45 protein-coding genes and 3 pseudogenes (1 of these 48 only partly in view) are annotated in these 48,242 nt (G+C 36.7%); 39 read left to right on the top strand and 9 right to left on the bottom strand.

Translation table 11 applies throughout. From position 1 onward, the window contains the following. Positions 1-1,660 (top strand): annotated as a pseudogene (locus tag D1Z92_RS17195) (DUF5704 domain-containing protein); the annotation flags it as partial. 205 nt (positions 1,661-1,865) lie between these two features. Here D1Z92_RS17195 and D1Z92_RS02695 read toward each other — a convergent pair. The 3 genes from D1Z92_RS02695 to D1Z92_RS02685 form a co-directional block, all read right to left on the bottom strand. Next, positions 1,866-3,230: an aldehyde dehydrogenase gene (locus tag D1Z92_RS02695; RefSeq protein WP_128894109.1), complete on the bottom strand. Its 1,365-nt coding sequence runs from the start codon at positions 3,228-3,230 to the stop codon at positions 1,866-1,868. Between the two features lie 95 nt (positions 3,231-3,325). Beyond that, positions 3,326-3,661 carry an ArsR/SmtB family transcription factor gene (locus D1Z92_RS02690; protein WP_128894108.1) on the bottom strand — a complete coding sequence of 112 codons (336 nt, stop codon included), beginning with the start codon at positions 3,659-3,661 and terminating at the stop codon, positions 3,326-3,328. Positions 3,662-3,975: 314 nt separating this feature from the next. Further along, a complete protein-coding gene (locus D1Z92_RS02685) occupies positions 3,976-4,908 on the bottom strand; it encodes a manganese-dependent inorganic pyrophosphatase (protein WP_128894107.1) in 933 nt (310 codons plus the stop codon). 237 nt (positions 4,909-5,145) lie between these two features. Here D1Z92_RS02685 and D1Z92_RS02680 point away from each other — a divergent pair, with 237 nt between their 5' ends. After that, positions 5,146-5,370: a hypothetical protein gene (locus D1Z92_RS02680; protein WP_128894106.1), complete on the top strand. Its 225-nt coding sequence runs from the start codon at positions 5,146-5,148 to the stop codon at positions 5,368-5,370. A 6-nt stretch (positions 5,371-5,376) separates the two neighbouring features. Here D1Z92_RS02680 and D1Z92_RS02675 read toward each other — a convergent pair whose 3' ends face one another. Beyond that, on the bottom strand, positions 5,377-6,525 hold the full coding sequence (locus tag D1Z92_RS02675; RefSeq protein ID WP_164931421.1) for a YheC/YheD family protein: 1,149 nt from the start codon (positions 6,523-6,525) through the stop codon (positions 5,377-5,379). A gap of 625 nt (positions 6,526-7,150) precedes the next feature. Between D1Z92_RS02675 and D1Z92_RS02670 the strand changes: the two genes are divergently transcribed. Beyond that, complete coding sequence (locus D1Z92_RS02670) at positions 7,151-7,603, top strand: 2-thiouracil desulfurase family protein (RefSeq protein ID WP_128894104.1); 453 nt, start codon at positions 7,151-7,153, stop codon at positions 7,601-7,603. A 16-nt stretch (positions 7,604-7,619) separates the two neighbouring features. Here the strand turns inward: D1Z92_RS02670 and D1Z92_RS02665 are convergent, their stop codons facing one another. Both D1Z92_RS02665 and D1Z92_RS02660 read right to left on the bottom strand, forming a co-directional pair. Further along, positions 7,620-8,462 carry a sulfurtransferase gene (locus D1Z92_RS02665; RefSeq protein WP_128894103.1) on the bottom strand — a complete coding sequence of 281 codons (843 nt, stop codon included), beginning with the start codon at positions 8,460-8,462 and terminating at the stop codon, positions 7,620-7,622. Positions 8,463-8,570: 108 nt separating this feature from the next. Next, positions 8,571-9,110: a GNAT family N-acetyltransferase gene (locus D1Z92_RS02660; protein WP_128894123.1), complete on the bottom strand. Its 540-nt coding sequence runs from the start codon at positions 9,108-9,110 to the stop codon at positions 8,571-8,573. A gap of 290 nt (positions 9,111-9,400) precedes the next feature. Here D1Z92_RS02660 and D1Z92_RS02655 point away from each other — a divergent pair, with 290 nt between their 5' ends. Continuing rightward, positions 9,401-10,384: a phosphotransferase enzyme family protein gene (locus tag D1Z92_RS02655; protein ID WP_128894102.1), complete on the top strand. Its 984-nt coding sequence runs from the start codon at positions 9,401-9,403 to the stop codon at positions 10,382-10,384. A 108-nt stretch (positions 10,385-10,492) separates the two neighbouring features. Here the strand turns inward: D1Z92_RS02655 and nagZ are convergent, their stop codons facing one another. Next, positions 10,493-11,866, bottom strand: a complete 1,374-nt coding sequence (gene nagZ / locus D1Z92_RS02650; RefSeq protein ID WP_164931420.1) for a beta-N-acetylhexosaminidase — start codon at positions 11,864-11,866, stop codon at positions 10,493-10,495. A 296-nt stretch (positions 11,867-12,162) separates the two neighbouring features. Between nagZ and D1Z92_RS02645 the strand changes: the two genes are divergently transcribed. From D1Z92_RS02645 to D1Z92_RS02575, 15 genes and pseudogenes are all read left to right on the top strand, one after another. Next, positions 12,163-13,575 (top strand): PTS mannitol transporter subunit IIBC, encoded by a 1,413-nt coding sequence (locus D1Z92_RS02645; protein WP_128894100.1) that lies wholly within the window; start codon positions 12,163-12,165, stop codon positions 13,573-13,575. A 213-nt stretch (positions 13,576-13,788) separates the two neighbouring features. Then, the gene (locus D1Z92_RS02640; RefSeq protein WP_276318856.1) at positions 13,789-15,921 is read left to right on the top strand and encodes a BglG family transcription antiterminator; all 2,133 of its coding nucleotides are present in this window, start codon (positions 13,789-13,791) and stop codon (positions 15,919-15,921) included. A gap of 2 nt (positions 15,922-15,923) precedes the next feature. Continuing rightward, the gene (locus D1Z92_RS02635) at positions 15,924-16,361 is read left to right on the top strand and encodes a PTS mannitol transporter subunit IIA (RefSeq protein ID WP_128894098.1); all 438 of its coding nucleotides are present in this window, start codon (positions 15,924-15,926) and stop codon (positions 16,359-16,361) included. 1 nt (position 16,362) lies between these two features. After that, positions 16,363-17,517 carry a mannitol-1-phosphate 5-dehydrogenase gene (locus D1Z92_RS02630; RefSeq protein WP_128894097.1) on the top strand — a complete coding sequence of 385 codons (1,155 nt, stop codon included), beginning with the start codon at positions 16,363-16,365 and terminating at the stop codon, positions 17,515-17,517. A 513-nt stretch (positions 17,518-18,030) separates the two neighbouring features. After that, positions 18,031-20,304, top strand: a complete 2,274-nt coding sequence (locus tag D1Z92_RS02625) for a DEAD/DEAH box helicase (RefSeq protein WP_128894096.1) — start codon at positions 18,031-18,033, stop codon at positions 20,302-20,304. A 97-nt stretch (positions 20,305-20,401) separates the two neighbouring features. Further along, positions 20,402-21,868, top strand: a complete 1,467-nt coding sequence (locus D1Z92_RS02620) for a ribonuclease H-like domain-containing protein (RefSeq protein WP_164931419.1) — start codon at positions 20,402-20,404, stop codon at positions 21,866-21,868. A 189-nt stretch (positions 21,869-22,057) separates the two neighbouring features. Beyond that, positions 22,058-22,906 carry a deoxyribonuclease IV gene (locus D1Z92_RS02615; RefSeq protein WP_128894094.1) on the top strand — a complete coding sequence of 283 codons (849 nt, stop codon included), beginning with the start codon at positions 22,058-22,060 and terminating at the stop codon, positions 22,904-22,906. A 31-nt stretch (positions 22,907-22,937) separates the two neighbouring features. Then, positions 22,938-23,279, top strand: coding sequence for a cyclic-phosphate processing receiver domain-containing protein (locus D1Z92_RS02610; RefSeq protein ID WP_128894093.1), 342 nt, complete (start codon positions 22,938-22,940; stop codon positions 23,277-23,279). Further along, entirely contained in the window at positions 23,276-24,097 is an 822-nt protein-coding gene (locus D1Z92_RS02605; protein ID WP_306438802.1) for an ABC transporter ATP-binding protein, read from the top strand. Before D1Z92_RS02610 ends, D1Z92_RS02605 begins: the two co-directional genes overlap by 4 nt. Positions 24,098-24,142: 45 nt before the next feature. Next, a complete protein-coding gene (locus D1Z92_RS02600; protein ID WP_128894092.1) occupies positions 24,143-25,120 on the top strand; it encodes a YpdA family putative bacillithiol disulfide reductase in 978 nt (325 codons plus the stop codon). Between the two features lie 116 nt (positions 25,121-25,236). Further along, positions 25,237-25,440: pseudogene (locus tag D1Z92_RS17780) on the top strand (transposase); the annotation flags it as partial. 539 nt (positions 25,441-25,979) lie between these two features. Continuing rightward, the gene (locus D1Z92_RS02590; RefSeq protein WP_128894091.1) at positions 25,980-26,861 is read left to right on the top strand and encodes a ParA family protein; all 882 of its coding nucleotides are present in this window, start codon (positions 25,980-25,982) and stop codon (positions 26,859-26,861) included. After that, the gene (locus tag D1Z92_RS02585; RefSeq protein ID WP_128894090.1) at positions 26,858-27,232 is read left to right on the top strand and encodes a hypothetical protein; all 375 of its coding nucleotides are present in this window, start codon (positions 26,858-26,860) and stop codon (positions 27,230-27,232) included. The genes D1Z92_RS02590 and D1Z92_RS02585 overlap by 4 nt, the downstream gene beginning before the upstream one ends. After that, a complete protein-coding gene (locus D1Z92_RS02580) occupies positions 27,219-27,893 on the top strand; it encodes a hypothetical protein (RefSeq protein WP_128894089.1) in 675 nt (224 codons plus the stop codon). Before D1Z92_RS02585 ends, D1Z92_RS02580 begins: the two co-directional genes overlap by 14 nt. A 124-nt stretch (positions 27,894-28,017) precedes the next feature. Next, a pseudogene (locus tag D1Z92_RS02575) lies at positions 28,018-28,250 on the top strand (transposase); the annotation flags it as partial. A gap of 107 nt (positions 28,251-28,357) precedes the next feature. On the opposite strand, the gene D1Z92_RS02570 reads toward D1Z92_RS02575, so the two are convergent. Then, complete coding sequence (locus D1Z92_RS02570) at positions 28,358-28,813, bottom strand: GNAT family N-acetyltransferase (RefSeq protein ID WP_128894087.1); 456 nt, start codon at positions 28,811-28,813, stop codon at positions 28,358-28,360. A gap of 304 nt (positions 28,814-29,117) precedes the next feature. Here D1Z92_RS02570 and D1Z92_RS02565 point away from each other — a divergent pair, with 304 nt between their 5' ends. The 17 genes from D1Z92_RS02565 to D1Z92_RS02485 all read left to right on the top strand — a co-directional run bounded on the left by D1Z92_RS02565 (position 29,118) and on the right by D1Z92_RS02485 (position 44,866). Beyond that, on the top strand, positions 29,118-29,525 hold the full coding sequence (locus D1Z92_RS02565; RefSeq protein ID WP_128894086.1) for a hypothetical protein: 408 nt from the start codon (positions 29,118-29,120) through the stop codon (positions 29,523-29,525). A 21-nt stretch (positions 29,526-29,546) separates the two neighbouring features. Next, on the top strand, positions 29,547-30,305 hold the full coding sequence (locus D1Z92_RS02560) for an N-acetyltransferase (protein WP_128894085.1): 759 nt from the start codon (positions 29,547-29,549) through the stop codon (positions 30,303-30,305). A 200-nt stretch (positions 30,306-30,505) separates the two neighbouring features. Continuing rightward, a complete protein-coding gene (locus D1Z92_RS02555; RefSeq protein ID WP_128894084.1) occupies positions 30,506-31,051 on the top strand; it encodes a hypothetical protein in 546 nt (181 codons plus the stop codon). Positions 31,052-31,374: 323 nt separating this feature from the next. After that, positions 31,375-32,535: an AAA family ATPase gene (locus D1Z92_RS02550; protein WP_128894083.1), complete on the top strand. Its 1,161-nt coding sequence runs from the start codon at positions 31,375-31,377 to the stop codon at positions 32,533-32,535. Further along, on the top strand, positions 32,504-33,745 hold the full coding sequence (locus tag D1Z92_RS02545) for a TadA family conjugal transfer-associated ATPase (protein ID WP_240666538.1): 1,242 nt from the start codon (positions 32,504-32,506) through the stop codon (positions 33,743-33,745). The genes D1Z92_RS02550 and D1Z92_RS02545 overlap by 32 nt, the downstream gene beginning before the upstream one ends. Next, on the top strand, positions 33,742-34,488 hold the full coding sequence (locus D1Z92_RS02540) for a type II secretion system F family protein (protein ID WP_128894082.1): 747 nt from the start codon (positions 33,742-33,744) through the stop codon (positions 34,486-34,488). Before D1Z92_RS02545 ends, D1Z92_RS02540 begins: the two co-directional genes overlap by 4 nt. A 14-nt stretch (positions 34,489-34,502) precedes the next feature. Continuing rightward, positions 34,503-35,369 (top strand): type II secretion system F family protein, encoded by an 867-nt coding sequence (locus D1Z92_RS02535; RefSeq protein WP_240666544.1) that lies wholly within the window; start codon positions 34,503-34,505, stop codon positions 35,367-35,369. Between the two features lie 35 nt (positions 35,370-35,404). After that, positions 35,405-35,626 carry a Flp1 family type IVb pilin gene (locus tag D1Z92_RS02530; RefSeq protein WP_128894080.1) on the top strand — a complete coding sequence of 74 codons (222 nt, stop codon included), beginning with the start codon at positions 35,405-35,407 and terminating at the stop codon, positions 35,624-35,626. After that, on the top strand, positions 35,627-36,694 hold the full coding sequence (locus tag D1Z92_RS02525; RefSeq protein ID WP_128894079.1) for a hypothetical protein: 1,068 nt from the start codon (positions 35,627-35,629) through the stop codon (positions 36,692-36,694). It begins immediately after the preceding gene. Beyond that, entirely contained in the window at positions 36,678-38,891 is a 2,214-nt protein-coding gene (locus tag D1Z92_RS02520; protein WP_128894078.1) for a hypothetical protein, read from the top strand. The genes D1Z92_RS02525 and D1Z92_RS02520 overlap by 17 nt, the downstream gene beginning before the upstream one ends. Before the next feature lie 17 nt (positions 38,892-38,908). Beyond that, positions 38,909-39,511 carry a hypothetical protein gene (locus D1Z92_RS02515; protein WP_128894077.1) on the top strand — a complete coding sequence of 201 codons (603 nt, stop codon included), beginning with the start codon at positions 38,909-38,911 and terminating at the stop codon, positions 39,509-39,511. Between the two features lie 6 nt (positions 39,512-39,517). Continuing rightward, on the top strand, positions 39,518-40,018 hold the full coding sequence (locus D1Z92_RS02510) for an A24 family peptidase (RefSeq protein ID WP_128894076.1): 501 nt from the start codon (positions 39,518-39,520) through the stop codon (positions 40,016-40,018). Between the two features lie 38 nt (positions 40,019-40,056). Continuing rightward, the gene (locus tag D1Z92_RS02505; RefSeq protein ID WP_128894075.1) at positions 40,057-41,787 is read left to right on the top strand and encodes a DUF6382 and FHA domain-containing protein; all 1,731 of its coding nucleotides are present in this window, start codon (positions 40,057-40,059) and stop codon (positions 41,785-41,787) included. A gap of 81 nt (positions 41,788-41,868) precedes the next feature. Beyond that, positions 41,869-42,426 (top strand): thioredoxin family protein, encoded by a 558-nt coding sequence (locus D1Z92_RS02500; RefSeq protein ID WP_128894074.1) that lies wholly within the window; start codon positions 41,869-41,871, stop codon positions 42,424-42,426. Positions 42,427-42,525: 99 nt separating this feature from the next. Further along, positions 42,526-42,696, top strand: a complete 171-nt coding sequence (locus D1Z92_RS02495; RefSeq protein ID WP_128894073.1) for a XapX domain-containing protein — start codon at positions 42,526-42,528, stop codon at positions 42,694-42,696. A gap of 305 nt (positions 42,697-43,001) precedes the next feature. Continuing rightward, complete coding sequence (locus D1Z92_RS02490) at positions 43,002-44,159, top strand: hypothetical protein (protein WP_128894072.1); 1,158 nt, start codon at positions 43,002-43,004, stop codon at positions 44,157-44,159. A gap of 71 nt (positions 44,160-44,230) precedes the next feature. After that, the gene (locus tag D1Z92_RS02485; RefSeq protein ID WP_128894071.1) at positions 44,231-44,866 is read left to right on the top strand and encodes a hypothetical protein; all 636 of its coding nucleotides are present in this window, start codon (positions 44,231-44,233) and stop codon (positions 44,864-44,866) included. Here D1Z92_RS02485 and D1Z92_RS17190 read toward each other — a convergent pair. Further along, positions 44,863-45,003, bottom strand: coding sequence for a hypothetical protein (locus tag D1Z92_RS17190; protein WP_164931418.1), 141 nt, complete (start codon positions 45,001-45,003; stop codon positions 44,863-44,865). The genes D1Z92_RS02485 and D1Z92_RS17190 overlap by 4 nt on opposite strands. Before the next feature lie 378 nt (positions 45,004-45,381). Between D1Z92_RS17190 and cas6 the strand changes: the two genes are divergently transcribed. The 3 genes in view from cas6 to cas7i are tightly spaced (at most 2 nt apart) and all read left to right on the top strand, a layout consistent with a single transcriptional unit that may run on beyond the window. Beyond that, positions 45,382-46,104, top strand: a complete 723-nt coding sequence (cas6, locus tag D1Z92_RS02480) for a CRISPR-associated endoribonuclease Cas6 (RefSeq protein ID WP_128894070.1) — start codon at positions 45,382-45,384, stop codon at positions 46,102-46,104. 2 nt (positions 46,105-46,106) lie between these two features. Continuing rightward, positions 46,107-47,894: a type I-B CRISPR-associated protein Cas8b1/Cst1 gene (gene cas8a1, locus D1Z92_RS02475; RefSeq protein ID WP_128894069.1), complete on the top strand. Its 1,788-nt coding sequence runs from the start codon at positions 46,107-46,109 to the stop codon at positions 47,892-47,894. Next, positions 47,887-48,242, top strand: the start of a protein-coding gene (gene cas7i, locus D1Z92_RS02470) for a type I-B CRISPR-associated protein Cas7/Cst2/DevR (RefSeq protein WP_128894068.1). Its footprint extends 538 nt past the window's final position; 356 of the gene's 894 nt are visible here — the first part of the coding sequence; the start codon lies at positions 47,887-47,889; its stop codon lies off the right edge, out of view. Before cas8a1 ends, cas7i begins: the two co-directional genes overlap by 8 nt.

The raw sequence follows: 48,242 nt of genomic DNA, 5'->3' as shown, positions 1-48,242 counted from the left end.
TACGAACGATCCGCAATCTTTTCCTTCTCCACCGAACATTGCTAATGGTCAACTATATAAAGATGGATTAATCATATCCAATGGTAGGGCCAATAAAGCCAACACGCCAACAACAGGGGAGATTACGTATGAGCTAGTACAAGAAATTGGATCATACGACAATATAATTACTGGGAACATTGCTAACTTAGACGATGTGACAGTGCATACACCCGTAGTCAACTATGCCGAAATTCCTGATGACAATCGTCCATTTGATCAGAGTCTCACTCCGGACACTAGTGTCAGTGTGTTAGTATTAGATCGTCATTTTACAGTACACATGGATGAGTATGGCTTTCATAGCAACATCAAAGGGTATGGGGATCGAAACTATGAAGACTATACCAAAAATAAAAGAGTGCTATTTCCATTTGGTGTATACAACGAAAGTCAAACGACGTACTATCCAGAAAATACATGGATTGATATTCCAGTAGGACAAGATGAGATAAAATTCTACCTCCCGACTTGGGTAGATGAAGGATACTATACTGCCACGACAGAAGCATGGGCGATCAATGATCAAGGTATATACGCATGTGAATACAATAAAAATGCAAACATAAGTAACTACTGTGCTGTAGAACAGATGGACGTGGAGGTTGTTGGACGTGTGTTCGATTTTCGAATATGGGACATCGGTGATTTTCGTTTTGAAGATGTATTTCGAAGTAGTCCAGGTTCGCTCCCTCATACAGGCCATGTGTACTATGCAGGTGGCCGAGATGAAAATGGGAACGTGACGAACTATACTAACAAACCAAAGTGGCTGCTGCCGATTAGGCCTACTTCCCATCCGTATTATCCAGAAAATGTACCGCACAACGGTTATTCCTTTTTGTTTGACTTCAAAACGATCGGGAACTACTGGGATGTAGATGAAGGCGTTCAAATTATACCTAGCTTCTGGTTCTTTCCGTATGGTGGTGGACATGGGACGGAAGTGGATTTATATTATGATACTTCGGATAAAAAACTGATTAAAGTGGGTTCAGATTTAGACAAGCAGACGTATCAACGCATGTACCAGTTGAATGATCCATTTCGCAATCTGAACAAGAGTGAACTAGAACACGCTGCATTATATGAATACAACTTCATAAGTCAGAAAACACACTCTTTTGACGCCTTTTATCAAGACTATGTCAAACGGGATATTACGATAGGACATGGCTTTGACTATATGTTTTTAGGTTACCCGTCTCGAACGTTAATTGGCCCGCAATCTAACGTACCAAGCAGTGTCCAAAGTCATCAAGCTTCACGTAGCATTCAACATTGGTATGGAGAGTACAGTATTCCGATTGCGCCATACATCTTGCCCAAAGGGACAGATATTTTAGCACTTGCTAACCAATATAATGGTGCACTAGACACGCATGAGAAGGAATTTATAACGGGTGGTTATATTATGGTTAACTTTGTCATTCAAAGTGTACGTGATGATGCAGCTATATTGGGGTATGATGCTCCATATGCAAACATGTGGGCGATAGAAGGGCAAGTGGCTAGTAGTGTGGATGATCGAGGGAATCATTTCACGTTCAAAGCTGGCGATATTATCATGTTTGAATCGGACTTTAGTGTTCGTAATGATTTTGGATCAGGAGCTAGATAAAGTATGATTAACTTTTAAAAAAAATTAATGCTGTAAAAGGGTAGTTACACCACCTGAAGAAGAAAGAACAACATTTCCATTGTTATTCATAAGTTAAAAAGGAGTGAATCATGTTCACTCCTTTTTTGCGCGAAAAAGTTGGTTCATTCACTTACATAGATCGCACTAGCCTTTATACTCAAACACACTATTTTAAACATACACACTACTTCAAAATTTTGCGTATGAGGTTAATTTTGTTTTTGTAAGGTGGGAATATAATTTTCGAATCTACTTTTGTTGATTTCTTCAATATGCTTTTTTTATGTGAAAAAGTGTCAAAACTATATTGACCATGATAGGCTCCCATACCAGCTGTTCCTACGCCACCAAAAGGCAAATTAGGATTTGCTAAGTGTGAAACGACGTCATTAACACTAACTCCACCTGACGAAGTCTCTGCTAAAATTTTATCTACAACGTCTTTATTTTCAGTAAACACATACAAGGCGAGTGGTTTTGGACGGTTGTTAATGGTTTTGATGATGTCATCCACATTATCATACGTTAAAATAGGCAGAATAGGTCCAAAAATTTCTTCCTCCATCACAGCATCTTCCCAAGTGATGTTATCTAATAATGTAGGCGCAATATACAAGTCTTCTTGCTTATGCTCTCCTCCGTAGACCGTTTTATTTTTATCTATGAGCGATGTAAGACGTTGAAAGGCAGCTTCATTTACAATGCGACCATAGTCTTGACTTTGTTCAGTGTTCTCACCATAAAATTCTTTCAGGCGTTGGATTAATTCCGTTTTAAATTGTTCTTGCACAGCACTGTGAACGTAAATATAGTCTGGAGCGACGCACGTTTGACCTGCATTCACAAATTTACCCCAAGCAATTCTTCTTGTTGCGACTTCTAAATTGGCATCTTTATCAACAATCGTGGGGCTCTTTCCTCCAAGTTCTAGTGTGACAGGCGTCAAATGTTTAGAAGCGGCTTCCATGACAATTTGACCCACCCTCGTGCTGCCAGTAAAGAAAATATAATCGAATGATTGCTGTAACAATTGCTGTGTTTCTTCTTTTCCACCTGTAACGACAGCAATGTAGGATTCGTCGAATGTTTCAGATATGATCTTTTGTACTATTTTTTCCGTTTGTACTGTATACTCAGAGGGTTTTAGAACAACGGTATTTCCTGCAGCCAATGCGCCTAACATGGGCTCAATTAATAATTGAAATGGATAGTTGAATGGACCAATGATGAGTACCGTTCCATAAGGTTCGCTGCGAATGATACTTTTAGATAAAACTTGGTGTATTGGTGTTTTTACTTTTTTATCTTTTGCCCAAGTATTTAAATTTTTGCTGATATTTTTAATGGAATCGAGTACAAAACCTATTTCTGACGTGTATCCTTCAAAATAAGGTTTTCCTAAGTCTTTTTGTAAAGCATCTAGTATTTCTTGCTCGTTTTGCTTTATGGCGTCTTTTAACTTGTTTAGCTGTTGAATTCGAAATGCAATGCTTTTTGTTTCGCCTGTTTTAAAATATTCTTTCTGTTTCTTTACTATATTTTCAATCATCTTATAAACTCCCCTTTGCAATAATCTGAAAATTTTAAACATCATTTGTATGTTATTTATTTATCCGAAAACTGCTCTGGTTGTATCTTATGAAGTTAAACTAGATGACATGTTTTTTTTATTGCTGCAATTAATTTTTCCATTTGGTCAATGGAATTTTTTAATGTCAAGTAGTAGTGACTTTCTGTTCCTTTTTTCTCTACTTTAATGAAGCCAGCTGTTTTTAAAATTTTTAGATGATGAGAGATCGTAGGACGAGATAATTGTATTTTTTCTGTCAGCTGATTTACATTTAAATAGTCTTCTCTGCCCATTTCAAGCAAAATTCGTTGTCTATTTTCATCATGAAGAACATGAAATACTGGTGTCGTTTCATTGAATAATTGAATGGTATGTTCCAACAATTCATCTGTTATTTCTTTTTTTCTCATGTCCTGTTTCTCCTTTTTATGTTCATTGGTTTAAACTCATCAACATATATTTTAGTATACTCCATTGGTGCTAGATGTCAAGGCAGACGGAGGTTGTGGGATGTACAGTATGTAAAAAAACTAAAAAAACTGGTCATGGTAATACACTCTTAAAGTTAGAATATAACGCTAACCTTGTTGAAGTGACTACCTACCAACCAGTTTTTTTAATCATAAAAAGATATACAGTTGTATCTTCATAAATGAGGTACATGCATGTATTTTATCCTGGGACTACTTCAATCCTGCATGACCTTCAATGTTACAATCCTATATTATGCATTTGTTAATGTGTCCGTTAAAATAGGAACGATTTGTTTTTTGCGTGAAACTACACCTTTTAATGTTACTGTATTATTTTCTATTTTAGCATCGTATGCTTTTTCTACTGCGCTAGTTTCTTTTCCTAGTACAAGACCAACGGAGTCGTTGTTTAAGATGTCAGTAATCACAAGCATAAACAAATCTAATTGTTTTTCGTCAATAGTAGCTTGTAGTAACGTTTCTAATTCCTCTTGACGTGTAAGTACATCGTTCGTATCCACTGTATTGACTTGTGCTATTTCTACTTTGCTACTTCCCATTTGGAACTCTTTAGCATCAAGCGTAATCAGTTCTTTGACTGTTTTTCTGCTTAAATCTGCTCCTGCTTTCAACATGTTCAGACCATAACCTTCTGCGTCTACTTCTGCAATAGCAGCTAGTTCTTTTGCAGCCGCTACATCTTCTGGAGTGCAAGTAGGGGACTTAAACAAAAGGGAATCGGAGATAATAGCAGAAAGCATTAGTCCAGCAATGTTTTTAGGAATTTGCTTTCCGTTCTCTTTGTACATTTTGTTCAAAATGGTTGCCGTACAACCAACAGGTTCTGCTCTATAATATAGTGGGTTACTCGTTTCAAAATTTGCAATACGGTGGTGATCAATGACTTCTGTAATTTCAACTTGATCAATATCTGCTGCACTTTGTTGGCGTTCGTTATGATCCACTAAAATGACATGTTTTGCTTCGCTGGATACACTCTCCACCAATCTTGGTGCTTCTATTTGAAAGTAGTCTAATGCAAATTGTGTTTCCTCGTTCACATTACCAAGGCGAATGGCTTCGACTTGATGACCTAATTGTGTTTTCAAATCTGCATAAGCAAGTGCTGAGCAAATGGAATCTGTATCAGGGTTTTGATGTCCAAAAATTAAAATTTTGTTCATAATAACTCCTCCGAAATGAATAGTATTCTGTGGAATATGCATTCATATCACACTCTATAAGAGATTATAGCGGTAATTGAAGTAAAATTCTATTGTTTTTGTCGGATTTATTTTCGAAAGTTTGAAAATGTTAGGGTAAGGCCTAAGTACAGTCATGACTTGACCCATCTTGACAAGTGATAATGAAAACCATTATCATTTAATTAATGATATATGAAAGAAAGGAACCGGTATCTAATGAAAATTTCTTACTGCTGTAAAAACATAAAAAAACATGAAGCAAAAGCAGTCGTGAAATCGTTGAAAAAAAGCTTTCCAGATGCTAAACATAAAATGAAAAGCTGCCTTGGAGAATGTAAATTGTGCAAGCATCAATGTTTTGTACAATTAGGCAAGAAAAATTTAATTATGGGCAGTAGGGAAGGTTTGACGAACACAGTAAAAGAAGTTGTTCATACATAATATGATTTATCTATTTCGCTGAAGATATTGTGCGTAGTAGAGTGTATTTAAGTAAAGCGCTTCAATTTGTTTTTGGACATGTGCCTTACAGAAAGCTTGTTTGTTAGATCTCCGATTGCTTTTTATATACCAGAAATTTAATTGCTGATCGAGAGCAAAGTCCACACCGATTTCACCCATTTTGCCATAATACTCTTCTAACGTAATATGCGTTTTTTGCAGTAAATACGTGATGTTATTTTTTAGTTGAGATAGTCTTATATCGTTAAATTTAAAATGTTTTTTCATACATTGCTCAAATGTGATGTATTGACCTTGAACGGTAGTTAGGGCATTCATTTGTCCTATTTTTGCTGTTATTCCCGTTACATTCAATTCACCATCAAGGCCCCGCTGCAATTCTGCTCGAAAATGAATAGGCTGGCTTTTGACTTGGAGATGAGGAATGGGCTGTTGAATAGTGATGATATTGGCGCTGTAATAACGCTTGAATACTTTGATCAAATCGGCCATTGTTTTCACATGTTTTGTAATTGGTTTTTTTAACTTTAAATGATAACGGATGCGATTGTGATTTACTTTTGTTATTTTCATCTCTCGCTCTTTTTTAGCGAAAGTTCCTTTAATATGAAGGATAGGGTATTGCTCTAACATTCCAGCCATTTTTCTCCTTAGTATGGATGGTGATCTCAAATTTCCTTGCGTACTGTAAGGTATTCTGATGTCAGCTTGTTTACTTAATATTTCGTATTCTTTCCAACTCGTATTATGATCTAAAGGGGTATTGATAAATTGAATACGATATTTATTTTTCATCGTGGAAAGTATAGTTGTATTTCTTTTTGTTTTTTTACTGAAATGATACACGACGTGAGGCAGTGGAAAAAAATCATGTTCCCATCGATTTAACTGATGATTGTATGCAATGCCATGTATTTGCTTTTTTTTAAAGTTGATATGCTGCTCAGAAAAGAAGTAAACGGCAATGGTTTCTTCCAATTGTCTACTGACGTCTATTAGTGCTTTAAAATTAGGGAATTTCAAAATATTAGGTTGCTGCTTTGTCAGTTCGTTGGTAACAATAGATTGCACAAACACGCCGAGAATGGTTTTTGGACTATAGAAGCGTTGATTTAGTGGAGAAGCATGAACCACAGGAAAGACACCTCCTATTATGAAGACCTTTACGCCTGGCAACTGAGGCGTAAACCTATATCTCATTATTTCTTTATCTTATAGATAAGTTGAATGAACTTGTTCAAGCAACTTATTACCGCTAAGCATAAGATGAAGAAATTTCGATATGAAGACCTTTACGCCTGGCAACTGAGGCGTAAACCTATATCTCATTATTTCTTTATCTTATATAGATAAGTTGAATGAACTTGTTCAAGCAACTTATTACCGCTAAGCATAAGATGAAGAAATTTCGATATGAAGACCTTTACGCCTGGCAACTGAGGCGTAAACCTATATCTCATTATTTCTTTATCTTATATAGATAAGTTGAATGAACTTGTTCAAGCAACTTATTACCGCTAAGCATAAGATGAAGAAATTTCGATATGAAGATCTTTACGCCTGGCAACTGAGGCGTAAACCTATATCTCGCTATTTGTTCATCTTATATAGATAAGTAATACAGCATATGTCGTTACTATATCAGGAGGCACGGCAAGTACATAGTGAGGAAGTTAAAGTTTATTTATATATGATAAAATAAATCATAATTTGAAATTATAAAGGTCGTATCAGCTATACGTGAAGGAGGAATGACAGTATGATCATGGTAAGTGCTTGTTTGGCAGGTGTTGCTTGCCGATATGATGGTGGAGATCAGCTCATACGTAAAATTCAGCAGTTAACAGAACGTGAAGAAGCGGTAACTGTATGTCCAGAGCTGTTGGGAGGCTTGACAACGCCAAGAGAGCCAGCCGAAATCGTGGGGGGAAATGGGAAAGACGTATTACAAGGGAAAGCTAAAGTCATCGATAGCACAGGTAAAGATGTAACGGAAAAATATGTGGAGGGAGCTTATAAAACGTTAGAACTTGTGAAATCGTTGAATGTTGATTGTATTGTGTTAAAAGAAAACAGCCCATCTTGCGGCAGTGGGTTCATATATGATGGGCAATTTTCAGGTCAAAAAATAGTAGGAGAGGGAGTGACCACAGCACTTTTAAAGCAGCATGGGTATAACATCATTTCAGAGCAGAAATTTATGGAATGGTGATTGATGAACACAAGCATCAAAGTTCAATTGGATTGTCAGGATAAGAAATCCAATCACTCCAACTACCAGCATACAGTTTCACATCATGAATACCTATTTCATGTAGCGCTAACACGTTAGGACATGCAGTAATGCCAGATCCACAGTACACTACAATTTGTTTATGTTGTTCGCTGGTTATAGACTTAAAATGCTGTTGCAGTTCTGTTTGAGATTTCAAACGACCGTCCTCATGCAACAGTTCTTTCCAAAAATAATGCTTAGCACCAGGAATTCTTCCTGCCTTTTTATCTATTGGTTCTTCTTTGCCTTCGTATCGTTTACGTTCTCTGGAATCCACAAGTAAGCTACGCGGATCATCCAAATGTTGTTTGACATCCGCAGCAGTAAAAAGCATATGCTGTTGAACATCTAGGGTGAAATGCACAGGTACAGCCACAGCAGGAGGCTCACTGCTTACAGGATATTGTTCTTCTTTCCACTTCGTATATCCCTCATCCATGACATACACTTTTTTGTGCCCCATATAAGTAAGTAACCACCAAAGTCGTGAAGCCATTGCGCCTCCTTGATCATCGTAAGCAACAACGCGAACATGTTCATTGATTCCCATTTTACCTAATTTTGTTGCTAGCTGCTCCAAAGAGGGAAGAGGATGTCGACCGCCATGTTTTTTTATTTCACCGGATAAATCTTGCTCCAGATCTAAATATATCGCTCTAGGAATATGGTCTTGTTCATATTGGTGTCTTCCTGCATGACGATCAGCGCTAGCGAGTGGAAAGCGACAGTCCACCATAATGACATCTGGTTCGTACATTCTTGCTAATACCCAGCGTTTTGAAACGATTGCACTCATTATGTTCATCCTCCATTGTAGTTGATTAAAAAAGTAATGCTATAGTGGAACAAGCCTATGGCAGTTGGCCGCATAGGCTTGTTGTTCTTTTATGTTCATTTATTGTCGTCAAGTGGGCGATGCTTCATTTAATTTTGCATACAGATGAAGATCAATCCATTTTCCATTTATTTTTTCACATTGTCTCTTCGTACCTTCGAGAGAAAACTGCAGTTTCTCTATTAATCGAATGGAATTTACGTTATTAGGCTCTATTTTTGCTTCTACTCTGTGTAACGAAAGCGTATGAAACGCATGGTCTAATAAAGCTTGGATGGCTTCAGCAGCAAAGCCTTGTCCCCAATATGTTTTACCTAGTTCGTATCCTATCTCCGTTACTTCATTTTCAAAGTCAAACATGTTATATCCGCACGTACCAATGATGTCATGCGTATCTAGTTTGATAATAGCGTATCGTATCGCTTTGTTTTCTTCGAAAAGCTTGTTGAGTATGCCAATCATATGCAGCACTTGTTCTTCTGTTGTATAAGCATCAATATTCATAAAGCGAGTAACGTCAGGATCTGACCAAATGGTAAACAGGGATGCAGCATCGTTTTGTTCTAATTTTCTTAAATGCAGACGCTTTGTGTATACATTCGTTTGTATCAACACTTTCACCTCTAATTTTGAATATTTTAGATAAGGTTAAAGGTATTGATTTCTGCGCATAGTCCAGTCCCTTCTTTGTTAAAGTAAGGTAATTATAACATAGTTTTCTTTTCAATCATGCAAGAAAGTATGGAATAAATATTTAATCTATATTATATTAGTAGAGTAAGGTTGAGGAGGTTGATACCGATGATGATGTTATTGTAATTCTATTTATATAGTTAACTTTGTGTTAACTATCATCCATATGCACGTAACAATGAAATAGCATAGAGGAGGCTATATAAATGGAAAATAGAAAAAAGTTCGATCACATCGCACAGTTGGCGGTAGAAAGATATGATGTACCATTAAAATCAACTTCATATTTAACGGAAGAAACCAACGTCTTTTACAAATGGGTAGATGTAGAAAATAATGTATATGCTTTGAAAATATATCAAGAAGAATCGAGTACGTTGGAAGATAATCAAGCAGAGTTATTTTATATGGACATCGTGGTTAAAAAGAATAGTGTTGTCATTCCTAGTGTAGTGCGTGGAAAAGATGGAAAATTCGTTCAGCTCATTTCGTCAGAACATTTTGCTTTTCCTAAAAGAGTGGTTTTGTTTACATGGCTGGAAGGAGAAGATTTGGATGGACATGAAAATGAAGCGCGCTTTATTCAACTAGGAGAAAAAATGGCTCACTTGCATGAAGCAACACTCGGCGTAAAAATTCCAGATCATGTACATCCACGCAAATGGGATAAAGTGTTGTATTTCAAAGGGGAACAAGCCGTCTACAAGGAAAAACAATATCAGCGTTTCTTGACAGAGGAATACCATCAATTGATGGATCAAATCATTCCATTTTTAGATCAGGAGTTAGCTAAATTTTATGTTCATCACAGTAACGACATTCAATTTATTCATGCTGATTTAAATCCGTGGAATGTTAGAGTAGATGGCGACGAAATGTCTATTCTTGATTTTGAAGATTGCATGCTGGCACTTCCTGTACATGAATTTGCTTGTGTACTTTATTATTACAACTACGATGAAAATTTCGATATAGAAAAAGTGAAAGAGCAGTTGTATCAAGGTTATGAAAAAGTGCGGACATTACCTCACTTTACAGACTACGATTTAGATGTATTGATGACAGCTCGAAGAGTCAATTATTTGAATTATGTACTTCAAGTCGACGATGATCCTGTGCCATTCATTAATAAAAGTCTTCCGATAGTGCGTGATTTTCTTCGAAAATACGGTATCATATTGAACGACTAATGTTGGGAATATACTGATACAGTGATATCATTTATATCGTTATACCATAGTTATGCAACAAGAGAAAAGTCAGATGGTTATTCACACCATCTGACTTTTCCTTGTTCCTTATTTTTGTTTCATGCGCTGTAATATGTGCTCTATTTCTTCTGTAATTTGATCTGCTTGTAGAGGTGCTAGTTGTGAATCATCAGCTGAATCTTGTATGTATTGCTCCTTTAACTTTATTATTCTGAGCACGCTTCCATCGATACTTTCTATAGATAATGTTCCTTCTTCCACCGCTTGAGTCAGCATACTCATGATGTGTTCCATATGTTCAGTTTGGTGATTGGCAACCATCACCATGTCCGCTCCTGCTTGCATCGATAGTAGCACTGCTTCTGCTAAACCATAGTGTTCCACAATGGCTCCCATTGTCATGTCGTCTGTCATAATCACACCATCAAACTGTAGTTGTTCACGTAGTAAATCATGCATAATGTTCGAAGATAACGTTGCTGGATATTGTTCATCCAGCAAAGGATATAAAATATGGGCAACCATCACCACATCTGCTTGTTCTGCGATTGCTGCTCTAAAAGGAATAAGTTCTAACGCTTCCAGCTGAGCTAACGTTTTATGGATGACAGGTAAATCGTAGTGAGAGTCAACGACCGTGTCCCCATGACCAGGAAAATGTTTGATGACAGGAATAATATGTTGCTCTTTCATTCCTTTCATCGTGGCAACACCTAGCGTCGTCACGACATCTGCCGTTGCACTATAAGAGCGATCGCCAATAACAGGGTTAAGTGGATTGTTGTTGACATCTAAGACGGGAGCAAAGTTCATATTAAATCCAAAATACTGAACCTTTTTAGCAAGTAGTGCACCGATAGTATGAGATAACTCCGCATCGTTCAACGTTCCAATTAAGGCGTTGCTAGGTAAGTTAGGAAAAATTTCTTCCGGTATACGACTGACTCTGCCGCCTTCCTCATCGACACCAATAAACAGTGGCAGCATATTGTCGCCATTGGCTGCTTTAATGTCTTGTATGAACTGAAGCAGCTGCATTTCGTCTTCTACGTTATTTTTCAATAAAATAATGCCACCAACATCCTTGTCTGCTATCAACGTTTGATCCAAAGAAGATAAGGAAGTGCCATCCACACCAACATAGAGCATTTGCGCTAATTTTTGCTCCAATGTCATCTCCTCTAGTATGTTTTGCCTTGTCATGTCTCCTTCTTCTGTTTGTGTTGTCATCTTTTCCTTCTCACTTTGATGTTCCCCCACAAAATCGTTCAACGTATTTATTATGCTTGGTACAAAAGTTTGTATGGTTTGATCATCGTCTGTTTGTTCCCCTAGCGGATAGGCTTCGTCTTGCTCCTCATGATGCTCTTCAACCAGTAACGTTGTATCCTCTTGCATACAACCGGTAATCATAAGAAAAAATAAGAAAAAAATCATCGGTTTTATAGTTATTTTTATCATTATCTCGTTGCTCCTTGACATGAATAAAGTGAAGTCTACTCCATATATTTTTTATCTTCTTTCTATCATACCATAATCTTCAAAAGCAGCATTTTCCATCAATAAGCGCATGTAGTACAAATACATCGTAAGACGAAGTAGCCACAGCTGCTGTAGTTTTTAGCAATTTTAAATATGGCAACATCCTTCGTGACAAAAAGGGTTTTTCTTTGAATTGTAAACGCTTCATTCTCAGATTAGTATAGACGTATAGTCATCATGATTGTACAACACCATGAAAGAAAAGGAGAAATAATATGGCAGACAAAGGTTTTCGTACAAAAATACAGAGGTTCGGTAGTTACTTGAGTGGCATGATTATGCCAAATATAGGAGCGTTTATTGCTTGGGGATTGATTACCGCGTTATTTATTCCAACAGGTTGGTTTCCAAATGAAGATTTAGCTCAGCTTGTAGGACCAATGATTACTTTCTTACTCCCATTATTAATTGGTTACACAGGGGGTAAAATGGTTTACGACGTCCGAGGCGGTGTAGTCGGTGCTACCGTCACAATGGGTGTTATTGTAGGAACAGATATTCCAATGTTCCTTGGAGCTATGATTGTCGGTCCACTAGGTGGATACTTGATTAAAAAGTTAGATGGTGTTATTCAGCCCAGAGTAAGACAAGGCTTTGAAATGCTAGTCAATAACTTTTCAGCAGGTATTTTAGCAGGTATTTTAACGATTATTGCTTTTAAGGGAATTGGACCGGTTGTTGAAGGATTAAACAACTTGTTAGCGAGTGGTGTGGAAGCGATTATCGATGCAGGATTGTTGCCACTTGCAAATATTTTTATTGAACCAGCAAAAGTATTGTTCTTAAACAATGCCATCAATCATGGTATTTTAAGTCCGCTTGGGACGGAACAAGCTGCTGAAGCAGGAAAGTCCATTCTATTTTTACTTGAGACTAACCCAGGACCAGGTTTAGGCATCTTGTTAGCGTTTATGATTTTTGGTAAAGGAACAGCAAGACAAACGTCTCCAGGGGCAGCAGTAATTCATTTCTTTGGTGGGATTCACGAGATTTATTTCCCATACATCTTAATGAAGCCCATGTTAATTCTTGCAGCTATTGCAGGTGGAATCAGTGGTGTGTTTACGTTTACGTTATTTAATGTCGGTTTAGTAGCACCTCCATCTCCAGGAAGTATTTTTGCTTTATTGGCGATGACTCCAAAAGGAGGAGGACACTTAGGTGTTATTTTAGGGGTGCTTGTTGCAACAGCTGTATCGTTTGCAGTGGCATCATTGATTTTAAAATTAAGCAAGGGGAACGAGGAAGACCTTTCTAATGCAGCAGAAAAGATGCAAGAAATGAAAGGGAAAAAGAGCTCCGTTGCCAATACGTTTGAAGCAAAAGAAAGCAATGAAGACAATAAAGATCTTTCCAATGTGAAAAAAATAATTTTTGCGTGTGATGCAGGAATGGGTTCCAGTGCGATGGGAGCTTCAATCCTCAAAAATAAAGCGCAAAAGGCTGGTTTAAGTATCGATATTACGAATACATCGATTAACAATATTCCGAATGATGCAGATGTCATTGTAACGCATAAAGACTTAACATCTCGTGCGAAAGACAAGCTACCTAGTGCTTATCATATTTCAGTAGAAAACTTCTTGAACAGTCCTAAGTACGATGAATTAATTCAGAACTTAAAATAACGGTGGAAGGAGCTGATCTAAAGCAAAGATCAGCTCCTATTCCTTTTATGAAATACAACAATTTAATCATGTCATCAATACTGCTGACAAAACACTAATTTCATTTCATTGAATGAGCTTACAGACTTTCATATCATTTGATATGAGGAGATGGTTCGTCATAATTATGATGCGTTTAGCTCAAACTAAATAAAATATTTAACTTTCCAAATAGTGGGGTTGGTTACGATTTATATTTCTGCCCGAGAAAGAAAAATTATGGAACTATTAGTTTTTAAACCCGAGAAGACAACGGTAAAAGAACTTTCTAAAGAATTGGATGTTAGCTCTCGTACGGTTCATCGGGATTTAAAAGGAGTAGAGCATATATTAAATCAATTTGGGATGAGACTAGATAAAAAGGCGGGCGCAGGAATTAAGTTAATCGGTGAAACCGAAAGAAAAGACAAGCTCCAGCGTTATTTACTTAACATCTCCCACAATGAATATACGCAAGAAGAAAGACAAATGGTGATCTTATCATCACTTCTATCGACATCAGAACCAATTAAACTGCTATCTCTAGCAAATGAATTAGATGTAACCATTGCTACGATCAGTAACGACTTAAACAAGATAGAAGAACAGTTACATGCCTTTGGTTTAACACTGCTGCGCAAGCGCGGCTATGGTGTGGAAATCGTCGGAGATGAGTCAGCGAAAAGAAAGTTTATGAGTAAAAATATTAACGATAATTTAAATGAGTTTGAGCTCATATCGCTGATCAAAGATAGCATGCAAACTAAAATAACGGATGCTAATGCCATAGATAACATTAACAATCGACTATTAGGATTCGTCGATAAACACAAATTATTTCTTATTGAAAAAGAAATCAATGCCATCAAAGACGACTTGCCGTACGACATCGCGGACAGCTCTTATATCGGATTAATCATTCATCTCGCGCTTGCTATTGAACGCATTCAGCAAGGGGAAGAAATTACATTTGATATCGATGAACTAAACAATTTAAAACAGTTCAAAGAATTCGAAGTCGCTCAAAAAATGGCAACCGCATTAGAAAGTGCGCTCCATATCCAAGTATCACAAGGTGAGCTAGGTTATATCACGATGCATTTAATGGGAGCAAAAATTCGCAATGACTACGAAGATTTTTTAGAAGATTCAACGTTAAACATTGGCGTGTCCATACAACATCTCATTCGAATTATTAGTGAAAAGTTGGACTATGATTTGACCAATCATGCTTCCTTATTCCAAGGGTTAGTTGCTCATTTCAAGCCAGCCATTCATCGAATAAAGCAAAATATGGACATTTCTAACCCGTTACTATCGAAGATAAAAGAAGAATACGACGACTTATTTCACATCATTGAAGAAGGCATCTCAGAAGCCTTCCCGAACTTAGATGTGCCAGAAGAAGAAGTTGGTTATCTTGTTATGCATTTTGCATCCGCTTTATTAAATCAACATGTAAGTAATGAATATAAAGCTTTAGTGGTATGTTCCAGTGGAATAGGCACGTCCAAAATCCTTTCCACAAGGTTAGAACACGAGATTCCAGGCTTGAAAACAGAAAACATTTCGTTGTTTGAACTCGACAGGATTGAAAATTATGCATATGACATCATCGTTTCCACCGTGCCGCTCAAAGATTTTAGTGAGAAGTACACGCTAGTCAGTCCGCTACTGTCCAAAATGGATCTTAAACAAGTGCTAAGTTCACTCATGAATGAAAAATCCATGGTACACAAAAAAGCGGAGTATAAAGGCAAAGAAAATCAGGTGAATGGTAAATCGTTTTTACTGCAATTGGAAAAAATGATTTTATACGGTGTCATCATTATGGACATCATGAAAGGCTTTAAACTTTTTCACTTACAGAAAGAAATGCAGCTTGAAGACACACTACGTGATGTGTGTGAAAGATTGCAAGAGCAAGGTAACGTGAGCGATGCAGACAAGGTGTTTCAAAGTTTGCTGAAACGAGAGAAGATGGGTGCTTTAGGTATTCCAGGTACGACGATGGCTTTATACCATACTAGAAATAATGACGTGAATGTTCCTTCATTCCATATGATTACGTTACTCAACCCCATCACGGTAAAAGCGATGGATGGCTCAACGATAGCGCTAGAGACGATACTGCTCATGTTAAGCCCAACAGAGGCAAGTGAAGCGACACTCGAAGTACTCAGTGCTATCAGTTCATTAATGATTCGCGATGAAAAGTCTATCCAAACGTTTCAATCGGGTTCTGAAGAAGCAATATATCAATATTTAGTACATGAATTAAGAACATTTTTTGAATTAAAAACCAATATCAACATAGAGGAGTCATAATCATGGACAAAAACATTTTAAACGAAAAAAATATTACATTGAATGCGAGCTTCAGCAGTAAAGAGGACGCAATTAAACAAACAGGACAAATTCTCGTGGAAAACGGACACGTTGAAGCAAGTTATATTGAAAAAATGTTAGAGCGTGAAGAGCTAACGTCCACCTATATGGGTAACTTTGTTGCTATCCCGCACGGTACAGAAGATGCAAAAAAAATGGTGTTAAACTCTGGATTATCTATCGTACAAGTTCCTAACGGAGTAGATTTTGGAAGCGGAAATATCGTAAAAGTATTGATTGGTATCGCAGGTAAAGGAAATGAGCATCTTGACATTCTTTCTAAAATAGCGATTTTATGTTCAGAAGAAGAAAACATCAACAAAATTTTACAAGCTTCATCAGAAAGTGAAATGCTGAGTCTATTCAACGAGGTGAACTAACATGAAGGCCCTACATTTCGGAGCTGGTAATATTGGTAGAGGTTTTATTGGAGGTTTATTATCACATGCGGGTTATGAAGTATGCTTTGTAGATGTGAATGAAGAAATCGTTTCTTTGCTGAATGAAAAAAGAGCATATCGTGTCGTTTTAGCAGAAGAATCCAGCCAGGAAACAACCATCACCAATGTAAGAGCAATCAATAGTTTAACGAACCCAGAACAGGTTATCCAAGAAATTGCAGAGGCAGATATCATTACAACAGCCGTTGGTCCTCATATTCTAGAAAAAATTGCTGGTCTCATAGCAAAAGGACTAACACAAAGAGTGGGAAGCAATAGTACACCGTTAAATATTATCGCATGTGAAAATATGATTGGTGGTAGTGCGTTTTTAAAAGAGAAAGTGTATGCAGCTATTGCTGAAAGTGATCAAGCAAAGTTTGACGCACTGTTTGCCTTTCCTAATGCTGCTGTCGATCGCATTGTACCGCTGCAAGAAAATGAAGATAAATTAATGGTGTCTGTAGAACCGTTTTTCGAGTGGGTGGTTGATCGCTCCAGTATGGTAGGGGAAGTACCTACTATTGAAGGTGTAACGTATGTAGAAGATTTAATCCCTTTTATTGAACGTAAACTATTTACCGTAAATACTGGACATGCTGCTGTGGCCTACTTAGGTCACCAAGCAGGGCTAAAAACGATCAAAGAAGCGTTAGAAGATGAGAGTGTAAAACAAGATTTAAAAGCGACGTTGCGTGAGACTGGTGAAGTATTAATTAAAAAATATGGATTTGATGCAGATCAACATCAAAAGTATATCAATAAAATAGTAGAAAGATTTGAAAATCCGTATATTAATGATGATATTACTCGTGTTGCACGTGGTCCTATTCGTAAACTTGGGCCTAACGATCGATTGATTTCGCCAGCGAGACAATATTATGAACTGCTTGGGAAAGAACCCGTCCATTTAGCGAAAACGATCGCCGCTGCGTTGCAATATCGTTTTGCTGAGGATGAGGAGTCCATGAAGTTACAACGTATTGTGGAAAAAGCAGGATACAAAGGGGCGTTACAAGAAGTCTCCGAACTTGAAAGTGGACATGCCTTAACTCAAATTATTTTACGTAATATAGAAGCTGAGGTTAAAATTTAAGAAATATATAAGATGAAGAAATAATGATAACTAAGTTTGCGCCTCAGTAGCCAGGCGCAAAGGTAGTAATATTGTAATTTCTCCATCTTATGGTAGCGGTAATAAGTTGTTGAACAAGTTCAATCAACTTATCTGATCAAGAAATAATGATAACCATGTTTGCGCCTCAGTAGCCAGGCGCAAAGGCTGTAATATTGTAATTTCTCCATCTTATGGTAGCGGTAATAAGTTGTTGAACAAGTTCAATCAACTTATATATAAGAAGCACGAGCCATTTTGATTCCTTTTCAAAATGGCTTTTTTGTGTTATGTATTTCTGTTACTCCATTCTAATGATGGTTCAATCACTTCATTTCATTGCTGTATTCCATTACGCTATAGCCTTCACTAACAACTTATTCCACATCATTTTTTGCAACAAATGTTCGCATACAATGCTATAATAGAATGAAATCATGAACGGCTCGTTCGTTTGAAAGTAAAGTTATAGTCTATTGTAATGGAGCGTTAAATATGAACCCGATACAAGCAAAGTATAAACACATTCATTCCTTTATCCAACATCTGCAATCGCAGCCTTCCTTTATGGAAAATGTGACCCATTGGCATGTTCAGCCAGCGAAACCAGCACAAACAGTAAATGTGCCAGAAGCGCTACACTCTGATATTAGAAAAGCCCTCAAAGAAAAAGGGATGGAGCAGCTCTATACACACCAAGCAACTGCTTTTCAAGCCGTGGAGAAAGGAAACCATATCGTCGTTGTCACACCGACAGCGTCTGGAAAAACAATGTGCTACAACTTGCCTGTTCTCCATTCCATCATGAAAAACGATCAGCATCGAGCGCTGTATATATTCCCAACGAAGGCGCTAGCACAAGATCAGCTTGCATCCATGCAACAGATGATTGACCAGATGGAAGTGGATATACGCACACATACGTACGACGGCGATACACCACCAACGATTCGTGAGAAAATTCGCAGTGCAGGTCATATCGTTGTAACGAACCCAGATATGCTGCATGCAGCAATTTTACCGCATCATACGAAGTGGGTGAAGTTGTTCGAGAATCTAAAATACATCGTCATCGATGAAGTCCATACATACCGAGGGGTGTTTGGCAGTCATGTTGCCAATGTGATTCGCCGATTAAAACGAATTTGCGCCTTTTACGGCTCGAATCCACAGTTTATTTGTGCTTCTGCTACGATCGCTAATCCGAAAGAGCATGGGGAACGATTAATAGGGGAGCAAGTCACTCTCATACATAATAATGGGGCTCCGTCAGGAGAAAAACATTTTGTTTTTTACAATCCACCTGTCGTGAATCAGCAATTAGGTGTTCGCAGAAGTAGTGTACTCGAAACGAAGAAAATCGCTACCATGTTATTAGAAAACGAGATTCAAACGATCGTCTTTGCACGAAGTCGTGTACGCGTGGAAATTTTACTCACGTATTTACAAGATATCATCAAGCGTAAAATTGGCAACAAGACGATTCGCGGCTATAGGGGTGGCTACTTACCTAAGCAAAGAAGAGAGATTGAAAAAGGATTGCGTACAGGAGAAATTCAAGGTGTTGTCAGTACGAATGCATTAGAGCTCGGAATAGACATTGGTCAATTGCAGGCGTGTGTCATGAACGGCTATCCAGGCACGATCGCGAGTACACATCAGCAAGCTGGCAGGGCAGGGAGAAGACACGAAAGCTCGCTTACAATCATGGTCGCCAGTAGCAATCCGCTGGATCAGCATGTGATTCAGCATCCTTCTTTCTTTTTCGAAACCGCACCAGAAGAAGCGCGAATTGATCCAGATAATTTACACATCATTATCGATCATGTGAAGTGCGCTGCTTATGAACTACCTTTCGAGCAAGGAGAAACGTTCGGAGAGGAATCATTAGAAGAAGTATTAGACTTTTTAGTAGAGGAACAGACGCTGCATCGTGTACAAAACAAAGTGTACTGGATGAGTCAATCTTTCCCTGCACATAACATTTCTCTGCGTCTTGCAGCTCAAGAAAATGTCGTTATCATTGACCTGAGTGAAGGCAGTAAAGTCATTGGGGAAGTGGATCGATTTAGTGCGCCAACACTTGTGCATGAAGAAGCAATTTACTTACACGAAGGCGTACAGTTTCAAGTAGAAAAGCTTGATTATGAAGAGAAAAAAGCGTATGTGAGACAGGTGGATGTCGATTATTTTACCGATGCCAGCTTGGCGGTGCAGTTTAAAGTTCTTCATACCGATCAGCATCAGCAAATGGAACGTGTGGAGCGATCTTTTGGAGAGGTCACGGTCAATGCACAGCCGACGATTTTCAAAAAAATTCGATTGCGCACACATGAAAACATTGGATCAGGTCCGATCCACTTACCAGAAGAAGAAATGCATACGAGCGCATATTGGATTGCTTTTTCTTCCGCGTTAGTGACATCGTTATCTGTGCAGTGGGAGCAGGCATTGCTTGGACTGAGTAATGTATTCGGACATATCGTACCTGTGTTTTTAATGTGTGATCGCTTCGATATTCGAGTCGTCCCACAAGTGAAGGCGGTTCATACGGATCAGCCGACGATATTTTTCTACGATCGCTATCCAGGTGGCATCGGTCTTAGTGCAAAACTGTATCATATCCACGATGACATCATGATACAAGCAAAGTCTCTCATTCAATCTTGTCCTTGTGAAAGTGGCTGTCCAGCGTGTGTCGGGGTGAGAGAAGAAGTCGGAAGTACAGGCAAGCAAGATGCGCTCCAATTGTTGGATGAGCTATTGTAAATATGAAGATGAAGAAATAATGTAATATACCTTTACACCTTAGTAACCAGACGTAAAGGCAGCATGTTATTTTAAAAGAAAAATGGGAGGGTGTTTCATGAGCCGATTGCAAAGAGGATTGCAGCGTCTAAAACAATCAAAGCAGACAGCGGAACCTCATATAGATAACCACAAAGACCAAGTGTCGGAAACATACAATAACAATAACGTAATATCATCATCTCCTTCTTCCCATTTGCCTCTTTCTTCTTTGCAAAAACAAGAGCAGAAGGAGGATTGGTCTGCGCTGCAAGCAGCATGGTATCCGTATGAATCTACCGGGTTTGTGAGGCGCATAAAAAAGTTCCCATTGCACACCACTTTTGGACAATATATGTTACAGCAATTTCTCATCGAAGCCGCTGCATTAACAGAGCTCATACAACAGAAACAGAAACATACGCCTGAAGCATCTGAAGCGACTACTCAAATTTCTAGTCAAGCTGCTGTTGAAGCCACGGTTTCAACTGCTGCTGAAACTAAAACTGAAAGTGATGTTGCTCCATCCACCGTACAGTACGATCAATTGCTCTTCTTTGATAGCGAAACGACGGGACTTGGCATGGGAACAGGAAATATTCCTTTTCTCATCGGGATGGGATACGTTGACGTTGAACATGATGCGTTTGTCGTGGAGCAGCTTTTTATGCGAAACCCATCAGAAGAAAATGCGATGCTGCGTTATGTGAAACATAAAATGAGCGCTTATCCGCACTGGGTTTCTTATAACGGAAAATCTTTTGATTGGCCATTGATAAAAAATCGCTTTGTACTGCACCGCATACAGTGGGAAGATAGCACGCTACATCATTTTGACTTTTTACATCCAAGTCGGAGTTTGTGGAAAAGAATTTTACCAACGTGCCGATTGCAGCATGTAGAGCAAATGAAACTAGGCATTGAGCGAGAAGGTGATGTACCTGGTTCGATGGCCCCCCAATTATATTTTCAATACTTAGCGGAGAAAGACAATACGTTACTGCAAGGGGTGTTTGAACATAACGAGCAGGATATTGTATCGCTTGTGCTGTTAGCGATTCACCTCTGTCAAGCAGTGCAGGGCAAGCTGGACATTACTGCAATGAGAGCGGAAGAAATATTTCAATTAGGGCAATGGTTTATACGAATCGGAAAAGAAGACGACGCTCATGAGCTGATGCAGTACGTATATGAACTACATGATCATGAACAGAGAAACAGCGAAGTAACAGGGATTAGCTTACCGCTAGCAGCGTATTTTAAAAAGAAAAACAAATTACATGAGGCCGTGCAACTATGGAAAGTACATATTCAGCAAGAACAGCAGCGGACATTGAAAAGTGTGGAACCGTATATCGAGCTGGCTAAATACTATGAACATAAAACAAAATCATTAGACGTGGCACTGTACTATGCAGAGCAAGCGAAACAAACATTCGTTGCAACAGTAAATATGACTGCAAATAGAAATAAAGAAAAAAAGACGCTGGAAGCTGTAAACCATCGTATTCAGCGATTACGGCATAAATTAGGAGGAGCACAATGAAGACTAGTATGTATGGAGGCAATCACAGCTGGTGAGTGCCCAAAGTTGATTTATTTTAAACAAAAAGAAAGGACTTAATGTAAGCTCATTACCGTTATAGTGGTTGGGTATAATGGAGGATAACGGTTCATGTCAGTGACGAGTGATGAGATGAACACACTGAACACATCTCTCTGAGGAGGTTGTCTTATGCGTTATGGTTGTCATCTTAGTATAAAAAATGGCTACCTACAAGCAGCGAAAACAGCCAAAAAACTCAACATTCAAGCCTTTCAATACTTTCCGAAAAATCCTCGAAGTTTGAGCATCAAAACGTTTGATGTGCATGATGCAGCGGAATGCGCATCTTTTTGCAAAGCGCATAACATTGTATCTGTTGCCCACGCTGCTTATCCTACAAATTTAACAGTACATGATCCGAAGCAGCAGCTTACCATGATGCAATCCATATGGAATGAACTAACGATAGCAGAGGCTTGTGGATCACTAGGGTTAGTACTTCATTTTGGCAAGTTTTCTGGAGAAGATACATTGCAAACGTATCGAAATAGTTTACAATGTATACATGCCATTTGTTCACAGTGGAACGGAAAAGCAAAGCTGCTGATTGAAAATGACGCAGGAGGAACAAGTGGGTTTGGTTCTACTTTCGAAGAAAGTGTGACGATAAGAAATTTATCCCAACATCAAGATAAAATAGGATTTTGTTTAGATACGTGTCATTTGTTTTCAAGTGGGGTATGGGATGGGAATAACCATGCTACATGGGACAAGGCATCCAAGAAGGACGTATGGGAAACCTACAAAAACCATGTGCATGTCGTTCACGTCAATGATTCTATGTATCCTAGTGGATCAGGAAAAGATCGCCACGCCAATGTAGGAAAAGGTCATATCGGACTTGATTCCTTGCAATCTTTTTTAACACATTTTAATCCACTGGTTGTGCCTTTTATCTTAGAAACTCCATATAGTAAAACAGGAGAAAAGGAACAAGAATTACATACATTATCCCAGCTCATACAACGATCACAATGACATGATTACGAAATAAGATAGGAGATAGGCGATGATGCATGTTTATTTAGATGATATTCGTAGATGTCCAGAAGGTTTTGTGTATGCAAAAAATAAAGAAGAATGCATTCTATTATTACAAAGCAACGAAGTAGATATTTTATCATTAGATTACGATTTAGGTCTTGATGAACCGACAGGATTTGATGTGGTGCAAGAGATCGTACTATCCAATTTATGGCCGAAACAAATATACTTACATACATCAAGCGACTATGGGCGAAGACGCATGTACGAATTGCTGTTTCAAGCGAAACCAGCTTCCACAACGTTAAATCATCAAGCTATACCGGACGCTGTGCTGGCACAAATTAAAGAGAGTAGTTCATCATGAGTCTGAGTCAAAACAAGGCAGCTCAAGTAGCTCATAGCGGGAAAGATAAGTTGTCCCCTATGGTGCAGTTTAATAACGTATCCTTCACACGAAATCATAAACACATACTGAGAGATATACATCTTACGATAAATAAAGGAGAACATTGGGTCATTCTCGGTCGCAATGGTACAGGCAAAACGACCATATTAGAGCTAATGAACGGTTTTCACTTTCCTAGTGGTGGTCAAATTAAAGTACTCGGTCAACAGCTAGGTCAAGTGGATGTAAGGGCATTACGCAAGTCGATCGGTTATATTAGCCCATCCATGTTCGAAAAATTCAATTTGCAAGATCCAGTTTGGGAAGTTGTAGCTACAGGTGCTAGTGCTTACTTACGTTGGTATGAACAAGTCCCTTCAGATGTGAAGGAAAAAGCGCATCTGTTACTAGAGGAAGTGGGACTCCAATCCCTAGCCAATCATCCCTTAGGTTTATTATCGCAAGGAGAAAGAAAAAAAGTATTAATTGCAAGGGCCATGATGAACGATCCGCTTCTGTATATTTTAGATGAAGCTTGTGCAGGATTGGATCTATATGAAAGAGAAAAATTATTGGAAGATTTGCAGACACTATCAGCAAAAGGAACGCTTGTTTATGTCACGCACTATTTGGAAGAAATCACTCCTCTTTTTACCCACGTTGCCTTAGTGAAAGACGGGACACTACTAGCAAAGGGAGAAAAACGGAGCATATTGACTACCACGAATGTTCAAAAAGCGTATGATCTTCCATTAAGTATAACGTGGAACCATGATAGACCATCTGTCCACTTGTAACATGACATCCATATAAATGAGATATAAATGAGGAGAGAAACCAAGATGGAAAAAGAAAAAGTGATCATCATCGGAGCTGGTCCTTGTGGGTTGTCCGCAGCGGCTGAATGCCAGAAGCAAGGTTTGAACCCACTGATCATAGAAAAAGGTTCCGTCGTTCATTCTATATATCAATATCCTACTTATTTGTCCTTTCATAGTTCAGCAGATCGTTTGGAAATTGCAGATATTCCATTCATGACACCAAATGAGAAGCCGACAAGACACGAAGGATTAAATTACTATCGAACGGTAGCTTCACGCCTACATCTTCGAATCCATATGTATGAAGAAGTTGTACAATTGGAAAAAACAGCAGCAGGCACGTTTATGATGACTACCCAACATCGTACAAAAGGAAAACAGCAGTATGAAACAGAAAATGTGATTATAGCTACAGGATATTTTGATCATCCTAAAACGCTACATATACCAGGGGAAGACCTGCCTAAAGTGTCTCATTTCTACAAAGAAGCACATCCTTATTATCAAATGAAAGTGGCGATTATTGGTGGGAAAAACTCAGCCGTCGATGCTGCAATTGAATTAGAAAGAGCTGGAGCAGAAGTAACCGTCATCTACCGACAAGAAGCGTTATCGCCTAGTGTGAAAGCGTGGACGAAGCCTGTATTCGAAAGTTTGGTAGCCAAAGACAGAATTAACATGCTTTGGAGCGCAGAAGTGAATGAGATAAAAGAAGAAAGCATCATCTATTCGCAAAATGGAAAAAGAGTAGAAATGGAAAATGATTTTGTATTTGCTTTGACAGGATACCGACCCGATCGCACGTTTATGACGCAATTAGGTATTCAAATTGACCAAGAGACAGGGGCACCGTTTTTTCATGAACATTCGATGGAGTCTAATGTAGAAGGTGCATATATCGCGGGTGTCATTGCCGCAGGGGAAAATGCAAACGTCATTTTTATTGAAAATGGTAGAGAACACGGGAAACCTATTGCACAGCACATCGCTAGCAAATAGGAACCGTTCTTTTGCATGGAATATTTGGAGTTAGTATAAAAGTATGGATACAATGAAGTTAAGTCTCTATGTCAAAATAATAGAGAGGAAGTGTCCGAGGCGAAACAAAAAAAAGATACAATAAAGCGTTAAAAGAAACTATCTTAGAATTGTATCAAACAGAAACACCTTTAAGTGAGCTATGCCGCGAATATGGAGTCAGCAGCGAAGTAATTATCTATAAATGGAACAGAGCCCATACGCCTATACAAGGTAAAGAAGTTATGACTCCAGCAGACTTTACGGCGATGCAAAAAGAAAACTTCCGCCTTCAGCAATAAGTAGAAATACTAAAAAAGGATATAAGTATATTCATGCAAAATTAACCGATCATCGATCATATTGCATAGGAAAAAGACAATCAACCTATTCAAGTGTTTTGTCACGTTCTTGGTGTACCCAAAAGTACGTTTTTTTACTTAATTGAAAATATATAACATCGAAGAATAAGTATCACAACTCGATTTTTGTCTTACAAATGTAACCTATATATACAATGATTTAATCGTATTAAATTTGCAATCATGACAGTTTTTAATTGCTATGATAATAACATGGAATAGTAAACGAAACAGCCTAATTTTTAGAGGTAGGTAGTCAAATTTTGTGACTGTTATTTGAGTAGTGGAGAGATGTCTTTATAGGAATGAAGCTAATCAAATGTGAAAAAAGTGTTGTAATTCGTTGAAAAAGAAGGATTTTGAGTATGATTTGTCCAATATCTCTTTTATAGAGTCATTTCAAGGGTAAGTTGAATGAATAAAAACATCTTTGATTTTATAATTAAACCATAAAAGTAGGGGAATTGGAGGGGCATTATATGAACGAACAAATTCAAATACCTTTTAAAAAAGATGGAAAGATAATCTCATTAATTAATATGAAAGGTGGAGTTGGCAAAACAACATTGAGTGTTGGGATTGCTGACTTTTTAGCTAATTATAGGGGGGGATCAAATAAAAAAATCTTATTAATAGATGTAGACCCACAATTTAATGCTACTCAAGCTTTACTAGATAATTATTGTGATGAAGATTACTTCGAAAGCATCTTGCCCAAAGAAAGAACTATTAATAAATTATTTAAGCCTCAAGTGCAATTTTCAGAAGAAAGTAAAATTCCTACCACTGAAGAAATGATAGTGGAATTAACAGATAATTTGCACATTGTTTGTGGAGATTTGAATTTAGTTTTAGCAAACAAATCAAGCGATTACTCATATATTAAAAAATTAAAAAGGTTTATTAAGGACAATAATTTAAGAGAAATTTATGATCTGATAATTATTGATTGTCCACCTACGTTAACGATTTATACTGATAGTGCCTTAATTGCATCTGATTATTATTTAATCCCAAATCGAATTGATAGATATTCTATTATTGGTATATCATCTCTTCAAAAAGCTATAAAAAATTTAACATCAGAAGAAGATATAGATTTAAAATGCTTAGGATTAATTTATACTATTCTTGATGATGAGTTGACGGCTAAACAAATAGATATGAAAACGAATTTTGAAGAAAAATCAGAAGTTCAAGAGGTGTATATTTTCACCGCTAACACTAGTTATGTTAAAGATATTCAGGTAGGAAAACAAGGTCCAATTCCAACTAGGTACAAAAAATCTAGAAATGATCTTCAAGATATTTGTATAGAGCTTTTGGATAGAATAGAATCCAAGGAGTTAGACAATGTATGAATAATAAACTAAATTATTACAGAAGCGAGCTTAAATCTAAAAACGTTGCAAAGTATAAGTTGGTAGGAATTACCACTGAGTTAATACTTAATACAACTATCTTCTCAAAAAATGAGAATATAGTTCCTTTTTTAAAAAGTGTTTATAATCTAACTTATAAAGAGTACATTATAAGATCTAGAACAATGATATTAGCTAGAACAGCAAGGTATATATATAAGTTGGATAGTAAGGAATATGAAAATTCAAGAAAGGAACTACTGAATTTCATCAACAAATGTTTACAATTATCAATTCAAAATAAAGAAGTGAAAAATACAAGTAGTGATTTTAGTAAATGGATGGATGGGATAACAGATGCCGACAGCTGAATTAACATTTAAAGAATTGGCTGATGTAAAGTTAGAAATAAATACTTTTATTGACTTAGAATTTGATAATATTGGTGAATTAGATAAAAATAACCTAAAATTTATTTTGAAAAAGGTTGTTTTTTTAAAGTATCTAATTAGACAAGATGCCCAATTTTTTTTATTTCAAGCACTATCTTCCGACATTATTTATTTAATTTCATCTATAAAGAAAGGAGAAGTAAGATATTATTATTTCAATATAAGATCAATAATTGAACATTCACTTAGGATTATTAATAATATCGATTCTACGGATACTATAACTAATGCTAATCTAATAAAAAAAACACAGAAATTATTAGATGATAGCAAAGCAAAAATTAACTTAGACGTTGTCAAAAATGAGTACAATACTTCTTGTCTTTATATACATGGAAACAAGAGTGCAGACTTACAGTTAGTTAAATTTTATCAAAACTGTGTTGAACAAAAAGGTCCAATCAAAGATTTAACTAAAAAACTAAATGTCTTGATTAAGTTATTTAAGGAACTATTTGAGTTATTAATAATAACTCAATGTTCCATAGTGGATGCGGCCTATCATAGAAGGAAATCAATATTGAAGTTTTTAATAGGAAATGAATCATATTCAATATTTGAACAATTTAAAAAGGAATAGTGGAAAGGTGTTCAACAAGTATAAAGAGTTGTTGTTTGATGCTAGTCTAAAAAGTGGGCACGGTAAATAGGGAGAAAATATCGTGTAATAAAAGCTATCATTTACCGAACGGGAGTGTCTACATATGAGAAGAAAAAGTCACGATAAAGATTTTAAAATTGAAGCAGTACGTATGGTTGAAAATGGGAGGAAAGTTGCTGAGGTAGCACGTGAACTAGAGCTGGCAGATCAAACCCTTCATAATTCGGTACAAAAATATAGAAAAGAGCCGAAAAGTGCATTTGTTGGTAGCGGAAATAGGACCCCAGAAGATAAAGCAGATTTAAATTAGAAGAGGAAAACGCAATCTTAAACAAGACATTAGACTTGTATTTCGTGATCCATTGTTGACTGCAGAGTATATTTTATTTTGTAATTTTTGGTTAATCAACACGCTTTGCAGTGTAACTGCTTAGATCCTTAGATCACAGTATATATTCAAATCTAAGCATATGTTTACACTGTATACCGTCTTCAAAAATTTCTTCTTTGTATTTATCTACAAAATAATGATGCCATAGTTCGAACAGATCAAATCCACTTTTTTGATAAAAAGCAATATTTCCTATACTAGAGTTGCCTGTTCCAAGTATGATTCTTGTCTTTTTCTCATGTTTAATATGCGCTATTGTATACTGAAGTAATTGTTTTCCGTATCCTTTTCCGCGCACAGCTTCAATGACGCCAATATTCATAATTTCTACTTCTTTTTCCGCTGTATTTTTATAATGACATACGCCTATACATCTTTCTTCATCCATCATGGCAATTAGCGTACCTTCATCAATATATTCTAGGACAACGTTTTTATCTGGGTCAGCTATTAGTAACAAATCCATAAAATTTTGTCTATCCTCTGTTTTAATATTTTTAAATTCCATTCATGTAACCTCCTTCAATGGCTAGCCTTTTTATTTGTATTATATATCATATCACTGCAGCGTATCATTATTTCATCTTTGATCTGAATCAAAGTAGAAATTTTTTATCATGATCATACTCAATAGCACATGGAGTTCAACAAAAATTTGTCTTACATATCATTGATAATGTGGAAACATAAGCTATCCTAGGAATAAGGAATGATGCTAAAAGCATGGTTTTAAATTGTTTTTATTTGAAAAATATTTCTAAATAGATAATGAAACTATCGTGTATACACAGGTAAGGAGGAATGAAAAATAGATGAAGCAGTTTACTTTATTGTTGGTCATTTGTTTTATCATGGTCTCGGCATGCAGTGAACAACACGAAAAATTAGAAATTATAACTTTAGCAGAGGCATACCCTGGTGATCTTAACAGCATTACGAAAATAATCATTGTAGATGGGGGAAGTGGGGAGAGAAGAAGTTTTACAGATGTAGATGATATACAATTATGGCTAGATCAAATTAGTGATTTAGAATTTCATCCAGATCCTAACCAGGAGTCTAGAAATGGGTTTCGATATTCCGTTTCGTTGTATGAAAAAGATGAACGCATGTTTGGGTTTACCCTAAATAATATAAATGGAAATTATTATATTGCTGATTCGAGACTGCTACCATCGATTTCAGAATTTTATCTTTCAAAAGATGATAGTGTTGACTAGTTTACTTAGGAGGCAAGGGGCATGGAATACATTCAAATTACAAAAAACAACATCCAAGATGAGCACATATGTTGTGCGTTAGGGACAAAGCAATACGAAAAAGCTGTGAATGAAAAGAAACAATGGCTCAGTAAACGAATGGATGAAGGATTAGTTTTTTATCGATTAAACGAGCGAGCAAAAGTGTTTATCGAATATTTACCTGCTGAAATGGCGTGGGTACCTATTCATGCGCCTAATTATATGTATATTGATTGTTTATGGATTGCTGGGAAATATAAAGACAATGGGCACGGAAAACAATTGCTACAAAAGTGTAAAGAAGACGCTATGGCTAGAGGTATGGATGGGATGGTACATATAGTAGGGAAGAAGAAAGTTCCATATTTAAGTGAAAAACGGTATTTTGAACATATGGGTTTTACATTAGTAGATCACATAGAACCTTATTTTGACTTAGTTTCGTTGACTTGGAATGACGAGGCCCCTACACCTTCTTTTAATGTAAATGATAAATCTTTGGTCACGAATCAAGGAGTAACTATATATTATACTGCGCAATGTCCTTATGCTGTAGGTATTTTAGAGCAATTACAAAAAGTTGCAGAAAAGAAAGGGGTTAGTTTCACTACGCATCAACTAACGACTAAAGAACAAGCGCAAAATGCCCCTACTGTTTGGACAACGTTTGGTCTATTTTATAATGGGAAATTTGTTACACATGAAATGATGAGTCCCAACAAATTTGAAAAAATTCTATCACAGTTGCTTGAAACATAACTGAAATACTATGTTTGTCGTACCAATTCTAATTATGCATGTTCGGTGTAAAGATAAAGCAATTATTTTATTGCTTCTTTAGTATGTCATTATCTAAATATTTTACTAAACTTATAGGTTAAAAATAAAAATAATGAAAGAAGGAATGTGTAGAAATTTGTTGAATACTAAATAGGATAAAAATTTGGGGGTATTCAACTATGACGAAATATATGGTTAAATTACTGTTTCTATCATTATTTATGTTAATCATTCTAGTAGGGTGTAATAATGAAGAATCAAACTTAAGTGATCTTGAAGGTAGCTTTATAGAAATACTAGATAATTATTCGTATTTATTAAAAGATCAAACAGGTAAGACCATGGAAGAAATAAAAACAATGGAACAAGCTGTATTGATCAATGAGGAGTTAACCAAAAATACGGGTATTTCAAATGAAACTATAGAGTTAGGTTGGTTAGATTACGAAATTGGTAAGGCAGATAAAATACATATTCGCTATGTATTTAGTAATAATACTTTAACTCAATACGCAATTAAATTTCGTTCGATGATTAATAATGGGGATTATACAGATGAAATTCTGAGCAAAGATTTTATTGCCACAGAGCTATATAAAAGACTAGAGGAACAATACGGTGATCCAGATTTTAAAAATTCCAGCGTGTGGACTTGGAACAAAAAAGATTTTGTTGTGAGTTTTAAACCAACTATGCTAGATGTTGTTTTTAATGATTTAAAATAAAGAGCAACATATTATTTTGTAAAAAATTGTTGATATTTTGCTAATATGCGTATAAACTAAATGTAGTTTACGTTTAACAAGTGTTATCTTATGTTATAATTTGAAGCCAACATCATGTGAAATTTATTTTAACCTATAATGATACAATGCGGAAGCACCGCTAATGATGACCTTTCACGGTCTAGTTAGCGGTGCTTTTTTGTTGTTGGAAAGGAGTGATATGCATAGTTGGAGCAATTAAATGAAGTGCGTATCGCATGGTTGATTGCAGGCATTGCCCTTATTTTTATACTAGGCGGTGTACTTAAGCTATTTGGCGTCATTTGAAATACGATTGCAGGAAAGAAGGAGATGTTATTTTAATTTTCTTGGCAGATGAAGATGAGAAATATGTAAAACTTTTTTGTGACTATATAAGCAGATCCCTAACACTCAATCAGAAAGTAAAAGTGAAGGGCTTTACGACAGCGGAGACACTAAGTAATGCACTTCAAGGAACAGATAAGCCCAACATTGTTTTAGCTGGAAAGTCATTATGGGACAGTAGCATGCAGGACATGGAACACGGAGTATGCGTAATAGAGCTTGCTCAAGGACAAGAGGAAGCCTTAGAGTCAGCACCTTTTAAACTGGCTAAGTATCAGTCCATCGATGATCTGCTGCAAAAAATAGAGCAAATAACGTTACATCAGTACATGCACAGCACGCAAAAAAGTGGTACCCCACAACAGCATGGAAGTTGTGTGATCTCTGTCGCATCCGCAGCTGGGGGAGTTGGCAAAACAACGTTTTGCAGGTGCTTAATTCAGCATTATGTGAATGAAGGCAAGAAGGTACTTTACTGCAATATAGAAACGTTTAGTTCATGGCTCGAGTTGTCTTTGCAAGAAAAAAATGATGCATTAGATAGACTATTTTATTATTTGCAAAGTGACTCAGATCAAGTAATGGAGCAGCTCAAGGCTTGTATGACATATGACGAAGTCATGCAATGCCATGTCTTGCCTCCTATTTATCAGATGGAGGTGATGCAAGAAGTCACCGTGACCGACATGCAGAAATTGATCGATATGATACGCCAGTTAGGATTGTATGATGTCATCATTTTGGATCATGATGCTGGTTGGCATGTCCGATTGGAAGGTTCCAGTGCTTGCAGTGATGTTACGTTATGGTTGATGTCTGAGGCAGTAGTAACCAAGACGAAAACACAGCAGTTGCTACATTATTTATTACATAACAAAAAAGTACAACGACCACAACATCAGCTAGTGATGAATAAGGTGACGAACGAAGAAACCAAAGATTGGAATAACGAGACGCTACCGATTAGCATGAGACTACCGTATGTTCCTCAGTGGAAATCATTACAGGTGCGCATGAAGCAAGACATTCCATCGGTGTACTTGCAAGAAATAAACAAATGGCTAACGTCCAAGGAGATGAGTTTCATTGAACCAGGAAGAAATCATTCTCTCCATTAAAAAAAACTTACAGCATTATATCGAAACATACGATTTTGAAGATGACGGTGCAATGCTGAGATGGATTGAAGAGCAGACGTTAGATATAGCTATACAATTCAATAACAAAGCAAAAAAAGAAATGGTCATGCGTGTGTACAATGCATTTCGTGGTTACGATGTATTACAGCCGCTTATCGATGACCCTGCGATTACAGAAATTATGATCAACCATCACCAGCAAATCTTTATAGAAAAAGAAGGCAGGGTGATGTTATCTGATTACGTTTTTGAAAGCGAACAAAAATTAGAAGATATTATCCAACTTATCGTGGGCAAAGTAAATCGAATTGTAAACGATAGTTCGCCCATCGTAGATGCTAGACTTCCAGATGGATCAAGGGTAAATGTGGTCTTGCCTCCGATTGCATTGCATGGGCCAACCATTACTATTCGTAAGTTTCCAGAGCAACCATTAACGATGGATAATTTAATCTCATATGGCTCCATCACAGAAGAGGCTAGTCAGTTATTGAAAACATTAGTAAAAGCAAAATACAACATTTTCATTGGTGGAGGAACAGGATCAGGAAAAACGACGTTTCTTAATGTGCTTTCCCAGTACATTCCCGACGACGAAAGAATTATTACGATCGAAGATTCAGCAGAATTACAGATTCGCACCATTCCCAACATCGTTTCCCTTGAGACAAGAAATGCGAACACGGAAGGAAAAGGAGAGATCTCTATTTCTCAACTTATTCGTACATCACTACGGATGAGGCCTAATCGCATCATTGTAGGAGAGGTGAGGGGAGCAGAAGCATTGGACATGCTGCAAGCGATGAACACAGGTCATGACGGCAGTCTAAGTACAGCCCATGCCAATTCTGTCCATGATATGGTCAGCAGATTGGAAACGATGGTACTTAGTAATGTACAGCTTCCGGTAGAGGTCATTCGTTCGCAGATTAGTTCTGCCATCGATATATTTGTTCATTTGTCTCGCATACGTGATCGAAGTCGAAGAATAATGGAGATTAGTGAAGTGAAGGGAATGGAAAATGGGGAAATCCAATTAAATCCGTTGTATCAATTTGTAGAAGACGGAGAAGAGAAAGGGAAAGTCCTAGGTGGATTACGTCACACAGGGCAGTCACTGTTCCATTTAGAAAAACTACACCTTGCTGGATTATCCTTACCTGAAATCAAGGAAGGAGGAGCGCATTGAAAAAGATTTTTGTGAAAAGTCCTTTCGTAAGTAAAAAGAAAATAGTGCAAGCCACTGTGATTGTAGCGATCATACTATTTGGAATTGGCTACGTATTTTTTCAGCATGTGATTGCTGCCTTCATTATTTCGTCAGCAGCCATCTTTTATCCGAAAATGAAAATAAAAGATTGGGAAGACAAATACAAGTTTGATTTAGCATTGCAATTCAAACAAGTGTTAATCGTTATTAATTCTTATGTTTCCGCTGGAAAATCAGTAGAGACCGCTTTTCAAGATTCTTTTAAAGAAATAAAGATGTTGTTTCCAGATGAGAATACGCCAATCGTAAAAGAGTTGCAATTAATAAATCGTAAACTACGAAATGGACAGCCGTTGGAAATTGCTTTAAAAGATTTTAGTGAGAAAACAAAGCAGGAAGATATTCAAGATTTTACAGAAGTATTTAACGCATGTAAGCGAACCGGTGGCAACATCAGTGAAGTGATTCGTAAAACATCTCAAGTTATAGGAGAGAAAGTGGACATTCAACAAGAAATTTCGGTGTTGATTGCACAGAAAAAGTTTGAATCACAAGTGTTAACAGCGGCTCCACTTGCATTTATTGCTTTTTTAAAATTAAGCTCTCCTGAATATGTCGCCCCTCTATATGTTGGTGGTGGTAGAGTCATTATGTTTATCTCATTGGTGGTTCTCGTGGGTTGTTATTACATGACGCAAAAAATGATGAATATTAAGGTGTGAGACAGTTGATCTACGTGTATTATGCTATAGCAGTTTTGCATATTGGTATCTTTATGACTGCCCTCATTACTGTAAGGCCTCATCATAAGCAATTGGCAGAGGAAGAGGGTAAAGAAGCAAGTTTTAGACCTTTTTTAGCTGTAGGGGTACGCTGTTATGACATGCTGCGTATACAAGGATGGGCAAAAAACTACTTAAATTTAATCTATGTCCCTATCAACACGCTAAAATTTTCAACGAAAACGTGGGAAGCAGTCAAAATAGAAGTCGCACAAATCATTACCATTCTTTTATGTATGAACATGCTAATTAGCCTTTTAATGATTGGAACGTCAGCAGACGTAGCAGGCATTTTTCTCATTGTTTTACTGTCTCTGATGATTCCGTTTGTTAAATATAAACAGCTACAGCAAAAAGTAAAAGAGCGAAAAAGAGAGATTTTAATCGAATTGCCGAAACTGCTGAACAAACTAACGTTGCTCGTTGCAGCGGGAGAAACTTTACTGAAAGCAATGGCCAAAGTGGTGGAAGTTAGAGAAAGAGAAGAACATAATGTTCTCATCACGGAATGGAAAAGAATGATTCATTTACTAAGTCATCAATATTCTTTCCCACAAGCGATGGAAGAAATGAATCGAAGGCTAGCGGTGCAGGAGGTGTCCCTTTTTACGAATACCGTCTTGCTTAATTATAGACGGGGAGGGAACGACCTTGTTGTAGCTTTGAGAGGACTATCTCAGCAGTTATGGGAATCTAGAAAAACGCTTACGAAAACAATGGGTGAAGAAGCTTCATCCAAATTAGTATTTCCGATGATTATTATATTTTTAGTCGTGTTAGTTATCGTGGCTACACCTGCGATTATGAGCATGCAATTTTAGAAGAATAATTCAAATGTGAGAGGAAGATTATAACTATGTTAACTAAATTTAATGCAAAAATAAAAGATTTTCATGAAGATCAAAGAGGATTAGGAACATTAGAAATATTATTAATCGTAGCAGTACTTGTCGTCGTCGCTATTATTTTCAGAAAGTACATCATTTCCTGGGTAGACGGTTTGTTTGGGGATATTGATGGGGAAATAAACGACAAAGGTGGAAAGGGTGATATGACTAATCCTGGACCAGGAAATTAAATGAAAAAATACAAATGGTTTAAATCTCAGCAAGGAAGTTTTACGCTTGAATCTACCCTAGCATTTCCTGTTATCATTATGTTTGTCGTATTGCTGCTCGGTCTGACGACGGCTTCTTATGATCATGTTAAACTAATTTTTTATTCGCAAACTTCTGTCGAACGAGCAGCTTACATTTGGGATAACGAGCAAAGAGATATAGAAACAGGGGCTTACGGCATGAAACCGAAAACCATGGGAGCATTTTACTGGCGATGGACGGACGATAAGGCATACAATATTTTTTTAGGTTTTAATAACCCCTCTGTAACAGTGGACATTCCTGCTGGTGAAAGTAATAGTGACGATAGAGCAACGATGAAATTAACCAAAGCCATTCAAGATTTACCTGCTGATGAAGCTTACAGTGGCAGTCTATCTTACTCTAATTATATTTTAGAGCGAAGAGTGGATGGAAAGCTGGAACAGGAAGTGAACTCTCCTTTTATTAACCAAGTCAGCATATTAGGTGAAACGGAAGTCGTGCTTGGTGAAGAAGCAAAGTCATGGATAATAGAACCGACGGAGTTTATTCGTACAGTAGATTTTATAGTAACGTATGCAAAAGCATATAAAGATAATTACGCCAAAGATGGTGAAGATACATTAAACAAAAGTACGGCAACAGAAGCCATCAATGAATTTTTGGATATGGATGAGCAACAAGATGAAGAAGAGAAACCATATAAAAAATTAAAGGATCATGGAGCAGCAGTAATAGAGCTAAAAAAGATGGTAAATGGTAAAAAGTCTTCTATAGAAACATCTTATGGAGAGAGGGACATCGATGCTTTAGATACAGATGGTGTAATGCATCACGCCTTATCTTCATGGACAAATAGCAGCTTGGAGGATCAGTTGGTAAAGGATATAGAGCTTGTAAGTGAAGGCGAAGTGGTGGTATGGCATTTTTTTGAGACCAAAAAGACGATTAAACTGGAGCCTACGGGAGAAATGCGGCAACGAATTATCGATGCTGGTATTACAATAGTAGTGCATAAAGAGGTGGAACATGAAGAGGAAGAATAAGATAGGGAATAATGCAGAGATGAAATCAGAACGTGGTGCAGCTACTATTTTTTTCATGATTATTTTATCAGTGATTTTTTTGTTTGTGACGATGTTTGCGGATTTTGCGAGAATTAAAGCAGGTCAGTATCAAGCAGAATTAGCGATAAAATCCTCACTACGTTCACTTTACTCTCATTTTGATTCTACAATACAACCTTATGGTTTATATGGAGTCAATCACCAAAATCCAGATGCACTAGTGAAGCAGATTATAGAAGAAAATTTACGCGTTAGTGATGGTGATCATAGCTGGTTGGACACTGATGTGACCGCTATCCAGCTAAACCATGGCTATAACCTAGCACATGTAGATGTGTTTGAGCAGCAAATTATGGAGGATATGAAATACACCGCACCGATAGAAATCATATCTTCCATTGTGAATACATTCAGTAAAAATAATTTGAAAGAAGAAATGGAAAAGTCCGTTAAACTTGCGGATGAGCTAGAAGAAATTGAAGAGCTAATGAATGATCGAGATAAAAAAGCAAATGCATTATGGAAAGAAACGAAAGATTTTATTGGTAATAAAGGATCCGTTTCTCATTTATATACGGTCGTGGATGTGGATTTTGAAGCATTGGACAGCTTAGCTGATGAAATTGGCGATGAAGATGAGACAGAGCTAAGGAACAAACTGAAATCGTTAAAAGATGAGAAAAAGGAGTTGAAGAAGCGAATGAAAGAAGAGCAGACTGCAGAAGAAGATGAGAACGAGGAAGATGATAGTGCTGAACAAAGCAATTCTAGCAAGCTAGAAGAAGAATTAAAGGAGATTGAAGAAGAAATAGAAGAGGTCAACGACATACTAGATAAAATAGATCAGTTTTTTGAAATCTATGATGAAGTTAGCGATAAAATTGAGCTATATCGTGCTTCTTTTAAAGAATCAAATGAAGATATATCAAAATACTTAGAACAAACAGAAGATTATAACCATAAATTAAAGCAGAAATTGCAAGAGGCAGATTTAGATAGAACAACATACGGGCCTCTAATCGACAGTATTCACATTTATGATGATGACTTTTTTTCAAAATATCGTAGTAACATGGCAGATATTTTAAGCAAATTTAATGCTTTTGAGCAATCATTTCAAAGCATATCTGTAGACAAACCAGCTGATTTCAACCCACACTACAGTAAATTAACAACAAAAAATCATGCTTATTATAATAAAGCGAATAGCGTGTTTACTTACGTATCAAACAATAGAAAAAATATCGAATCAAAACAAGATGAAATGGAAAAAGAGAAAGATAATCAACTCGATGAAATAGAAAAGCAATTAACTAAACTAGATACCATAACAGGCATTTGTCCATCTAGCCTACAACCCCTCTACGACCAATTAGAAGGTGAGAACGGATTCTATAACATGTACAAACAGTACAATGAGAGTGAAGACAATGAGTCATCTATGTTGATTGAGGATATTCAAGATAGTGAAAAAATAGGGAAACAATCCATGAATTTTCTAGATCAAATCACAAACGCATTAAATGATGTGGCAGCAGGTGTATATGTGAATGAATATGCATTAACAAAGTTCAATTATAGAACGATGCAAGAGCCGGGAACAAAAAGTACACAAACAGCAACTGCTCTTTCACAACCATTACAACATACATTGCCTACACAAGAAGCAGAGTATATTTTGTACGGTTTTGACACGTGTAAAAAAAATTTAAGCTCTGCCTATGCAGAAATGTACTTAATTCGTTTAGCCATTCATACAGCAGAAAACTTAACAGAACCAGATAGTAGAATTTTATCCCTTGGCTCTCCATTATTGGCGTTTCTAGCAGCGGTTGCAGAAGCGGCACTTGAAGCGTATAACGATATGAACAAGTTAATTGAGGGTAAGGATGTTTCTATTTCAAAAAAATTCACGAAATCATTGACATTTAACTACAAAGATTATTTACGGTTATTTATGCTCATACATCATAATCAACAAAATATGATGTACCGCATGCAATCATTAATTCAATTGAATACCGGTGTCAACCTGCAAGACAGGCCTGTCTATACAGAGGCTCAAGTGACGATGCAGACCAAACTATTATTCATGCCTACAACGATGAAAATGATCAATCGAAATGTAGAAGAACGCTATGATTTAGAACCATTTCAATTCGTATACTCCTATTAAAGGATGAAGGTGATGTTATGAAAAACATAATAAAAAGTCATAAAGGGGGCATTGTGCTTGAGGCGGCACTTGTATTGCCTATATTCGCGATGTTTGTTTTAAGTTTAATATCGTTGATTAAAATCAATGCAACAGAAATGATGGTGCAATCAATGGTATCAGAAACAACGAAATATGTTGCAACACAAGCGTATCCGATACACTTGGCTGTAAAAGATACTGAAAATCTTTCTTTTGGAGCGTTATTAAACCAAGTCAATGTAGGTAAAGCTGAAATGGCTTCAGATGAATTTGGAGGCCATTATCAGTCGATGATATCAGAGCCGATCCTGAATTTTTTACAGTCTGCCATGCAATACGTGACAGGTAAAGTACAGCCTGAGATTGACAAAGTACTTTATGCAGCGGTGAAGCCTGTCGTATATCGATTTGCAAACAAAAATGGGATAGATGAAGAAAATTTAGAGATCGTAGATGTGGATGTGCCGAGTTTTAAAAATAAAAATGATGCTTTGTTAGCCATTGAAGTAAAGTATACGGTAGAACTTCCAATACCATTTGTGAAGAGAGAAATATCGATATACAAACGTGCTGTGGAACGTATTTGGATAGGAGGATAATAAAATATGGTATGGATCTATAGTGTGTTGTCATTATTTGTTGTTGTCGCTTTAATTACAGATATGTGGAAGATGATCATTCCTAATGTATTGACGGTGAGTATGGTGATCGTTGGATTGATTTTGAATGTGATGCTGTTTGGTTTAGAGCAGCTTATTCCTTCCCTCATCGGCGCTCTAGTCAGCTTTGTCGTTATGTTTGTCTTATACATGATTGGAGCAGTCGCTGCTGGTGATGTGAAGTTCTTCGCTGGAGTGGGAGCGTTGGTTGGTATGCAATTTTCTTTATATTCCATACTATATTCGGTTATTTATGCAGGCATCATTGGGATATTCATCCTGCTCTTTAAAAATAAAGTGAAGCGGTATGTGCATCAATTTTTTAATCACATGATACAACTAGTAACACTAAAAAAAGTTGCTTTTCATTTTGATCATGAGGAGACAACGTCATTTCCATTTATGGTAGCTGTTGCTCCAGCCATTTATACAGTCATGTTTTTATAGCTAATAATTGATAGGTAATGAAGTAAGGGGTGCAAAAAATGAAGGAACAGAGTACAATTTTTGGATTTCATTATGATTTTATTCGTCATGATGGTCATTGTATCGTATTAAGTAAAGAAGGAGGTATACCTTCTAAACTGCTATCTTCACTGCAAGTGAATATGTTGCAGCAAACAGCAGTAAATGGTTTGTTGCCATTGTATGTGCATGAAATTAATGAAAAAGTACAATTGATGTATTATTTTACGGGCAAAAGAATGCTATCGCAACACTTAAAAGATCAAGATTCATTTTCAGAGCAGCAATTTCTTACATGTTTATTACATATATGTCAAACAATCCTGAAAAGCGAAAGTTATATGCTCCATTCTTCTCAATTTATCGTTCATCCAGACTTTATTTTTGTAGGCGGAGATGTTACAGATGTTCATTTAATATATTTACCTTTTGAGCAATTTGATATGGAATTGACATTAATGAAGCAAATAGAACAATTAACGATGGTTTTGACACCGTATGTAGGAAACATGGATGCAGGTTGCATTCAAAGTTTGTTGAAAATATTTCAACACCCTGAAAACAGTATGGAGATGCTGGCAAAAGAGTTAGAAAAATTACTTCAATCTTCTTCTCCATTGGATAATAGCATGCAGCGAGAATCTGCTTCTCTTCATACGGATTTTGGTACACCAGAACCATCGTATGTAGAACACAATGATTTCGGTAACGATTCCGGCAATGATTTCAAGCAAGAACCTAAACAGCCAAAAAACTTCAATCTATTAGATGATAGCTCTTTTTCTCTATCATCACATACAAAGGATAAAGATGCTTTTCTCCCACTAGTACCAAATGAAGAGGACAATACATCTATTTTTTCTGAAACTAGCACTAAACCTAAAACTAAACCTAAAACCAAAACTAAAGCCAAAATTAAGTCTAAATCTAAAGCTAGTGCTAACGCCAAAACCAAAATGAACACCGAAAATGAAACAGAAAGCGTAATGAATGGTGGGCAGAATCCCACACATTTGTTTGATCAGAGTCTGAATAAATCCAGTTTGACCATCGTGATATGTATAGCAGGTATGATTTTTCTTTCTATATGGTATTTATTTGTTGTAAAGTCCAGCGAAGCCATACTATATATTTGTATTGGTTTTTCGCTATTACTAGCGGATAGCATGTTTGTGATGCTTCGAATATGGAAACCACCATTTCTATATGCTGAACAACATACCACAGTATCAACTGAGCCATCTATGTATAGCCCTATTCCGCACCATGAAGAAAACTTTCTAGCTACTTCAACGAACGAGTATTATGAGACACTAGCTAACAACACGACATTATTAGCAGATGATGATGGAAAAACGGTGTTGCTACGAGATATAAATAAAGACAATGAGCAAGAAGAGACACACGTACAAGGAATTCAGCATAAGGATACTCCAATCCGAGCGTGGCTATTGTTGTCTGGTCAGGGAGAAGAAAAAAGAATACCGATTGAAGGCAAAGAGTTTATCGTCGGTAGGGATAAAAATAAAGTGAACTACGCGGATCAATCTGTAGGCGTTTCTAAAACACACTTCGAAATTTTAAATCGTGAATCTGAATATTTTGTAAAAGATGTAGGATCTAGTAATGGAACCTTTTTGAATGATGAACAACTTGTACCGTATAAATATTACCCTTTAAACAACAATGATCGAATTGTCATGTGTAGCAAAAGATTTCGCTTTATGAAAGAGAGTGGGGTAAATAGGTAACCGCTTGAATTAGCAAGCAGTGACCTTTATAATGAGGGGGAATAAGAAGATGAAAGTCTTCCACAAAAAGGAGAATACATAATGGCTAGAACCCCTTCAAATATGATGCCTTTAGGCACAAAAGCACCTGATTTTGTATTGCCGGACGTGACGACAAATAGTAAAAAATCATTAGGCAATCTTGCTGGCAATAATGCTACGGTTGTCATGTTTATTTGTAATCATTGTCCTTTTGTTATTCATGTTGTAGATGAAATCGTAAGATTGGCAGAACACTACATGGACAAAGGCATTTCTTTCATCGCTATTAGTTCTAATGATGTGATAGCTTATCCAGAAGACGCTCCAGATAAAATGAAAGAGTTTGCTATTAAAAATAAATTTCCTTTCTCTTATTTGTATGATGAAACACAAGAAGTAGCAAAGGCGTATGATGCAGCATGTACACCTGACTTTTATATTTTCGATGGAGAATTGGATTGTGTATATCGAGGTCAGTTAGATGACTCTAGACCGGATAGCGGAATCCCTGTGACAGGAAAAGATATAAGAGAGGCTCTTAACCTTATGTTAGAAGGTAAACCTGTGTTTAAAGAGCAAAAGGCGAGTCTAGGTTGTAATATAAAGTGGAAAGCGTAAAAACAAAGAAAAAAACAATTTTCTACAATTGTTATTGATTTTTTTTATAAAAAAGGGGAAAATAGAGAAATCATATTTCTGCGAGGTGAATTAGACATCATGAAAATTATACTAACGGAATGGTTACCAGCACTTGGCACAGGGATGATTGTAGGACTTCTTTTTTCCTTTCTGAAATTGCCAGTTCCTGCCCCTCCTTCGGTAGGAGCTGTTTTTGGTGTTCTGGGTGTAACACTTGGTTTGCTGTTGTATGGTTATTTCTTTCGGTAATACATAATATTACCATTCAGCCATTTATTTAACTTAGTGAAGCAATACAGAAAGTCCAATTTATTTTATAAGATGAGGAAAACCATATAAAGCCATTATACTTAACAAAAATGTGTAAACGCATTCATATGTTTCTTCATCTTATGTATCATCTTTACTAGAAGATGAGCCTGTAAATACATATATTTTTATAGTGAATGTTAGTGAATAGTCAATACATAGTATAATCATGTTACACGTTACTGCGTCTCTTCTTTGTTGATTACATCCATGTAGCAGTATCATTTTCATTGCTGGAGTGATACATGTTGGATACATTTCATGAACCCGTAGTATGCAAAGAAATGATCATACAATGGAAACAAAAAATACAGTCAGAAGGTGTTTCTAATTCAACATATAATGCAGCAAAATTAGCTCAAATGATATATCAACAAATCAATGAGGCGATCCCACCTTTCCCGTCTAAAGTAAAAGAAGCAATGACGAAACAATTAGTCCGACATTTTCTACAATCCGGTGTCGATGTCCTGACGAGTGCAGATGTTATTGATATGAGTATAGTGGAAGCGGAAAAAAACGAACAGCAGTGGGAAGTTCTAGTGGATTGGTTGCAAGAACAATATCAGATGACTTTGCCGCAAGAAGTACATAAAGAAGTTAAGGAATATATAAAAAATTATAAAACGGAAGGTAAAGCCATTCCATCCGTTTTGCAATACATATTACATTATCATGTACCAAATGGGATGGATGATGTTGCTGCGACGCTGCAAATGGAGAAGTCATCCATAAAATCAATAAAAACAATATCGTTGCTTCGCAGTAAAATCCGAACGCATAAACGTGGATCTATTATCACTATTTGTGTTGTTGCATTTCTTTGTACAACCGTTATCGTTGCGGCAATAAGCAAGTCCAATGTAGATTATCGGTGGGAAGGAAGCGGTCCACCAGTTTATTATATGAATGTGAGTATGATGTCTCATCACATGACTGAAAATAGTTTGCCAGCAACGTATCAATTCACTTCTGTCGATCATGGTAAATTAAAAGCTTGGTTATCGGAAAAAGACTCTTTACTCTCGGAAGAACCGTATTTTTCGGCTTTAAATAAAACGGCACGAAGATTTAATATTCATCCACTGTTGCTTTTCGCTATAACTGGACAAGAACAAGCCTTTGTACCAAAGTATCATGAGCAAGCAGCAGAAATTGCAAATAATCCATTTAATGTTTATCATAGTTGGCAAGACTACAATACGACCATCGATGAATCTGCACGTATCGCAGCGAAGACGATTGTTCGCTTAAGTAAGGACAGGCCTGAAGACGTAGACCCTATCCAATGGATTAATCGAGAATATGCAGAGGATAAAGCATGGTGGGTCGGTGTGAAGTTAATATTTGAAGATATGCAGCGTGATATGATGCTAGATGATGTAGTGAGTGAGCAATCATAAAATAATGAAATAAACAGGAAATGCGATGCTGGGAACTAGCGGGGAAACTAAAAAGAAGGTGAATATATGACATGTTTGATCCTACCGTATTTGATAATTTAAAAGTTATTGTCGAAGGAACCGTCTATGATGCTGAGGTAGACAAACAAATTAAAATTTTAGATCGAGAAGATCACGTAAACATTGCCAACATGTCAAGAATGTTTCGTATTTCTTTTCAATTGCACGACAGCGAGGCTTTAATAACAGAGGACAAAACCAAACCTGTAGCTGCGGTGAAGCTTCATTCTGGATTAAATGACTTTTATATGGAAAGTAAAATAGAAGCAGAGAAGGCAACAGAGAAAAATAACAACATTTTATCTTTTCCAAAGCCTACAACAGAAAACGGGTATGGCTGTACATTTACTGTCTCGTTTAGTATAGAAAAAAAATTATCATCTTCTGATTTGCAAAAACAGTACATACTGCAATACGAACCATTATTAGAAACCATCTCCACATCGTGGGATGAAAAAACATCGTATGATGCAACATTTTCTTATGATGCACTGGAACGATGCTGGAAATCTGGTTATACATTTACAGTACATGTGCCACATAAGATTGGTGAAAATCAAATGGATTTATTGTATGATGCATTTGTCCGTACACAAGAAACATTGCAAATGTTGGAAGAGCACATGGAGAATGAAGCAGCTAATTAAGCTTCATTCTCCTTTTCTGATTTTGACTCGAGCAAACGTATTTTATCTTCTATTTTAGACAACCTTCTATTTATTTTGTAAATGATAGGAGTGTATATCACTACAATAAAGCCAACTACTCCAATTACTAATTCCACTTTTTATGACCTCCTTTTTTTTCATAAGTTAAATGAACTTCTTCAACTAACTACCACCAAGCATAAGATGGAGAAATCTTTACAATAACCTTTGCGCCTGCCTGGGTACTGAGGCGTATACTTGGTTCTCATGATTTCTTCATCTTATCTATTGTATCATTTCGATACTTAAATTTGATTCTTACATGTTGAAAATGATAAAAAATCACAAAAAGTAATAATGTAAACAAAGGAATATCAAAAGATATCATTTTAAATTGAAGACTACAAGCATTAAATAATTTAATGTTGTAAAATGAAAGAGTATAGTATAAATTGGAAACTAAGGTTGAATATTTAATATTAATGTCTATATTTCACTGAGGAGGTGATTTATCTTTGCGTTTTCGAGTCACATATCAGGCAGACAGAATTCCGTTACATTATCGTATGAAAATGTATAGTTTAATTAAAGAAGCAATCAAAATAGCAGATGCTGATTACTATCACAAAATGTTTGAAAAAAACAAGAATGAGATGAAGCCATTTTCGGCAGCGATCTACTTAAAAGACTTCCGAATCGAACAAAGTCATATCCATTTAAAAGAATTCTCTATTACCGTAAGTGCTGAGATGGAATTTGCCATTCATGCATTCAATGGATTGAGAAAATTAACCCAATATGAAGTGGATGGAGTGAAATGGAATCAAACCTCTATTTTATTGTTAAAAGAGTCAGAAATTAGCACAACTAGCGTTGTCTTATCCACCTTGTCTCCCATATTAGTTGAAGATAAAGATGGTAAGCCACTATCTCCTTTTACTGAAAACTATGAAACCGAAATAAATTATTATGCAAATTTAAAAGTGGCACAGGCAAAAAATAGATCATTGCATCAACCTATCGTTTTTACGCCAATCAACATGAGAAAAGTAGTGGTGAAAGAGAGTAATCGCATATTCCAGCAATCTCATCCAGAACAATCGTTATACTATACGGCTTATAAGGGAATGTTCAAACTTCAAGGTCATGTAGAAGATTTACAGTTACTTTACCAATTAGGACTAGGGAAAAAGTCAACTTTCTTCGGATTAACTGAAGTCGAGAGAGAGGGGGTGTAAGCGTGTCCATACATATAGAAAGTCAAGAATGGATGATGACAGCGGGACTCATTGGATTTACTCGTTTACTTGATGAACAAGTGAAGATGACGAGAAGTGGGGTAGAAATAACAGCGGACACGATACAAGATGTAGCTTCAAAATATATTTATGGTTTAATCGATGAATTTAGTGTAGTCGAGCGAGAGATGAAAAGGTTGAACCGGTGTCTAAGCCAAATGAGAAAAAAACCAGCGGAGATAAAAAAACATACAGCTGATATGCTTGAAAGAATTAAAGAACAATATAAAAGAATTGAAAAATATTTTCCTGAAACAGAGCAGTGTGCTGCTATCAAGACACTAATGAAACAGTTAAAAGAAGTGACTACAGCAGAAGATGTGGACAAAGTAGAACAAATCGTAAAGGGCTATCAACAGGCTGCCTCTACTCCCATGATCAACGAGAAGCTGACCTTGAATTATGCCAGAACGGTGATCCTTACCCCACTTTATGGACAGACGAGTATTCTGCAACTTAGTTTTAATGGCAATACAAAAGAACATATCAAACAAATAGAAAAAGATTTTGTTACACCAGCCTATTTAGAGCTTCAATTTTATCATCATATCCAACACACCACAGATCCTCAGCTCATCATTCAGTTTTTATCACAACACGAAGCACAGTATAAGCCTTTTAAAGATTGGTTAAAAAAAATAAAAAAATGCACAACAGTGCAAGAAATTAAGCAATACTTGTATGAAGAAGTATTGCCATGTAGCTTTATTGACGAGTTACGAGCTACACAATCGTATGAAGAGAAGATGTTTTCTCCACTTGCACTATCCCGCATTAAAGCAGCTAATTTTTACTGGGATTTTGATAATAAGCAGCCCATCCCTATGAGTGCGGTTGCGAGACTTGTTTTATTTATGATTCCGTTTGGCATGACGTTTTACAAGAGGAAAAGAGGCAATGATACATCATATGAAATTATAAATTTTGCAAGCATCATCATGTCAGAGCAATCTTTTCCAGCTATTTATAAAGACAATACACATTATAAAACACTTCGCTCTAGTGGAGCATCATTCCCTGAAGCGATTATCGGTGTATTGGAAGAATCACTTGATAAAGCGAAGAAAATGAACAATGCTTGTACGATCATAGAAGTGCATTCTCAATATCCAGGTAAAAAAACATTACTAGATTACTACCACGTTCCACCATACCTCACAAGTTATCTTGCTAAGTATGGAAAGGGGATTACATTACTGCATCAGTATGATTTGCGAGATACTTTTTTAAGAGAGATTTTACAAGGCATCGATCCGAAACAAGTATTATTTCAATATTTACGTGAAGCAGTCAAAAATGATCAACACGGACAAGGTGCTTATCATGCGGTAAGGGAACGAAGAAGAATATTAAATGCGAGGAAGGATGTGAAGCAGATGACAAGTTATGATAAACGTATTACATTTATAAAAAATTGTGGTGTTAAATTGAGAAAGAAAATGGTTAGCCGTCCAGGAAATGAAGGAGAGGGGACATATCGTGCAAGCGGACGTAAAAAGCTGGAAGGGGTTGCATACCGACTTATTAATGCAGTGAAATCAGGAAATAAAAACGGATTTATGGATACTATCTTCCGCTTGTACATGAGTGCTGACATGGAGATACCAGATATTTTTGTGGATGTATTTAAAGATGAGGGGCTAGATTTTGAAACCATTGCTTCTGCATTTATTGCTGGAATGTTAGAAAAAGATACAACGAAAAAAGAGGAGGAGACAGCAAATGGGTAAAGCACTATCACTAACAGTCATTATGAAAGCCAATTCACTAAATTACGGTGAGGGAATTCGTAACCTATCGGAATTGAAAAAAATTCATCGTGGGAATGGTGACGTGCTCACCTTTGCTTCTCGACAAAGCATTCGCTATGACATCGTTCGCTTAGGAAACGAGTGGTTCGGTTGGAACTTAGATACAATTGATAAAGCAAAAGGAACACTTCAATTTCGTGAAGATGTATCCATAGAAGATTCAGTAGAAATGGATCTATTCGGATATTTAAAAACAGGGAAGAAATCACAAAAAAGACCTGCAGTTGCAAGATTGTCGCATGCTATTTCACTTGAACCTTATCGCAG

The organism is Longirhabdus pacifica (genome assembly GCF_004115085.1).
GTDB lineage: Bacteria > Bacillota > Bacilli > Paenibacillales > DSM-105158 > Longirhabdus > Longirhabdus pacifica.
This window is presented reverse-complemented; position numbering and strand designations above follow the sequence as displayed.

Excerpts from the sequence above, each read along its gene's own strand:
- D1Z92_RS02695 (WP_128894109.1), bottom strand. The coding sequence starts at position 3,230 with ATGATTGAAAATATAGTAAAGAAACAGAAAGAATATTTTAAAACAGGC.
- D1Z92_RS02690 (WP_128894108.1), bottom strand. The coding sequence starts at position 3,661 with ATGAGAAAAAAAGAAATAACAGATGAATTGTTGGAACATACCATTCAA.
- D1Z92_RS02685 (WP_128894107.1), bottom strand. The coding sequence starts at position 4,908 with ATGAACAAAATTTTAATTTTTGGACATCAAAACCCTGATACAGATTCC.
- D1Z92_RS02680 (WP_128894106.1), top strand. The coding sequence starts at position 5,146 with ATGAAAATTTCTTACTGCTGTAAAAACATAAAAAAACATGAAGCAAAA.
- D1Z92_RS02670 (WP_128894104.1), top strand. The coding sequence starts at position 7,151 with ATGATCATGGTAAGTGCTTGTTTGGCAGGTGTTGCTTGCCGATATGAT.
- D1Z92_RS02665 (WP_128894103.1), bottom strand. The coding sequence starts at position 8,462 with ATGAGTGCAATCGTTTCAAAACGCTGGGTATTAGCAAGAATGTACGAA.
- D1Z92_RS02655 (WP_128894102.1), top strand. The coding sequence starts at position 9,401 with ATGGAAAATAGAAAAAAGTTCGATCACATCGCACAGTTGGCGGTAGAA.
- nagZ (WP_164931420.1), bottom strand. The coding sequence starts at position 11,866 with ATGATAAAAATAACTATAAAACCGATGATTTTTTTCTTATTTTTTCTT.
- D1Z92_RS02645 (WP_128894100.1), top strand. The coding sequence starts at position 12,163 with ATGGCAGACAAAGGTTTTCGTACAAAAATACAGAGGTTCGGTAGTTAC.
- D1Z92_RS02635 (WP_128894098.1), top strand. The coding sequence starts at position 15,924 with ATGGACAAAAACATTTTAAACGAAAAAAATATTACATTGAATGCGAGC.
- D1Z92_RS02630 (WP_128894097.1), top strand. The coding sequence starts at position 16,363 with ATGAAGGCCCTACATTTCGGAGCTGGTAATATTGGTAGAGGTTTTATT.
- D1Z92_RS02625 (WP_128894096.1), top strand. The coding sequence starts at position 18,031 with ATGAACCCGATACAAGCAAAGTATAAACACATTCATTCCTTTATCCAA.
- D1Z92_RS02620 (WP_164931419.1), top strand. The coding sequence starts at position 20,402 with ATGAGCCGATTGCAAAGAGGATTGCAGCGTCTAAAACAATCAAAGCAG.
- D1Z92_RS02615 (WP_128894094.1), top strand. The coding sequence starts at position 22,058 with ATGCGTTATGGTTGTCATCTTAGTATAAAAAATGGCTACCTACAAGCA.
- D1Z92_RS02610 (WP_128894093.1), top strand. The coding sequence starts at position 22,938 with ATGATGCATGTTTATTTAGATGATATTCGTAGATGTCCAGAAGGTTTT.
- D1Z92_RS02605 (WP_306438802.1), top strand. The coding sequence starts at position 23,276 with ATGAGTCTGAGTCAAAACAAGGCAGCTCAAGTAGCTCATAGCGGGAAA.
- D1Z92_RS02600 (WP_128894092.1), top strand. The coding sequence starts at position 24,143 with ATGGAAAAAGAAAAAGTGATCATCATCGGAGCTGGTCCTTGTGGGTTG.
- D1Z92_RS02590 (WP_128894091.1), top strand. The coding sequence starts at position 25,980 with ATGAACGAACAAATTCAAATACCTTTTAAAAAAGATGGAAAGATAATC.
- D1Z92_RS02585 (WP_128894090.1), top strand. The coding sequence starts at position 26,858 with ATGAATAATAAACTAAATTATTACAGAAGCGAGCTTAAATCTAAAAAC.
- D1Z92_RS02580 (WP_128894089.1), top strand. The coding sequence starts at position 27,219 with ATGCCGACAGCTGAATTAACATTTAAAGAATTGGCTGATGTAAAGTTA.
- D1Z92_RS02570 (WP_128894087.1), bottom strand. The coding sequence starts at position 28,813 with ATGGAATTTAAAAATATTAAAACAGAGGATAGACAAAATTTTATGGAT.
- D1Z92_RS02565 (WP_128894086.1), top strand. The coding sequence starts at position 29,118 with ATGAAGCAGTTTACTTTATTGTTGGTCATTTGTTTTATCATGGTCTCG.
- D1Z92_RS02560 (WP_128894085.1), top strand. The coding sequence starts at position 29,547 with ATGGAATACATTCAAATTACAAAAAACAACATCCAAGATGAGCACATA.
- D1Z92_RS02555 (WP_128894084.1), top strand. The coding sequence starts at position 30,506 with ATGACGAAATATATGGTTAAATTACTGTTTCTATCATTATTTATGTTA.
- D1Z92_RS02530 (WP_128894080.1), top strand. The coding sequence starts at position 35,405 with ATGTTAACTAAATTTAATGCAAAAATAAAAGATTTTCATGAAGATCAA.
- D1Z92_RS02525 (WP_128894079.1), top strand. The coding sequence starts at position 35,627 with ATGAAAAAATACAAATGGTTTAAATCTCAGCAAGGAAGTTTTACGCTT.
- D1Z92_RS02520 (WP_128894078.1), top strand. The coding sequence starts at position 36,678 with ATGAAGAGGAAGAATAAGATAGGGAATAATGCAGAGATGAAATCAGAA.
- D1Z92_RS02515 (WP_128894077.1), top strand. The coding sequence starts at position 38,909 with ATGAAAAACATAATAAAAAGTCATAAAGGGGGCATTGTGCTTGAGGCG.
- D1Z92_RS02510 (WP_128894076.1), top strand. The coding sequence starts at position 39,518 with ATGGTATGGATCTATAGTGTGTTGTCATTATTTGTTGTTGTCGCTTTA.
- D1Z92_RS02505 (WP_128894075.1), top strand. The coding sequence starts at position 40,057 with ATGAAGGAACAGAGTACAATTTTTGGATTTCATTATGATTTTATTCGT.
- D1Z92_RS02500 (WP_128894074.1), top strand. The coding sequence starts at position 41,869 with ATGGCTAGAACCCCTTCAAATATGATGCCTTTAGGCACAAAAGCACCT.
- D1Z92_RS02495 (WP_128894073.1), top strand. The coding sequence starts at position 42,526 with ATGAAAATTATACTAACGGAATGGTTACCAGCACTTGGCACAGGGATG.
- D1Z92_RS02490 (WP_128894072.1), top strand. The coding sequence starts at position 43,002 with ATGTTGGATACATTTCATGAACCCGTAGTATGCAAAGAAATGATCATA.
- D1Z92_RS02485 (WP_128894071.1), top strand. The coding sequence starts at position 44,231 with ATGTTTGATCCTACCGTATTTGATAATTTAAAAGTTATTGTCGAAGGA.